Genomic DNA, 57,671 nt, shown 5'->3' on the forward strand with positions numbered 1-57,671 from the left:
TTTTTTCGAAAACTCAATTCAAAATTCAAGTTTTAAAAACCGTACAGCTCTATGGTATTTAAAAGACACCTTTAACTTAAAAACAAACACAATGAAAAAAATCTCAATTTTATCTGCCTCTTTACTTATTTTAACTCTTATAGGTATAAACATATTTAATACTGAAGCACAATCTAAATCGTCTAACAAAAAATCTGAAGTAACAATAGAAAGTCAAAATAAAGAAAATGATTTCTCTAAGGACTTTGATGAATTTAAAATTGAAGGGGATTTTGTTTTTGTTAAAAAAAACAAGAAATATGGTTTGATGAACCTAGACGGAACAATAATTATTCCTTGTGAATATGATAAATTTGAAGTTGAAAATAATTACGTTTTAACATTGAAAGGCAATAAACGTGGTTTGATGAATCTAGATGGAGAAACCATCATTCCTTGTGAATATAACACGTTTGAAGTTAGTGGTAATTATGTTTTAACCCTAAAAGGCAATAAACGTGGTCTGATGAATCTAGATGGAGAAACCATCATTCCCTGTGAGTACGATATGTTTGAAATTAGTGGTAATTATGTTTTAACCCTAAAAGGCAATAAACGTGGTTTGATGAATCTAGATGGAGAAACTATCATTCCCTGTGAGTACACCAGCTTTAACATAGAAGATAGTTATGTTTTTGTCTCAAAATATAACAAACACGGGTTAATGAATTTAAATGGTAAAACAATAATTCCTTGTGAATACGATACCATGAAATTTGAAAAGGGAATAGCAATTGTAACAAAAAATGGAAAGACTAAACAAATACGGATTTAAGACAACCGCTAATTACTATATTCGATGCTAGAGATTATACTAATCAAGTAAACTCCTTAAGTTTTTATATTTGAATGATTATTTACTAAATTAAGTACTAAATAAACTCAAATAATTCTAAATATAAATACACTAACGAATCTCTTCATTGAAAAAAGTCCACTCTGTAGAAGAATACATAGAAGAAAATGCACAATACAGTAAAGCTTTAGAACTCCTGCGTTCCATTATACTTTCCACAGTATTGGAAGAAACCATAAAATGGAGTTTTCCTGTGTATACGCTTAAAAACAAAAACGTACTAAGCTTAGGTGCTTTTAAAAACCATTTTGGAATTTGGTTTTTTAATGGTGTATTTCTAAAAGATGATTTAAATATTTTACAAAACGCCCAAGATGGAAAAACCAAAGCGATGCGACAAATGCGCTTTACCTGTATTGATGATATCGACAAAAATGTTGTTTTAGCTTATGTAAAAGAAGCCATTGAAAACCAAAAACTAGGAAAAGAAATAAAACCAGACAGAAGCAAAAAAGAGGTTATCATACCTAAACACCTTAATGATGCTTTACAAAGTAACCTTGATTTAGCATCGGCATTTAAAAACCTCTCCAATGCTAAACAGCGGGAATATTGCAACTACATTTATACCGCTAAACGAAATACCACAAAACAAACGCGACTAGAAAAAATTATACCCATGATTTTAAATGGGGTTGGCTTACACGATAAATACAAAAACTGCTAAAAACTAAAAAAGCTTCCCAAAATATGGAAAGCTTCTTTAATGTTAGTTTTTATTTAATTTTTATTTTTTTGGAGTAACTGGAGCATTTAATTTAGTACTCATCTCCATAGAAATTGCGGAACGGTCGAATTTTAACTTACCTGCTAATGTTTCTATAACACAAGAGTTGTCCTTATCGTTCAGTTCGGCTATTTTACCGTGTAAACCACTTTTGGTAATTACTCGGTCTCCCTTTTTTAATTCTGCTGCGAATTTCTTTTCTTTTTTGGCACGTTTCATTTGTGGTGCAATCATAAAGAAATAAATAACCACAAACATTAATATGAATGGCATTAAACTGCCGAATCCTCCTTCTCCCATTGATTTTTATAATTTAGCTTTTAGCTGCTGGTTTTGCTTTATTTGGGTCTGGTTTTACAAATGCCGTAATTTTAACACTTTCTCTACCAGTTTCTGTATTTGCTGTAATATTTATGGTTTTTGAAACCTTGTTAGTACCACTACCGTTAAACTTCACGGTAAACTGCCCTTGTCCTCCTGGGGCTAGAGGTTCTCTGCTCCAATCTTTAGGCACTGTACATCCGCAGGTACTTTTTATGTCTGTAATTACAAGCGGTGCTTCGCCTGTATTCTTGTAAGTAAAAACAGTTTCTACCTGTGTTTTAGCTTCAATTTCTCCAAAATCGTGTTCTTTTTTATCAAATGTCAATACTGGAAATTTTGATGCTACAGCATCCCTTTCAGCAGCTTTCGCAACATTTGCTTCACTTATCTTTTTAGTAGCATCCTCTTTACAAGACGTAAAAGCTACCAAGCATAATGTACTTAATCCTAATATTACTTTTTTCATAATGTTTCCTTTTATGATTTGGTGCATAAAAATAGCAATAATTTAAATGTTTAAAAACTTTTATGGCTTCTTAACAAGGTTTATGCTATATTAAACCGCGTCCTACCTTATTTAGTTTGTCTGTTTTCTTATATTCTTTTACAAGTTTATCTAGAATACCATTTATAAATATGCTACTCTTTGGTGTAGAGTATTCTTTGGCAATTTCTAAATACTCATTAATAGTAACCTTTACAGGTATTGATGGAAAATGCTGCAATTCACATATACCCATTTGTAATAGCACATAATCTAAACTGGCAATTCTATCTGCGTCCCAATTTTTAGTTTTCTGGGCAATTTCTTCATTTATAGCTTTGGTATTCAGTATGGTTTTTTTAAACAAATCTATTGCAAATTGTTTATCATCCACATCCTTGTATAGTTTAGGGGCAAAGTGTGCTTCAGAACTGCCGTTTTTCAACTTTCGTAATAGTTTTAAAATGGTAGTATTTACAGTAGGTAGATCATCCAACCATGTTAAATGCTTATCTTCAATATAATCGTAAAGCTTTTCGTTTGGTGCAATTATTTCTTTAAATATATCAATAAAGAAAGTCTTATCTTCCTTAAAATCTGATGTTCTGGTTTGCATGTAATCTTTATACAAATCACTTTTAAGAATCGCTTTAAAAATGATATCTACATACTCACTATCTAATTCCCAATTAAAGTATTTATTATCTTCTATCTGCTTTAAAAATGCTTCATTCTGCGCTATGAGATGGAATACTTGATTATTTACAAACTTTCTGTTTGGGTTTTTATCTTCAGAAGTCGCTAAGTGCTTTTTTTGCTTTTTTTCTAGGTCTTGAGTCGCTCTTTTTTGAACTTCAAGCAACAACGCTATCATGAGCAAATACAGATTGTACATGTTCTCTATACTAAACAATAAGAATTTTTCATTCTGTTTTAAACCATCGCTTTCACTACCGTTAAAAGCATAAATGGTTTGCATTACCTTAACACGAATATGTCTTCTGTTTAGCATCATTACAAAGAACTTAAGTTAAAACGTATATATTGTTTTTTACCTTTTACTTGGGCAAAAATAAAACTATTTTAATAAAATAAGTGCTGATTTTTTGTTTTGTTTCAGTTAATTCGTTTTAGCTATTATTTAACAGTTATCAAACCTTATACTACATCAATTATATATATAATGGCGTATATTTGCTACTTATTTTTTAATTTAAGTGAAAGAACTCAAGCATCTTAATAAGTACTTTTTAAAATACAAAACCCATCTCCTCATTGGGGTTGTAATAACCATTGTTGCTAGAATTTTTTTATTATTCACACCACGTTACATAAGGCGTATCATTGAAATTATTGAAAATAAAGCAGGGTTGAGCGATACTGCAATAAAAGGCGAGTTACTAGAAGCTATTCTTTATATTATTGGTGCCGCTATTATTGCTGGATTATTTACATTTTTAATGCGGCAAACCATAATTAATGTATCGCGTTATATAGAATACGATTTAAAAAATGAAATTTATGAGCAGTACCAAAAACTATCTCTTAATTTTTACAAAAAGAACAGAACGGGAGATTTAATGAACCGCATTAGCGAAGATGTGGGAAGGGTACGCATGTATGCCGGTCCAGCTATTATGTACAGTATTAATACTATTACTTTATTTGTAATTGCACTAATTTACATGTACAACCAAGCACCAACGCTTACGTTGTATACAATAACACCGCTTCCTATTCTTTCTGTTATTATATACAAACTAAGCAAGGAAATACATAAACGCAGTACCGTTGTACAAGAGTATCTATCAAAATTATCAACATTTACACAAGAGTCTTTTAGCGGTATATCTGTAATTAAAGCCTATGGTATCGAGCCAAAAACCTCAACCGATTTTGATGCGCTTTCATCCACAAGTAAAGAAAAACAATTACATCTTGTAAAAGTACAGGCTTTGTTTTTCCCTATGATGATCTTATTAATTGGCACCAGTAACCTGTTAGTAATTTACGTAGGTGGCATGCAGTATATTAATGGACAAATAGAAAGTTTAGGTACCATTGCAGAGTTTATTATTTATGTAAACATGTTAACATGGCCAGTGGCAACAGTAGGTTGGGTAACCTCTATAGTACAACAGGCCGAAGCATCACAAAAACGTATTAATGAATTTTTAAAAATTGAACCAGAAATTAAAAATAAAGTAGAGCTACCGACCAAGATTACGGGAGATATTATATTTAAAAATGTATTTTTTACTTATGATGACACCAATATACAGGCATTAAAAGGTGTGTCCTTTAATATAAAAGCTGGGGAAACCCTGGCTGTTTTAGGAAAGACAGGTTCTGGAAAATCTACAATTTTAGATTTGGTAGGTAGGCTTTATGATATTGATAAGGGGCAAATTCTTCTAAATGACATAGAGATAAGCCAACACCATTTATCGAGTTTAAGAAACAGTATTGGTTATGTACCACAAGATGCTTTTCTGTTTTCTGATTCTATAAAGCATAATATTAAATTTGGAAAGGAAGATGCTACAGATGAAGAAGTTGTTGCTGCTGCTAAAAATGCCTATGTACATAAAAATATTATAAAATTTAGTAAAGGCTATGATACCGTTTTAGGAGAACGAGGCATTACACTTTCTGGCGGTCAAAAGCAAAGAGTCTCCATTGCAAGAGCCATCATAAAATCACCACAAATTTTATTATTTGATGATTGTTTATCTGCAGTTGATACTGAAACCGAGGAAAAAATATTAAAAAACCTCTTTAAAATTTCTAAAGGAAAAACTACCATTATTGTGAGTCATCGTGTATCCTCTGCCAAAAACGCCGATAAGATTATTGTGCTAGACGATGGTAACATTATCCAAGAAGGCACTCACGAAACCCTTATAGACACAGAAGGATACTACAAGGAATTGTACTTAAAACAGTTAAGTGAATCTTCTGAAAAGAAAAATTAAACAACTTTCGATTTAAAATAAATTATTAGTTTTAATTTAATAAAAATCAGCATTTTAAAAAGATTCTTTAAAAAATGTTGGTAAGTTTATGTTTTTTTTAGATTTTTGATGTTACCAACATTTAACAACGTATAATGAATAACAACGGTATGATGGAGAAAGAGGAAATTTTTTCTAAAGTATTACGAGCTGGAAGACGCACTTATTTTTTTGATGTTAGAGCTACTAAAGCAGAAGATTATTACTTAACGATTACTGAGAGTAAAAAATTCACAAACGATGACGGGTCTTACCATTACAAGAAGCATAAAATTTACATCTACAAAGAGGACTTCTCTGAATTTAGAGAAATTTTAGCTGAAATGACTGATTTTATCATTAGCGAAAAAGGTAATGAAGTGATTAGCGAGCGTCACCAAAAAGACTTTAAAAAAGATTACGAGCAAACACCAGTTGAAAGTACTACAACTGAAGACATAAAATCTACTGATAGTTTTACAGATATAGACTTTGATGATATTTAACTAGTATTAAAGTTTCTAGATATTAAAAGCCTTTGTTTATAACAAAGGTTTTTTTGTACTCTAAATTAGCTTACCGTAGTACCGTTTTTAACCTGCTCTTCAGGGTTTAGCAAAACAACGTCTTTACCATCAACAGCTCCTAACACCAAACACTCGCTCATAAATTTTGCAATTTGCTTTTTAGGGAAATTTACAACTGCAACAATTTGCCTGTTTACCAAGTCCTCTTTTCTATATAAAGTCGTTATTTGCGCTGATGATTTTTTAATCCCCAAATCCCCAAAATCAATAGTTAATTGATAGGCTGGGTTTCTGGCTTCAGGAAAGTCTTTTACTTCAATAATGGTTCCTATACGTAAATCTACTTTGGTAAAATCTTCAAAAGATATTGTATCGCTCATTTTTCAAAAATATAAATAATTCCGACATTTGGGGAAACTAAAACATTATGGCAAGAACTCCATCAAATATGCTTCCTTTAGGAACTAAAGCTCCAGATTTTTCATTATTGGATACGGTATCTAACTCCGTTTTGGGTCTAAATGATTTAAAAGGGGAAAAAGGTACTGTTATCATGTTTATTTGCAACCACTGCCCTTTTGTGATTCATGTAAACCCCAAATTAGTAGATCTAGCAAATAGATACGCACCTAAAGGAATTCATTTTATTGCAATTTCTAGTAATGATGTGGAAAACTACCCTCAGGATGGTCCTGATAAAATGAAAGCTCATGCCGAAACTGAAGGTTATCCCTTTCCTTATTTATACGATGAAACCCAAAACGTAGCAAAAGCTTACGACGCTGCTTGCACCCCTGATTTATATCTTTTTAATGAAGACTTAAAGTTAGTGTATCGTGGACAGTTAGATGACTCCAGACCAGGGAATGGCATACCTGTTTCGGGAAAAGATTTACAGCATGCTATAGATTGTTTAATCTCTAATAAGGACAATAACGAAACTCAAAAACCAAGTATTGGTTGTAATATTAAGTGGAAAGTTTAAGCTGATACATTCCCACATCATGCCATTTACCAAATTTTAAACCCACTTCTTTTAAGAGGGCTACTTCTTTAAACCCAAACTTTTCGTGGAGCTTTACACTGGCTTCATTAGGTATGGTTAAAGCTCCTATTACTGTGTGGGTATCAGTTTGTTTCAATGCGGTTAGCAATGCTTCATAAAGCCTAGATCCAATACCTTTTCCATGCGCATCCTGTTTAACGTATACCGTAGACTCTACCGTAAAATTATACGCAGGTTTTGGCCTAAACCTACTAGCATAAACGAACCCTAAAATACCCTGATTGTCTTCAAAAACAAAAAAAGGATACTCGGCATTGATACGGTTAACCTTTGCCTCGAAAGTTGTAAAAGATAAAGGTTCTATATCAAACGTAACCACCGTATTAGATACATAATGGTTGTATATATCCAATAGTGCTGGAGTATCGTCTATGGTAAATGGTCTTACCATGTTAAAGCCAGCCTTTTTGTTGCATTATGTTTTCTATATGCGCATAATGGTGGTTACTATGCCACGCATAATTTCCTATATTATAATCTAAGGGTACTTCACTATTGGTTTCTGGATGTAAAAAACGCTTTTTCATAGCGTCTTTAGATAACCCTTTAAGCAGGTATACTAATTTATAGTGAATCGCCTTAATGTGCTCTATAGACATTTGTATTGGGGCTGTTTTGCTATCAAACAACTCCGCCCATTGTTGTTCTTCATAGGCTTTTATTAGAGGTTTATCTTCTGTTAATGCCCATTTAAATCTGGTATAGCTATGATGATGACTATCTGAAATGTGATGTACAGTTTGCCTAATCGTCCAACCTCCAGGTCTGTATGGTGTGTCTAGTTGTTCCTTATTAAGGTGTTTTACCAAGGCTTCTAAGCGAATGGGGAAGGTTTCTAATACATCTATCCACGCTTTTATGTTGGTTTCAGTAATTGGTTCAGGACATTTAAATTGCCCTATGGGATATTTTAATTGTTCTAGTGTAGTAGTATCCACAAGTATCTATTTTATAATTGTGGTTCTAAAATAAGTATTAATTGGGATTATGCAATCTCCACATTGCCCTTTTTCGCCCAATTCACAGCTTCAAACAGAGAATTAAAGTTCTTTATGTTATTGTTGAAAAATAAATTTTCCATAATTAAATTTATCTTACTACTTGAGCGATAGGACACAATATAATACCCTTTTAGACTGTAATTACTTTTAAAAAACTTTAGCCAGTCTGCTGGGGCAACTGCATAAGAATTAATGCGGTTAGATATATAAACCAGATCACTACCATCAGTTCCCAAATAACAAGATACATCGTCTACAATGTGCTTTGCATGATCTTTCCAAGTAATGGTAACACCTTGTTTTATTTCTGAAATAATAAAACCATTAAAAATAAAGATATCCCCAAAAGGATAATTAAGTTCTTTAATAACCTCGGAATACAGATAAGTGTGTTTTACGCTTTCCACAGAGCAAAATTACGTATTGAAAACTCAGTACGTCAAAAAACTCGATACATCCATTAATAAAACGTTATGTTACTATATGCATAAAAAAAAGCGTTCAAAACGAACGCTTTTTGTAGATATTTTAATATAAACTTGTTTTATTTTACATTCATCAATTCTACATCAAAAATTAAATTGGCATCTGGAGGAATAACACCACCTGCACCACGGCTACCGTAAGCTAAATGGCTTGGGATTACCAAACGCGCTTTATCGCCTACGTTTAATAAACCTATACCTTCGTCCCACCCAGGAATTACTTGTCCCACACCTAACGGAAAGTCTATAGGTTGGTTTCTCTTGTATGATGAATCGAACACAGTGCCATCCATTAACTGTCCCTTATAGTGTACAGATACTGTTTTGCCTTTTTCAGCTTTTACGCCATCTCCTTTTTGTATGATTTGGTATCGTAAACCACTTTCGGTTTTTTCAAAACCGGCAGCTACTTTTTCCAACTCTGCCTCTTGTTTTGCCTTTTCTTCCGCTAATCGTTTTTCTCTAGAACCTTCAAATGTTCTAAATGCCTCAACAGCATTAAAGGCTTCTGCCTCTAAGCCCACCCTTACTATTTCTAAACGTTCAATTTCATCACCTTGCGCTATAGCATCAACAACCTCTTGCCCATGTTCTACTTTTCCAAATACGGTATGGTTGTTATCTAACCATGGTGTTTCTACATGGGTTATAAAAAACTGACTCCCATTAGTGCCAGGGCCTGCATTTGCCATAGATAACACGCCAGGACCATCGTGTTTTAAATCTGGATGAAACTCATCATCAAATTGATACCCAGGATTTCCTGCACCAGAACCTTGAGGACACCCACCCTGAATCATAAAATCTGGAATAACCCTATGGAATTTTAACCCATCGTAATATGGTGTGCCTTGAGGTTTTACTTTATTTTCTAAGTTACCCTCTGCCAAAGCCACAAAGTTACCTACGGTTCCTGGTGTTTTTTTGTATTCTAAAGCAACTAGTATTTCGCCTTTTGATGTATTGAATTTTGCGTATAATCCGTCTTGCATGGTCTTGATTTTTAATGAGGTGCAAATATAGTACGATTTTTAATTTTTAGATGAATGAATACTAGTTTTTAAATGAAAGATGCTAAAATCTTTTTTGATAATGTACAAGGGTTTAGCTACCTTGCTGGATATAAGAATTTTCATTCTTTTATAGTGAGGACTAAAAGGTATAAAAAAGCTAAAAGTTCCGTATATAAACAAGTTGGCAACAAGCTAAAACCAATTCGAAAAAATAATACCCAATAATAGGTATAGTAAATTTTAAAAATTTGATTGAAATTACACATCTAACCAAAAATATAATTATGAAATCAACACTACTAACTTCACTTTTATTTTTTAGCCTAATAGCTTTTGGACAAACTAACCCACAGGTATTTTTTGCATCACCAGATTTAATCCAAGGAACAGGAGAAATTGGAACTACTATTGAAATAAGCACAGATACGGATTTTACAGCTGAACATCAAATTGCAGTTGACAACAAAGGGAACTTTAAATTTACTTTTCCATCATCCTTAACTGTAGGAGATAATATCATAGTGTGGTCTGTAAATTCAAAACAAGAAATTTCTCAAAGAATACTTGTGAAAATTGAACAACCAAATTCAATACTTCAGAATTTTAGTGATGGAAATCTCGCAAATAACAATATCAGAAATTTTTCCGTAGCAGGAAAAACAGTGAAATACAAAGCAACCATTTGGAATACTAATTTTTCAATCCCATTAGCAAGATTTAATTTTACCAAAAATGATGAACAAAAAGCAGGAGACTTATTATTGTTTAATTCTATTGGAGCAGGATTTGGAATTAGTGCTGGAGAGTTAAGTGAAACAAGAGATTTACAAGGTAATCTAATTAATCAAGAATTTGTAAATACCTTTGGAGTGCATTTAGGGTTTTTATTTTCGGCAGGAACTGGAGATGACACAAACAATGTGTTTGCACCAACATTGAATTTTAGTGTATTAGATTTTCAAATAGGTGTTGGATATGAACTTGGAACTCTATCAGAAAATCAAAGACCAACATTTTTGACTTTATCCTATGCGATTCCTCTTTATAAGTTAAAAAAAGGAGGGTTTTGGATTTGGAAAAATTCTAAACCAATAACTGACCCTATGCAATCAAGACTTGGAGAATAAAGCCAGTTGCCAACAATATAAGTAATTGCTTGTTCTCACCTACTTCTGAAAATCCTCGAGGATTTTTAGTTTGGTGCGTACTTGCATAGTTAAGCACTAAACCACGCAACTACTCTTAGGAGACCGTTGTATCGCATTTTGCCAATGAGAATTTTTAAAAAGAAATATAAAGTTGATTACGAGAATCTGATATCCAAACTCGAAATTGGAAATGAATCAGAAATACGAGAATTATTATGGAAACCGAAAAATAAAGCAGTTGAATATTTACCAATTACGACTGAACTCATTAAAAAACTAAAAAAGGAAAAAACTGCCGATCAACTCAAAATTCACAAAAAACTTGAAAAAGGGCGTTTTGAATTATTAGTTTTCGAAATACCTTGGACTGAAAGCAATGTCCCCTACAGTCCGATAATAATTGACAAGTCGAATAGTAAAATTGTTGGCGTAATGTTGCCTTTTAATGAATTGATTCCATATTTGACCAATAAAGAGAATAAAGAAATAGGAAGTTTGGGAATAGTATGGACAAGCTTTGTAATAGGATATAGAACTGGAAAATAAACGCGATACAACAATGAACTAAGCCAAAACCCAATTTTTTTTATGGTTTTATGCTAGAATAGTTTAGATCATAGCCCAACCGTTGAAAACATTTATGAAAAACCGAAATCTGAATTGAAAAAAGGAACTTTAATAACATTTTCGATTGTACTAATTATACTTTCCTTTTGGCTCGGAATGAAAGTTGAGCGTGAATTAGCAAGTTGGGACGAAATCGGAAAACCGGTATTTGAAAAGTAAATAGATAAAATTAATTTCATGAAAAAATCAAATACAATCAAGAACTGTAAAATGATATTGCTTATGTCTCTATCATTTATTGTACTCAATTCATCAAAATGTTCTCAGCAAACAAAAGAATGCTTAACCTCATATTCTGACTGTATTAAGGATTGTGATGACGAACTTTGCAAACTTAATTGTGGCGATTCATTTAAATCTTGTACTGGAACTAAGTACATTTTTCCTGTTCATTTCTGTGTTGTTACAAGTGCTTATACTGAATCCGATGAAGATATTATAGTACAGTTAAAAAAAGAAATTACAATTTTAAATAAGTATTTTACTGCCGAAGATCCAAGTCAGCCAGATGGCAGAAGAAGAATTGTTACATTCAAATATAAATCAGCAAGTTTGTTTAGCGATATTGAAGCTATAGAAAGTGATTTTCTAAATGAAATAACAAGTTCCACTAATTACGATAGATCTAAGAAAAATAGAATACAGAAAAAATTTAACGCTGAAACGAACAGACTTATTCGAGATCCAAAGGCAATTAATATATATATTTATGATAGCTGGAGTTCTTCTTCCTATTGGTCAAATAATGATGGACATGCTCGAAATAACTCGGACAGACCTTACATTTTATTAGATTATGAACGTCTCGATCATAATCTAATGGCACCTGAAGAACATGAAATGGGACATGCATTTGGTTTAGCTCATGTTTGCAGTAATTTAACAAATAATATTATGAGAAGTTCAAGGAGGTATCCTGCAAATAATTCTTATTCGTCTGCCGATGCAGATGAATATATTGATGAATGTTCCCATGGAGGAGGCACTCGAGAAGATGGATTCAATTCAAATCAGTGTAGGATAATTTTAGAAAACGCAAAAGATATTCACGATGCTCTTAGGTTGTAAAATTAAAATAATAAAAAGAGAAAAGTAGTTAAAAACTACACACAACAATGAACTAATATGAAAACAAGATTAATCATAATAGCATTACTATCCTCTCAAATATTTTATTCTCAAATTGAGATTCAAGAGGATAACCTTACTATTGAATATATAAAAACTAAAAAGGCGAGCCAATTAATAGGTGCTGTAACTAACGTTAGAACAAAATCAAAGGAGATAGTTCAATACAACATAAAAGTCAGAATTGAGATGATTGACAATAAGATAAGACCCTTTGATGTTAATAAATTCTCACTTATAGACCACCAAGCTAAAATAAGATTAAGACCACTTAGTGTGACTTATACAAATTTTACGGACAAATGGTACTTTATTCAATTAATTAAAAATAAACCTAAGTATAAATCTTTAGAAGATAGATACAAGCCAGATGTTAAAGATACATTTTTAGATTATGAATTTGAGGGAGTTAATAATATAATGACACCAATATGTTATGAAGCGTATGATGAATACAAAATAAGTTTTAAAAACCCAGATAAAGAATGTCATTTATCATATTTTGAACCTAAAGGTTTAAGAAAAAGAAATATAAACTTATATTTTCCTATGCAAAAAAGTGTAAAAAACGCTACTCTGTATTATGGATACATGAAAATTGTAGATATAAAATTAAAATAAATATTAATGAATACAAACTTAGGATGGCCATAAGTAATTGCTTCTTCTCGCCTACTTCTGAAAATCTGCAAGGATTTTCAGCTTGGTGTGTACTTGCAAAGTTTAAAGCTAACCCCCGCAACTACTCATAGACCATTATCAATAATTTTAACCTGAAAATTAATGACGAATCGAACCTTAACCTCGCTGATTTTAAGAATAGCTGGAATTTATTTATTCACTAAAATTTTTGACCATTTTGGAACTTATTTCTTTTCGGTTTACGGAACTGCAACAATGGCTCGATTTGATGAATTATTAAGTGAACCGATTGACAAATTCTATTTCACTGGAACATTTTTGACAATTGCCAATACTGTTATTTCATTATTCCTTTTCATAAAAGCGGACTGGATTTCTAAGAAACTTGTAAAAAAGGAAAGTGATATCAAAACTGAACTGAACGTAAATTCACTGACCAAAGTGATTTTATTGACAGTAGGAATTATTTGGTTAGCAAAATTAATTTATTTACTTCCTGACTTGATTGAATATTGCGCAAAACTAATTTCAAGGCTAAATGGAAACGGAGAAATTGAATTGCCAAATTTTGCGATAGCGAATTATATTCTAAAAATGATTTTAACTCTAATTATATTATTCCGGATTGAAAAAATATCGAATTGGATTGTAAAAAAGATATAAAATATGTTATTTGACAAAGAACTGAGTTAAAAAGCAAGTATTTTTAAACCTTTAGATATATTTCAGGACTAGACATTAAAGCAAACTATGAGAAAAATTTCAATCTTAGCTCTTTCGATTATTTTGTTTGGATGTAGTAATGAACATGAAGAAATAATTAACACTTTCAATAGTTTTAATAAAGCCAATATTGAATTAAATGGAGAGAAGATTTATGAATTGACCAATTCAGAAACTCACAACTATTATAATAGATTTTTGACTAAAATATTAAAATTAGATTCTATTGGAATAACCGAATTAAACTTAACTGAAAAAATAAATTTATTATCGGCAAGAGCAATAATCAAAGATTCTGTATTAAAAAAAATAAGTCCAAAAGATTTAATGATTAAAATATATACAGAATTAAGTACTATGGACTCTACACAAATAAACGCAATAAAAGAGTTAGGAATTGCAAACATTCAAATTGAAAATAAAAAAGCTGTATGTGATTTTTTAATTAATGGAGATACCTTGTCACCTAGCGTTAAGTTGAGATTTGTAAAAGAAAATGAAAAATGGAAGTTTAATCCTTTATCAATGGCCGATTATACAGAAAAAAGACTTGAATTGATTTGTAAATACCACGGATTTAGCCACATGGATTTTATAGAATGGATTTTTTCAGCCTCAAATATGGAAAATAAAAAAATCAAGGAAATAAATGAAATTTGGAATCCAATAATTAAATAACTGTGCCTAACAAAGAACTGAGTTAAAAAACAAGTGCTTTTAGCTTAATTTTGATACAAAAGTGTACTAATTCGCCACCTCACTAATAAATTTGATACGATATAAACGCAGTTCCTCATCATCATAATCGCCATCAAATTCTTCCATAGCATCTTCTATACTATCGGTATCTGATTCCATGAAGTAATCGTGGATTTCCTCTTGTTGATCTTCATCTAGAATTTCATCAATCCAATAGTCTATATTAAGCTTGGTACCAGAATATACAATAGCTTCCATTTCCCTTATAAAATCTGGCATTTCCATACCTTTAGACGAGGCTATATCATCAAGTGGTAACTTTCTATCTACATTTTGGATGATATATAGTTTATTGGCAGAATTGCTGCCTGTAGATTTTACTACCAAGTCTTCTGGCCTTGTAATATCATTTTCTTCAACATAATTAGCAATAAGCGCAACAAAATCTTTACCATATTTTTTGGCTTTACCATCTCCAACACCATGTACATTACTTAATTCTGATAAGGTTATTGGATATTTTAAGGCCATATCTTCTAACGAAGGGTCCTGAAAAATAACAAAAGGTGGCACCCCCAACTTTTTAGCATTTTTTCTACGCAAATCCTTTAACATTGCCATTAGCGTCTCATCTGATACTCCGCCGCCGCCCTTGGCATTTGTTATAATACCCGAATCGTCTTGATTTTCATCAAAAACATGATCTTCGGTCATCATAAAAGAGGTAGGCTTTTTTATAAAGTCCTCCCCTGCTTTACTTAACTTAATTACACCGTAACTCTCGATGTCCTTTTTTAAATATCCAGCCACTAACAGTTGCCGTAATAAAGCCATCCAGTATTTAGAGTTTTCTTGTTTTCCATTTCCAAAAAATGGCTGTTCATTGGTTTTATGGGAGTTTATTAATGCATTTTCCTTACCTACAATAACATTAACAAGATCTTTAGATTTGTATTTAGAATTTGTGCCTTTTACTATATCTAGAAGCACTTTAACATTATCTTTTGCCTCGGTCTGCTTTTTGGGGTTACGCACATTATCATCCATATCGCCACCTTCCCCAGTGGCATTATCAAATTCTTCCCCAAAGTAGTGTAAAATAAACTTACGCCTAGAAATTGATGTTTCTGCAAAAGCCACAACTTCCTGTAATAAGGCGTGTCCTATTTCTTGTTCTGCCACTGGTTTTCCAGACATGAATTTTTCTAATTTCTCTATATCTTTATAAGCATAGTACGCCAAACAGTGACCTTCGCCTCCATCTCTTCCTGCACGCCCTGTTTCTTGATAATAACTCTCTATACTTTTAGGTATATCATGATGTATTACAAACCGTACATCTGGCTTATCTATACCCATTCCAAAAGCGATAGTAGCTACCACAACATCTACATCTTCCATAAGAAACATATCTTGATGGCTTGATCTTGTTTTAGCATCTAACCCTGCATGATATGGCACCGCTTTTATACCATTTACTTGTAAAACTTGGGCTAATTCCTCAACACGCTTTCTACTTAAACAGTATACAATACCAGATTTCCCTTCGTTTTGTTTTATAAACCTAATAATATCTACATCAACATTTTTAGTCTTTGGCCGTACCTCATAAAACAGATTTGCCCTGTTAAATGATGCCTTAAAAGTATTAGCGCCAGATATACCTAAGTTTTTAATAATATCTTCCTGTACTTTAGGCGTTGCTGTTGCTGTTAGTCCTATAATGGGAATATTATCTCCTATTCTTGCTATAATATGTCTTAGGTTTCTATATTCGGGTCTAAAATCATGTCCCCATTCACTAATACAATGAGCCTCATCTATGGCCATGAATGAGATTTTTACCGATCGTAAAAAATCTACATTCTCTTCTTTGGTTAATGATTCTGGTGCCACATAGAGTAACTTGGTTACACCATTTATAATATCTTCTTTTACACGTTTTACCTCGGTTTTATTGAGGGATGAGTTTAAAACATGAGCAATTCCGTCTTCATTGGAAACACCCCTAATAGCATCTACTTGGTTCTTCATTAGTGCAATAAGCGGAGAAACAACTATTGCAGTACCTTGTTCCATTAAAGCAGGTAATTGGTAGCATAACGACTTCCCGCCACCAGTTGGCATTATTACAAATGTATGATTACCGCCTAAAATACTTTTTATAACGTCCTCTTGAAGTCCTTTAAAATTATTGAATCCGAAATACTTCTTTAATGCATCGTGCAAATCTGCTTTTGCAATAGACATAAATTTTTAAAAATTTAATAACTAATTAATATTATACCTTGTGTAGCTATAGACCATTAATTTAGCAATTCATATGGAGAGCCCTCATTCTTTTTTTCGTTAATTTTGCAAACGAAATTTGAATTTACAATAAAATTTTAAATTGGCTATTGATAAAGATAATAAAATCTTTTATTGAGCACAATTACTTTAAAACTTATATATTTTGAATAGTAAAAAAGGGAGTATTGATACTGCTAAGCAAACTATTGAAATGGAAGCTAAGTCCATTTTAAATTTGTCTACCTTGATTGACGATAATTTTGCTGATGCCGTAGACCTCATTTTTAATTCTAAAGGGCGCGTTGTGATTACTGGTATAGGTAAAAGCGCCATAATAGCCAGTAAAATTGTGGCAACCTTAAACTCAACAGGTACTCCAGCAATTTTTATGCATGCTGCCGATGCTATTCATGGAGATTTGGGATTGATTTTAAAAGACGATGTGGTAATATGTATTTCTAAAAGTGGAAACACACCTGAGATTAAAGTTTTAGTACCACTAATAAAAAGTGCTAATAACAAAATGATAGCTATTACGGGCAATACAGCATCTTTTCTGGGGCAACAAGCCGATTTTGTATTAAACGCTTATGTTGAAAAAGAGGCATGCCCCAATAACTTAGCACCAACAACAAGTACAACAGCTCAATTGGTAATAGGCGATGCCTTGGCAGTATGCTTGTTAGAAAAACGCGGATTTTCCAGCAACGATTTTGCTAAATACCACCCTGGAGGAGCGTTGGGTAAAAAGTTATACTTAAGGGTTCACGACATTTCATCAGTAAACCAAAAACCAAAAGTAAATACCGATGCGAGTATTAAAGATGTAATTGTTGAAATTTCTGAAAAACTACTGGGTGTTACCGCTGTAGTGGAAAACAATACCATTGTAGGCGTAATTACCGATGGTGATTTACGTAGAATGTTAAGTAAAACTGATGATTTTAGTGATTTAACAGCAAAAGATATTATGAGTAAAAACCCCAAGCGCATCGCTTCAGATGCCATGGCCATAGACGCCAAAGAAATAATGGAAGACTTTGGAATTACACAATTACTCGTTGAGGATCATGGAAATTACGAAGGCGTTATTCATTTACACGATCTCGTAAAAGAAGGAATTATATAATGGCAAAGAAAGATGTAAATGAGATGTCTTTTCTAGATCATCTTGAAGAATTACGATGGCATTTAATACGATGTGTAGTGGCAGTAATGATTGCAGCTACGGTAGCTTTTCTTTTAAAAAGTTTCATTTTTGAGACGCTAATTTTTGGTCCATCAAAATCTAATTTCCTAACCTACGATTTACTGTGTAAGGCTTCACAGTTATTAGGTTTTGATAGCTTTTGTAATACTGAATTTGATTTTGAAGTACAAAGTAGAACCATGGCAGGCCAATTCTCTGCCCATATTTGGACTTCCATAACCTTTGGGTTTATCATAGCCTTTCCGTATGTAATCTTTGAGCTATGGCGGTTTATTAGCCCTGCAATGCACGAAAACGAACGTAAACATTCTAAAGGTTTTATCATTATTTCATCGTTACTATTCTTTTTGGGTGTACTTTTTGGGTACTACATTATCTGCCCATTATCCATAAACTTTTTAGGTACTTACTCTGTAGCAGATAAAGTGCATAACGATTTCGACCTAAACAGTTATATAGGTCTTATTCGAGCATCTGTACTGGCATCTGGATTAATATTTGAACTCCCCATCATTATATATTTCCTAACAAAAGTTGGTATTGTAACTCCTGAAATTCTAAAAACCTACAGAAAATATGCTTTAGTAGTAGTACTAATTTTAGCAGCAATTATAACGCCACCAGATATCGCAAGTCAAGTTATTGTTGCCATTCCTATTTTAATCTTATACCAAATAAGCATCTATATTTCTAAAATAGTAGTAAAAAAACAACGTAAAAGAGCTAAAGCAAATGGGTAATATCATTGTGGCGTTACCCGTAAAGGGTCGGGCTTTCACTACTCAATCCCTCCTACGTCGGGGATTTCAAACATGCCGTTCAATCCCTAACGCACCTATCCGCAAACAAGAAGCTTAAATCAAAGTTATATACAAATTAACAAAAGTCTAGTTCTTATAAAAAGCAACAAAACCGTTAACAAAACGTTATACAAACACAACAATTTCCAGAATTAACTAAAATTTCCGTAATTGCACCCATGATTTTACGAGCCGAAAATTTAATGAAGTCCTACAGTGGGCGAAAAGTAGTAAAAGATGTATCCTTGGAAGTAAAGCAAGGCGAAATTGTAGGACTGCTAGGTCCTAATGGCGCAGGAAAAACAACATCATTTTACATGATTGTAGGCTTGATAAAACCTAATGGTGGCCACATTTATTTAGATAATACCGAGATAACCAAGTACCCCATGTACAAGCGTGCACAAAACGGTATTGGATATCTGGCACAAGAAGCCTCTGTATTTAGAAAATTGAGTATAGAAGATAATATTTTAAGCGTACTACAACTTACCAAGCTCAGTAAGAAAGAGCAACGCATGAAAATGGAATCTTTAATAGAGGAGTTTGGCCTGGGCCACATCCGTAAAAACCGAGGCGATTTACTATCAGGAGGTGAACGTCGTCGTACTGAAATAGCAAGGGCTTTGGCAACCGACCCAAATTTCATCCTCTTAGACGAACCTTTTGCAGGTGTAGATCCCGTTGCCGTGGAAGATATTCAGCGGATCGTAGCACAACTTACCAAGAAAAATATAGGTATATTAATTACAGACCATAACGTACAGGAAACCCTAGCTATTACCGATAGAACTTATTTAATGTTTGAAGGTAGTATACTTAAAGCTGGGGAACCAGAAGAATTGGCCAATGACGCCATGGTTAGAAAAGTATATCTTGGACAAAACTTTGAGCTTCGTAAGAAAAAAATAAGGGAATAACCCAAAAGGCTACTCCCTAATCCATACTATTTTAGTTGTACGTATTTTTAATTTTTATTTGCTGCCGCATCAGCTAAAGATGGTAAATTCCATACCAGATTTCTTCTATCTAAAAGTTCAAAATCGCCACCATCATCCCATACTACTGGAACAATTCCTTTAGACAAACAAGATGCTACAAAATAATTGGCATGCTTCAAACGCTCTGCTTCAGTAGCTAATAAGCCTATACTTCCCCATTCTCCCATAACTACCGGGAAACCTTTGTCCATAAAGTTAGCTTCTATCCTATTCATTAGAGCATCGATATCTGCTTTATCCTCATCAGACCCCCAATCGGGATCACTGGCATCCAATGCAAATCTAAAAGGTACATATGCATGTATAGAGATAATAACATTAGGATCATTATTAGGAATTACTAAATCATCCCAAGTTTTTTGTACTACAGAAGCCGCATAAGGGGCTATCATCAATTTTCGCTTCTCATTATTTCCTCCAGTACCTCTTATCGCATCTACTGCGGTTTTATAAAAATCGTTTAACACTTCCCTTCCTTCTTCCGTACCACCAGTCCATTGCTCAGGCGTATCCTTGTGCCTTGGTTCGTTTAATATTTCAAAAATTAAGTAATCGCTATAGTTTTTAAAACGATTAGCTATCTGTGTCCAAAGTGCACCTAACTGACTCTTTGCCGCATCAGCTTGCGCAAAAGTAGGAACAACCCACTTGTCATCATGATGCACATTAATTATTACATACATCCCCTTGTTTAATGCGTGTTCTATAATATTCTCTACACGCTCAAAATAACCAGATTCAACAGCAAAACTAGGAGCTTCTCCCATATCATACCCCCAAGTAACGGGTAATCTTAGCGTTTTAAATCCACGATTAAAAACAGCATCAACAACGTTTGTACTTGGCAGTGGGTTTCCCCATGCGGTTTTATCCTTGCTACGTACATCAAAAGAGTTTCCAAAATTCCAACCAGGTCCCATATCGGCAACCAGTTGCGTAGGTGTAAGGTTTCTTATTCCCCCAACTTCTTCATCTTTAGGTTCTGGTTCAATCTTTACAACTTCTCCATCATCATTGGATGTTGAACAACCTAATAGCACTAATCCTATGATTAGCATTAACCATTTATTTTTCATAATTAGAAACATTTTTTATCAAAAATAATACGTTAAATCGAAAAATATTGTGACAAATCAAGCATTCGATGTAAATCTTGTACAAAACAGATAAGCTTTACACCGTAAACACATTATTATGTTTTTTTTAAGAAAAGGAATTTAAATATTTTAACTAAAAGTACAGCAATAGCACCTGCCAATAAACCAATTATAAACTCAGTTATTATACTAGGAATTTTATACCCATCTGTAATATGATGAATAGCTTCTATGTTGTGAACAAAAATGCCTCCAGCAACCAGAATAAGTGCTATGGTACCAATTACCGCCAAACTCTTAATAACAACTGGTAAAGCACGAATTAAAAAGTTCCCTATATAAGTTAATACTCCTTTTTCATTACCAAGTTTTACCAATCTACAACCAAAATCGTCCATTCTAACAATTAAGGCAACAATACCATAAACTCCAACAGTGGCAATAACGCATACTATAGAAACCACTAATATTTGAAATAAAATTGGCTTTTCTAATACAGTACCCAAAGCTATTATTACTATTTCTACTGATAGGATAAAATCGGTAAATATGGCTGATTTTATTTTCTTCTTTTCTGCTATTTTTTGCTCTTCTTGGGTTAAAGCTTTATCTGCATAAACCCTATGCTCTGTATTATGACTTTTATGAAAAAAGAATTCATATATTTTCTCTACACCTTCGTAAGCCAAATATAAGCCTCCTAAAACCAATGCCGCTACAATAGCTATTGGTGCAAAAGCACTCAATAAGAATGCTATTGGCAGGATAATTAATTTATTTAGTGCTGATCCCTTAGTAATTGCCCAAAGTACAGGCAACTCTCTAGACGACACAAAGCCAGTAGCTTTTTCAGCATTTACAGCCAAATCGTCCCCTAAAATCCCCGCAGTTTTTTTAGTAGAAATTTTACTCATTGCTACTACATCATCCATAAGAACAGCAATATCATCTAACAACGCAAAAAAACCAGAAGCCATAAATTTTATTTAGAAGTTGTATTGTCTAAAATAGACATAAGAATATATAGAATAATAATTACTGGTATTGCTGCAAAGTGAAGCACAATTAACAATACCAAACAAAGCATAATAAATATGTAACGTGTTGCATTATTCTTAAAATTGTAATTTTTAAACTTTAATGCAAACAACTTCACTCCAGAGTTTAGTAGCCAACAACTTAAAACTGTTACAGCTATTAAAAACCATTTGTTTAAAATAATGGCATTTATAGCATCACTATCCTGAAATTCCAAAATTAAAGGAAAAGACAACACCAATAGTGCATTAGCAGGAGTTGGTAAACCTTTAAAAAACGTTTGCTGCTCTGTATCTACATTAAATTTAGCTAATCTGTATGCTGAAGCTAGGGTAATGGAAAGACCTAAAAGCGGAAAAAAGGGAATTTCAAAACCACTGGACAAATCAGCTTCTCCCCAGTCAGATTCCTCCAATTCCAAAAGCTTAAACATTACCAGACCTGGCACCAAACCACTAGTAACTACATCTGCCAAAGAGTCTAGTTGTAAGCCCAATTCGCTTTGCACATTAAGTTGTCTTGCGGCGAAACCATCAAAAAAATCAAAAAATATGCCTAAAAAAACAAATAGTGCTCCATATACTAGATTGTTATTCACAACAAATAGAACAGCAATACTACCGCATAATAAATTTAAAAGGGTAAGCGCATTAGGTATGTATTGCTTCATGGAAAAAGAAATATTTTGGTAAAAATAATAAACTATTAGTGTTACTCGCAAAGATTAAATAATATCTATTAAGATATTGTATACTAATGCAACAAATATGAGACTTTGACGTTATAGGAAAGCATTTAAACATACCTTTTTCATAAGCATATTTTATGATAAAACTGGTATAATGTGCATCTTTGTAAAAAAATTGCGATTGAAACAACATATTACTGTACTATTTAGCTTAATAGCCATAACTATTTCTAGTCAAACCGTTAGAAAATATTCTAATGAGTTTATGAATATTGGTGTTGACGCTGCTGCTTTAGGTATGAGTAGTGCTGTTACTGCGCATTCTTCTGATGTAAACTCTGGGTATTGGAACCCAGCAGGTTTAGTAAACCTAGAAGACAATCAATTAGCACTAATGCATTCCAGTTATTTTGCCAATATAGCTAATTATGATTATGCCGGTTTTGCCATGCCACTAGATAATAGAAGTGCTGTTGGTATTTCACTAATACGCTTTGCTGTGGATGACATTTTAAACACAACACAGCTTATTGACGAACAAGGTAATATTAACTATGACAGGATTAGCCTGTTTTCAACAGCAGATTATGGACTTACGTTTTCTTATGCAAGAAAATTGCCTATACAAGGTTTAAACTATGGTGTAAATGCCAAAGTAATTCGCAGAATTATTGGTGATTTTGCATCGTCTTGGGGATTTGGTTTAGATGCTGGTATACAATTTGAGACAAAAAACAATTGGAAATTTGGAGTGATGGCAAGGGATATCACTACTACATTTAATGCTTGGGCGATTGATGAAGCACAATTTGCCACAGTAAGAGATGCTGTAGAAGGACAAAACCAAGAACTACCTGAGACAACCGAAATTACTATCCCTAAGCTACAAATAGGTGTTTCTAAATTAATGACATTTCATTACGATTATACCCTTCTGGCCTCTGCAAACTTAAACGTTCGTTTTGAAGAAAATAATGATATTTTCTCATCATCTTTTGCTAGTATAAATCCAGCCTTAGGTTTTGAATTTGGATATGTTGATATGGTGTATCTTCGTGGTGGTGTTGGTAATTTCCAAAACGAATTACAAATTGACAACACTGAACAATTAAGCTTTCAACCAAGTTTTGGTGTAGGTTTTAAATACAACGGAGTTCAAATAGATTATGCATTTACTGATATTGGCGATCAAAGTATTGCGCTTTACTCAAATGTATTTTCTTTAAAGCTTGATTTTAGTATCTTTAGATAATGCGATGTTATTTTATATTTGTTACCTGCTTGTTTTTCTTAATTCTTCCCGCCCAAGAACTTTCAGAAAATGCTAAAATTAGTGTTCTTACTATAGGACCAGGCGCTTCATTAAATGATGCATTTGGCCATAGTGCATTTAGAATTCAAGATGACACTAAAGGTTTTGATTTAGTATTTAATTATGGCGTTTACGATTTCGAGGCTCCAAATTTTATACTAAAGTTTGCTCAAGGAAAACTAAACTACTTGATTGGATTAAATCGATTTGATGTTTTTTACAGAGCCTACACTATTGCTAATAGAAGCATTAAGCAGCAAACCCTAAATTTAACTTACGCAGAAAAACAGAAACTCTTTGGTTATCTTATTGAAAATTATAAACCAGAAAACAGAAAGTATTTATATGATTTTCTATTTGATAATTGTGCCACTAAAATTAAAGATGTAACAAATGTAGCTTGCAATAATACCATACAATACAACATCCCCAAAAATTATAAGGAAGCAACTTTCCGGACATTAATTCAAGAAAATTTAAATAGAAACTCATGGGGAAGTCTTGGAATAGATATAGCCTTAGGTGCAGTAATTGACCGTAAAGCTACTCCTGAACAGCATATGTTCCTACCCAAAAACATATATGCTTTTTTTGAAAATGCTACAAAATTTGATGGTAATACGCCTTTGATTAAAAACAATAAGGTATTATTTAAAAACAAAACTCAAGATGCAACATTAAACTTTTTCTTTAGCCCCTTGTTTATTTTTGGATTATTGGGATTACTCATCATTTTTATTACTTACAAAGACTATAAAAAACATAGACGTACAAAAATATTGGACATAGCCCTTTTCGCTTTAACTGGTTTGGCTGGTGTATTTATTTTGTTATTGTGGTTTGCCACAGATCATCAAACTACCCATAACAACTATAACCTTCTGTGGGTATGCCCTTTAAATCTTATTGTGCTGCATCAAGTATTTAAACATAAAATGAGTACCTGGTTTAATAAGTATTTAAAGTTTCTGTTTATTTTACTTTGTTTAATGATTTTCCATTGGGTTACTGGAGTCCAAGTTTTTGCAATAGGTTTAATTCCCTTATTAATTGCAATGTTTATTAGGTATGCTTACTTAATTAAATACTCTAAAGCCTAATTAGTTTACTGGCCCCTGAAGAAAATAACGGTACTTAATGTTTTTAATAAAATATTTACGTCTAGCACAAAACTTCTATGCTTGATGTAAAACAGGTCATACTGAAGCTTAAGTAAGCTATCATCGACCGATGAGCCATATCTGGTTTTTACCTGTGCCCACCCAGTTAAGCCTGGTTTAACAATATGGCGAGTTTCATAAAATGGAAGTATTTGTGATAATTCCCTAACAAAATGTGGACGTTCAGGCCTAGGTCCAATTAAACTCATCTCACCTTTTAAGACATTGATAAATTGTGGTATCTCATCTATTCTGGTGTTTCTCATAAATCTACCAAAAGGTGTTATTCTGGCATCATTTTTTTTAGCCCATACAGCTCCATTTTTTTCTGCATCAATAATCATGGTTCTATACTTAATTATACTAAATAGATTTCCATTTTTACCAATACGTTCTTGGGTGTAAAATAATGGGCCTCTATTGGCAATTAAATTCCCCATCAAGACTAAAGGTACAAACAACAGTCCTATAACAATACCCATTATTCCAATCAAAATATCAAAAAAACGATGGAAGAATAAATACATTTTATTTTGATTACTACGACTAAAAGGGAAGTATTTGTAAAAATCTTTTCCTACAAACTGTACTGGAATGCGTTGTGTTAACTCTTCATATACTTGCGTGTATTCCTTAATTGGTAATCCGCCCTCTAAAAGCGTGATTAAATCTGTATAAATTTCAGGAGTTATGTTTTCTGAATTATAGCTCGCAACTACAATTTCAGAAATATTTTCTTCTCTAACTATCTGATAAATTTGTTTGGGATGGTATTCCCTTAAGCCTTTAAATTTAACTTTTTCACTTCTCTCTATTTCGCAATTTATAAAACCAACTATTTTGTAATTAGGATCAGCATGATTAAAGGTTTTTAAAATGGTAGTTATGTTTGATGTTTCTCCTACCAATAATGCTTTTTTATAGAATCTTGGAGAGGTTATAAAGTTTATATAAGCTAAACGCCAAATGAGAAGTGCTCCAAACATTGATAGAAAGAAGTATAATATTTGCAACCTGTTTTCTGGTAAAACAGGAGTAAAAAATGGTGTTAATAAATAAAACAACACAGTTATTGATGTTGTAAGCAAAATATTAACCCATACTTTTTCGAGTTTACTGGACTTTTGTAAATCGTACAGCTCAAAAACAGAACCAAATACTGATATGTATACCACTAGGAGCAGTATCCATTTCCAGTTTTCTTTGGTAATGGAGAAGTAATCAAAATCAAATGAATTACCAACAATATAGAGTAATGCCAGAACTGCTACGATATCAAAAACCCTCAATAATATCTTCCGCTCTGAAATATTAAAATGTATGCTGTTCTTAGGCATGATTAGAGAGAATTAATACCATATCAAATATAGTAAGTATTTTGTTAAACGTTAAGAAAGAATTAACATCCACTGCTTTTTTACTATCTCCCAATCATAACCTTGAACTTTATCCCGGGCATTTGATACTATTTGCTGAGTTAAAAGTGGAGTATTCTTTAACTTTAATATGGCGTTTTTAAATTCCTCTACATTATTAGGTTTTACTAAAATCCCATCACTATTATTTTTAATTAGAAATGGTAAGCCCCCAACGTTAGTAGATACCACTGGTAAACCTAATGCCATGGCTTCAATAACACTAACTGGCGTATTATCTACATTTGTAGTGTTAATAAAAACATTAAAGTTTTCAGCTTTTTTATGCCATGCTTTTTTTGATAGTTTTCCTGTAAATTCTACATCTAAGTTTAATGATTTTGCTAAAGTTTTTACTTCGGACAAACTACCATCATTATCAGGACCTACCATACACAAGCTCGCATTTAAATTTTCATCTCGTAAAGATTTTAGAATGTATACCGCTAATTTTGGATTGTATATTCTTGAGAAAGAGCGTACCCAGAGTAAACGTATGCTATCAAGGTTTCGTGTTTTAAATAGATATTTATCTATTTTAATAGTATTAGGAATGTATATTAAGTTTTGATATCCAGCTTCCTTAAAATAAGAGAGTAAAAATAAAGACGGAGCTATGTTAATATGTGCATTTTTAAAGATTTGTGCAGATTTTACAGGAGACTTTTTTAATCTTTTATCTAAGTTTCCACCTCTTAGTATGGGTATATATCTAACTTTTAAAAATCTACACAACTGACTTATTATATATGCAAAATAAAAGTTAGAAGTACTATATACATCAATCAAAACATAATCTGCTTTTTTATAATGTTTAAAAACAGTCATAAACATATCCAAAAGCCTGAAATACTTATTAGTTTTTGAAGAACTTGTTATTACATGATATCCACTATAACTCAAAAACCTTCCAAGGGTTTCTATCGAGGTTACTGTTTTACCAGAATGAGATAATTTATTTCCTATGTAGATTAAAGTTTTCTTCACAGCTTATATAAAAAAATACTCCCTTCTTTGTGTACTAAGTTTGCGGGTACATTTACATTTCGGGTAATATAATAATCTACATCAAATCTTTTTAAATAAGATACTACCTCATCTATTGAATTAAGGTTACTAATTGTTTGTTGTCGTTGTTGCCACTCAATAAATTGCTTCGGGTTACCTTCAATTAGCATTGAAGACGACTTTCCATCAAAAACTACTGATCGTCTTGTTGCCCCACGATAGATGTGGCTACCACACAAAACATCCGTTTCTTTAGTATTTTCTATTATGAATTGAGACATTCTATCAATGTCTAACTCGTTATCAGTTTTTCCTGAAAGCAAAGATAAATTTTGTGGTAATATACTTTTTGAAATATCATCACTTATAAAAGGGATAAAAGATAGTATTTGGGAATTACTAAATACAAGTAAAACAACATACATGCTAAATATTAGTGAATAGCGGTTTTTTAAAAAAGAAAGCTTTGACAATCCTATTTTTAATAAATACGCTAAAGCAAAAAAACCGGGTATTATAGCTACCTTTTGTATACGTATTAATTGAAACGACATTCTAAAATTGACGTTGAATAAATTATTTATAAAACGCTCTATTGGAATACTTAATAATGGTAAAACAATTGCTATTGAGGCTAATACTAACAACAACTTTGATATTTTAGAATGTATCTGATTTTTTCTGCCTAAATATAAATAACCAATTAATGGTACTAAAAACAATAGAGTTCTAGGTGCTATCCATTTTTCTAAAAACTGCAAAGGATTATTAAAATAAGATGGAATTCTTAATCTGAAAAACTCATCAAAAACAGATGGGTCGTAGGTTAGCGTAGATGTCGTTCTTCCAAAATATGTCAAGATAAAAGGAAGCATTCCAATGAAAACACAACACAAAGCCATAATGAAAGTAGTAATGCTAAAACTATATTTCTCCTTAAAAAATCGACTATAAAGAAGTAATAAACTTAAAAATAACAGTATCCCTCCTAAGCCAGTAATTGGATGAAAATTAAAGATAAGACCAATTAAAAATGATGATAAAACGATATTTTTAAAATTCTGAGACAGAATTATAAATGGTAATGGCAATAAAGAAATATATACTGTTCTTGGCATGATAGTCCATAAATCTGATATACCCCACATCTCCAGACCCGGAAGCCAAACTACCCCTCTTACAACTATTGAAATAAAAAGAGACACCCAAAAACTGGATACAAACCTAAAAAGAACAAAAAACCATAATATACCAAATAACAAATGACACAAAAACCCTAAAACATTAATTGCTTGTACATAATTATACTCTGTAAACTTAGCAATAAACCGTAATGTTTGTATGTAAAAAGGTGTGTAGTATTTTACATTCTCAAGGGAATTTAAATATAAATCTTTTTGAAATAATTGTGGATTATCAAACTTTTGGGCAACGGGAATTATATTTTGAATATCTGATGATAACTCACTATAATGAGCATCTTTATTATCAAAATAATAAGCAAAAGCAATAATGCTGTTTATTAAAAAAATCAGTATTAACTGTTTTTTTCTCATGCTCCCCATATTACTTAGATTTTGGAGCTTTCAAAATATCATAATGTATTGCTTGAAGTAACATTTGAAATCCTAATATTATTGTTAGCGTTACTAGCATAATGGTTCCTGTAGGTGCAAAAATAGATTGATGATTATAAAACCACCACACATAAATACCATATATAACACCAAATAAAAATAAAGGCAACCCAAGTAGTATGTATATTGAAGATATATTAAAATCGTAGATATAATAAGTTTTTAAAATACGCTTGATAAACGTTTTAAATAGCTTAGGTAGAAAAACAGATGGCATTTTCCATAAAGCCATATTAGATTTTTCATTGCCATAAATAGCAGGCATAGACACATCTTTTATTTCAGCATTTTGGAAATATAACTCAGCTATCAAAGAAGTCTCAAAATAATATCTATTACTAATATTTTCAAAATTTAATAATTTTAACATATCTGTTCTAATAGCAAAGAAACCGTTTGTAGGATCAAAATTATTCCAATAACCAGTAGCAGCTTTTGTTAAAAATGAAAGTATAAGGTTGCCAAGTTTTCTAAAAAACGGCATCTGTTTTAAAGCTTTAAAGTCCCTAAACCTGTTTCCTTTAGCATAATAAGTTTTATTAGTAGTTAAGGAGGTAATTAAAGCCGGTATATAAGATGCATCCATTTGATCATCCGCATCAAGTTTTACCACAATATCAACTTCATTTTGTATTGCATATTGAAACCCTACTTTTGTTGCTCCCCCTACCCCTAAATTAGTATGAGTTTTCAAAACCTTAACCTTATCATACTTTTTTAGTTCTACTTTCGGTAATTCCTCAGGACTACAATCGTCTACTATATATACCTCATCTACTACATCAGGTAATTTACTAACAACATCAATTATATGCTTTGATGCTTTATAATATGGTATTACAACTGCTATTTTATTTCGTTTTTGCATTTTTTGAAAAATAGTAACGTGGAGCAATTAATAGAATTACAATTAATAAAAAATATCCAATAATACTGAACAATGACCTATAAATATAAAGATGCTCTCCAAAAAACAAAGTAACAATCATGGCTACTGTTAACCCTTGCAAGGTAATCTTTAAAGAACTAACCTTACCAAATTTTAAAAACAAATAATTTGCTAACCATCTAAAATAAAAAAACAACCCTACAAGTCCAACTTCGTTTATTAAACTTAAATATATATTATGTGCTGAAAAGTGAATAAGTAGTCTATTGTTTAAACCTATACCTATAGGAATAATGAGTGGGTTTTCTAAGAGGTACTCTAGATATCGTAAAGACAATTGTTTTCTTCCTGAGCCTAAATCTTCATATAATTGATCTACATCTAAACTCTCACCACTAAGAAGCAAAGGATCTGAAACCTTATCAATTACCCTGTTTTCAATTGTAGAAGTTATTGCTTCAATAAATTCTAGATTTAAAAAAAATGCAATTATAACGCCCAAAGAAATTACAATGGAAAGCCCAAAAAACTTTTTTGTTTTGGATACAAACAAAACACATAAAAATACTATCAATCCTAGATATGTAGTTCTTGATCCTGATACACCAATAGTAGCAAGGGTAACAAAAATAGTGGTTATTACTAGAAGCCTATTCGTTTTTAGTTGTTTTTGAAGTAATAGTCCAGATGCCAATACGAAAGAAAAAAACATATTCATTCCTAAGTTTATTTTATTTGGACCTAACGTACCCGAAAGAAACCCTCCGTAGGCTTTTGCATAAACTTCATTCCATAAAAAAGGGACTATCCTTGCATGTTGTAAAAAGACCAAAACTCCTTCAAGTAACGCAAGTAAAAGCACGTAATTAACTACGTATTTGTAATTAGATCTTTTTCGTAAATACATTGCAAGTAATATTGACGTGTAAAAAAACACCAATAAATGATAATAATAAAGACAAGATTGTACAAACCAAAGCGGTCTTCCTTTAAAAAAACTAAAAATCGCATTAAAAATAAGTGTAAATCCTCCCCACAGAATAAATATCTTTAAGTACTTGAAATAACTTTTAGAATTAATATATAAATTAAATAAAGATGTATTGGTTATAACTAAATACAAAATAAACAACCCTGTAATATCATAAAGCCTTAGTTCATTATTACCTATGGCACTATATTTTAAAACAGGTAAATTATAGAAATATGAAAGAATCATTAAAGCCAATGCAGCCTTTACATAAAACGACTTAAATAGAATCTCAGTTCTCTTATTTATGTATTCAGTTTTAGTCATTTAACATTTGCTTCTTGTATATCCCTACTATATGTTTGATTGCAACGTTTACAGAAAATTGAGACTCTACTCTTTTATTTAAATTTTGCCCAGCTTTCTTGGCTTCTTCTGGCTTATTTATATAAAACTCAATAGCTTTATTTAGAGCCAAAATATTGCTTGGAGGCACCAACTTTCCTATGGTACTATCTGTTATAACCAGACCACAATCTCCAACATCAGTAATAATGGTTGGCATTTTTTTTATACCATATTCTAATAGGGCCAAAGGTAAACCTTCTGAATTTGAAGATAGAACTCCAATATCACATTGCTCTAATAAACCAAAAGTATTATTACAACTACCATAAATAAAAACACTTTTTTCTATTTTTTTTTCTGATATAAAATTTGATAGTGATTTAGAATATTCATCTTTATAATCTTTACCTATTAGGTGTAAGCTCCAATCTGGATATTCTTTAAGTATTATACTAAATGCTTTTAAAAGAGTTAAGTGGTCTTTTTGCGCTCTAAGATTAGCCAAACAAACAATGCGTTTACCATTAACTCCCTTTAAATTAATTGTTTCTAAATTTGAAGCTTGCTGTAGAGGAAAGTTTGGAAGGTAAGTAATAGATTTAGTATTTAGCTTATTTTCCGCCCATGCTTTAAGTTTTGAATTTACACTAAAAATATGATTAAAGAATAAAGAGCAGAAATATAATAACAGCTTAGGTCGTTTATTTAAATACTCACTTTTACCGTAATGGTCATGCCAAATTAATTTTAATTTAGGGTTAAAAACTTTTACAAGTGTTGCAAGAAAAAAAGAGGTAGAGTGAGCATGAATTATATCTATTTTATTTTTTTTTATATACCAACTCAATTTACTAATAGCTTTTAAATCTAGAGCACTACTTTTATTTAAAAAGAGATAGTTAACACTATCATTAATATTAGATTTTAGTAAACCCTCATCCCTTGTCGTACATAAAAAAGAAGCTTCAACCTTTGATGATAATGCATTTGCAATATTAATTGCCATGCGTTCTGAGCCACCAGTTCTTAGGGAGTCTATTAGTTGCAATACCCTCATCTATTCATTAATTTACGAATCTCATCTTCAAAATAATCTAATGTATATTCTTGAGACCATTCTAGTGCTTTTGCTGATTTTTGATTTAATTCTTTTTCATCTTTCAATAGAGTATCCAAAACACTAACTGCATCATTAATATTGGGACTAATTAAAACACCTCTTTCTCCATAATTAAGCATATAAGGTAGACATGAAACTGCTGTTACAATTGGTATCACTCCAAAAAACATTGCCTCTGCTACAGCCTTTGGCCACCCCTCAGATTTTGAAGGCAAAACCAAAAAATGCGCTTTTTTAAGTACCAATTTTATTTCTTCACTTTTTGTATTACCATGTAAAGAAACGAAATTGTGTAGTTTATACTTCTCAATGTAACTTTTTATTTTATCCTTTAAAATACCATCTCCATAATAATCTAAATTAGCTTTATAGCCAATATCTCTTAAGTGTTTAATTATTTCTAAAGCCATTAATGGACGCTTACCTGGTGCCAAAGTACCGATGAACACAAAATTTAATATATCCATATAATTTTTCTTTCCATAAAGTCTCCTTTCATTTGTCCTATAGCTCGCAGTAAAGAAAGATTTTATATTTTGTGTTTGATTTGGCCAATGACCATACACTAAAACATCTATATTTTTAGTTAAAAATGAATTAGACAAAATGGCTTTTTGAATTCTGTAGCTAAAAGGTTGCTTACTATCTGGATCCCAATTACCAGCATATTTTGCTATTTTTATTTTTTTTGGAAAGAACAATTGTACTATACACCCCAATAACCCTATATTACCTGGACAACGCAAATGTATATGATCTGCTTTCCTACACGACTTACTTATTTTAAATAAAATGTATGGAGCTAATAATAATGCCTTAAGTATATTGATAAATGACTTTAAGTTTATCTCTGGTATTGCTGTAAACCTAATTTTATTATGTTTATAACTATCTTCCACTTTAGAAAGCGGAATTTTAATTGTTGGTGCTACTATTTCAACTTCTCCTGCATATTTTAACCAAATATTCATCTCTCTAATATAAGGTTGGTAGGCATAGATCTTACCTTTTCTTATACTATGTGGAGTATGAGTAATAATTAAAAAACGCATTATTCTACTTTGGCTTTTTTATAAATAATGAAAAATAACCTACAATTCTTCCGTAACTTTCAGTTAGAGCCTCCATCTTTTTTTTTGAATTAAAAATATTTAAAACTCTTATACTTATTAATAGAAGTGCACAAAAATGCCATTTTAGTTTCGCCCTAAAAGTTGGTACGGGATACTTTATACGCCATACATACCAGCCGTTACGTATTACCATTTTACCATATTTGTATTTATTTGGCCTTCCTTCTTTATTATGATAGTGGTATAACTTTGCATTGGTATTTATGTATAATTTTCCTTTTTTAGCTAACCTAATACTAAAATCTGCATCCTCATAAAGTCCATAACCTTTAAAGTAAGTAGAAAAGCTTAACTCATCAAACACCATTTTTTTGTAAGATGCTACCCCTCCCATTAGCTGTTCTACTTCATAAATTTTACCTGAAGGTGGCAAAAAACTTATAGATCTTCCATGAGCAAATGTTGGTAAGAAACCAGGGTTAGTGTCAGGTAATAATCCAAAAATTTTTCTTAATCTAAAACGCATAGGTTCATCTCTTTCCCAGCCATCGTAATAAAATGATGATTTCCTAGTATTGCCCTCTGCTTTATTCCATTTTACCTCATTAATTATGTAACCTCCAACAGCTAAAACTTCTGGTTTTTCATTATAAGTAGAAATCAAATTCTTAAAATAATTTTCTTCTAACACAATATCGTCATCGAGAAAACAAATAATATCTACACTTTTATTTACTAATCGAACACCATAGTTTCGCTGTTTTGTTAGCCCTTTATTATCTTCATTTACTTTGTAGTATTTAGTATTTGAAAATTTATTATTATTTAAAACAGATTGGGTTTCATCATCATCAGATGCATCAATAATTAAAATTTCATTTGGGTATAACGTTTGCTTTTTAACCGATTGCATTAAATTAAACAAAGGCTTTGGTCTTAAATAAGTACATACAACAAGTGCAAATGATTTATTCATCCTTAATAAAAATATTGTGAATATTGATGAAATAAGATTTACGAGTTAAATACCTGTCCCAAAGTAACCTATTAGATTTCTGAATAGTTTCTATCTCTGTTTTTGATTTTGAATTGTGGAACTCTAATATTTCTGTTGCTAGCTTATTAGGTTTATTGACAATAACACAATGGTTGTTCCAATCAATTTTATCCGAAAATGGCAACCTACAATCTGTATTCAATAAAACAGGTATTCTTCCCATAGCAAGAGTTTCATAAAACCGTACTGAAAAATTACCTATTCCCCTTAAACAAAATGTATATATGTTATGGTATACATTATCATAAAATTCATTTGTAGTTATAACTTTATCTTTTTTGGTCTCTACTCCAGCCCTATACTTATTTCTAAAAATAAAATTTGTTGTAATACCAGAATTAAACTGCAGTTTTCTTAAAAAACTAGCACGCTTAATACTTGACGGATAAAAAGGCTGAAAATCAGTTTTAGATCTACCAATACCTCTTTTAAACCTATATTTTGTATAACTTAACAGCTCTTTTAAATACTTGACCACACCTCCTTTAGCATGACCAACAAAGCCTACAGATGGTTGGTTTTCTTTCTGTAATGAAGAAAAGGAATGAGAGGTATAAATAGTATATGGATCGTTAATAAATACTGGCATTATATAATTTGACGAATTCATTTTACTATGAAAACCACCTAACCTAAATGTAAAACTATTCTTGATATAATTTGTAAATCCGTAATCGCCTGAAGAGTATATCCAAATAGGCTTATTATTTTCCTGAGCTATTTGTTGAAGTTTAGAAAAGTTTGATTTGAAGCTCAAAAATTTTGAGTAGTCTATAGGAAAAACTACGACATCAGATTCTATTACATCTGAAGACAGCATATAATATTGAAGTAACGTTTTGCTCTCAACAAAATACAAATCAAATAGTAAGGGAAAAACCTGTTTTCTATATTGTTCTGTTAAGAATGTTGTATCAGTAAAAAGTTTAAGCATTAAATATTACTTTATGATATTATACCAATATAGACTATTCATCCATTGTTCTTTAAATACTTTATGGTATTTAAATGGGTTTTTAATATTTTTTACTTTATAATATTTTAAAAACAGCAACAATTTATACCCTTTTAATTGCTTAGTTGTAAAATAGCGTTGTTTTAACAACATAATGGTAGGAGAAGGCTTGGGTTGTTTTTCATCATCTTCCCATAGCTGTTTCACTTTAATACGATACCCTCCTATTGGAGCCTTTAAATGCGTAATTCTAATGTTTGAAAAAAATACAACATCTTCTCCCAAATGTCTTAATTGCATTCCAAAATCTGTATCTTCTCCATAATTAAACTCAAATCTCTTATCAAAACTTACTTGCTTTAACAAATCTGATTTAACTATGCTATTACCCGCTCCAAAAATTGTAGTTTGTGCTGTTTGGTTATATGTTTGTTTCTCGTTAGGTTGTAAATATACTGTAGTACCAACTTTAGTGCCCAACCTTTCAACCTCAGTAAGTAAATTAAACAATAAAGTTTCACTAAACCTGTTATCATCATCTCCCAAAAATACCCAAGAACTTTTGACTTTAGAAAGAGCTATGTTCCTGGCATTACAAACACCTATTTGATGGGTAAAAATATGTTTTATCTCAAAAGGCCATTTTTCTGTTGTTATATAATCTAAAGAAGGTTTTGAGTTGGCAAGTGGGTTTTGCTCTACTATAATAACTCTTTTGGGCAATAAAGTTTGTTTAGAAAAATCTTTTAAAACATCGTATAAATAATCTTCTCTGCCAATAGTTGGTATTATCACATCAATACTCTTATCATGTACTAATTCTCTGGTTGACTTAATATATACCTGCTCTAAATTGAAATCATTACTTCTTTTTTTGTACCAAATTGATTTGAAAACTGATCGTAGAATTACTACTTTTCGTTTTTCAAACAGAATAAAGCACAAAGCTAAAAACCATACCCAAACCCATTTGTAGTGTTGTTTTACAAATTTAAATAACACACGATAATCCCCATTTTCAATTGCAACTTCTGATAAGTTGTTTTTTTTCAACAATGTAGGTTCAGAATAGCAAAATAACCCTTTAACCATTGCTCTTTTTCCTAAGGAATTTAAAAAGTAATTAAATGTATCATCTTTAAATAAATTTCTTCCTAAGGAATTTAAAACTGATGTATTCACTCCTCCTACACAACTACTCATTAACCATGTTGGAAAAGTTACTGTCTTATTAATATTGAGATAATATGATCTATCTATATACCCAATCTGTTTTGGCAAATAGTTCTCTTCGTGAGGATGGAATGATGCCAGTATTCTTTTATGGTGGAAAACAGATGGTAACACTTCCAGGTTTAAAAAGGGTTCATACGTTTTTTGGCACCATAATAGTAAGGTATCTGGCAATATTTTAGCCAATTCTAAAACTGTTTCTGTTATTGGCTTTCTTAAAATTAATTTATCTACAATTGATTGACCTGATTTATTAATCAACTTAAGTACTTTGTCATTATCATGAATAATTAAAACCATTTATAAATATTATCTACTTATTACTTTAAATGGCTTATTCCCTATTAATGCCGCATATTTGCTAAAACTACTATGATACATAGGTTTTATTTTTAGAAAATATACAGTCTCACTATTTGCTATCATGAAAAAATCTAACATTGTTTTTAAGTGGTCTTCTAATTTTGATATATTATTATAGTCATCCATGTGAAATGGATTGCCCTCAACTAAATGAATATTTTCCTTATTAGCAATATACTGCAAAAAAAGAGTGCTATCTGAAAATACATAGCATTTATGCTTGGATTCTTTTAGAATTTTATTTATTTCAAACTGTAACTCAACAAGTAATTTTCGCTTTTTCTCTTCAGAAATTATCTTAACTGATGAATCAGTAAAATCCCCCATCAAACTTGTAAAACGTGTATGGATAGCTATATAATTTTTGTTTTCTAAACTTTCTAGTTTTGTATTTAAAAACTCTGTCCTTTTAAACAGTTCATTAAAGCTAATACGCCACTTATTCTCTAAATCTATGTTAGTTGATGTATTATGGATACGTTCAAAATAATCAATATTAGCATAAACAATAAAGGTATTTGCTTTTGATCTCTTTATAATTTCCAAGGGATTTACATTGAAATTATTTACCAAGTATACTAATTTAGTTTTTGTGGGATGCCATTTAATATCCTTTCTACCAATAAACCAGTTTACTTTATTAGGTTCTAATAAAACTTTTAATTCAAAAGGTTCATCAAATTGAATATAAAACTTATAACCTAATACCTTTGAAATTTCATAAAAGGACATTATTCCTTTGAGTCTATCAACTAACCCCCCATGCGGGAATAAGCCATCGCAACAAACAATAATTCTTTTTTCAGTATTGTAACCCTTTAGTTTTAAGCGCTTAGAATAGTGCAAAAAAAACTTCATTTTCTTTGAAAATACACCTAGTCGCTTTTTTATAGATTTAAATTGCATGAAAGCTAAATGTTCTGCTTTATGATACTCTTGTAGTAGTCTATATTTTTATTTACTAAATCTTTAATATCAAAAGTTGATTCTACCTTCTTTCTTGCTTCTTTGCCTAAATTGTGAGCTAATTCATCATCATTTAATATTGCTAAAACACGGATCACATATTTATCAATATTAGAAGGATGTACTAAAAAACCATTTACGCCATCATCTATTAATTCTTGTGCCCAACCAATGCTAGTATTTACCACTGGTTTTTGTAGTGCCATAGACTCAATAGTAACCATTCCTAATGTTTCAGCAAACGATGGAAAAACACAAACATGGGCATTTTTAATATACTCTTTAACTTGATTATAAGGAATTTCTCCTAAATACTGAACTTTTGTTTTAGCTGTATCAGTAAGTATCGATTCAACTAATTGGTAAGTGGACACCTTTCCTGTTTTTACATCTTTAGCATCTGCTCCTATCAATATTAATTTTGTCTTAGAATTGCTTTCAACAATTTTATTAAATATCTGAGCTAGTTCCAATACCCCTTTTTTTCTGATAATAGTACCTATGTAAAGTATCACATTTTTTTGATAAACTAATGGTTTATCGTTTTGAAAGTTTTCTAATTGTAATCCATGATGTATGGTTGTAATTTTATCTTTCTTTAAATTAAATATTTTTTGCGTTTCCTTCCCCGCATAAGTAGTTGGTGCTATATATGCCGTGGCTCTCTTTAATGCTATTTTTTCTAAATAAAAATTTTTGATTTTTTGTTTACGCTTGTCTAGTTTGCAAAAAAATGCATCACTTCCATGAAAGCGAATTATTAAAGGCACCTTAAACTTCATAAACGCAGTAATTCCAGTCCAATCTGGAGTCTCCAAAATATCTATATTTCTTAATACAACATGATGATTTATATACTCTTGTAGTAACATTCTATAGCGATACCATCCAAACCATTTATATTTTTTTGATGCAATTAGGTGTATTTCAATATTATCAGATTTAAAAACAATATCTTCTTTTTGATGATACACAAAAATTATAACTTCAACCCCCTTTTTTGCTAAGGCAATAGCCAAATTTTTGATACTAGTTGCAATACCTGCAGAAGAAATTACTTTAGGGTGAGGATATTCAGATGTTATAAACCCAACTTTCATAATCCACTAAGATTTGTTTAAAATTGCTCTTATGGCATTCCAGATATTCTTTGAAGCTTTAGTAGGCGCTTTTCCAACTATGATTTCATACCATTTTTTCCCTTCTTCAACATTAGATATTTCGCCATCAAAAGTCTGTTGAATCAAATGTTCTAAATCAGCTTTATTAGTACAAAATATAGCTGCTTTATCACTTGGCATACTTCTAAAGTGCACATATTTATAATTTTGCCCAATATCTCTAATTCCCTTTTTTAATTGTGGTTGTTCATAATTATAATAAATACAAGATTTATCGTGTACTACAAAATCAAAAACTGTAGAAGAGCATACATTTGTTACAAAAGCACTATGTTCGCAAACATTATACAACATTTTAAAGTCTTCTTTGGTTGGTAATACTTGATTCCATTGGTTGCCAACCTGCTTCCATATAGGGTCTAAAACTTCAATAATATCTTTATTAGCTTCTATTACAGTATCATACCTTGACGTAAAATCTACAGGACATTTTCTGTAGATAATACCTAGTCTATAGCCTTTGGAATTTAATTTTCTCACGGCATTTGCCAAATCCTCTAGATAGAATTGATCTAATGGTGAGGTAGTCTCATCATCACCAGAATAGCATATATACTGCTTATTTACATCTAAATTATATTGTTTAAAAAAAGCTTCTCGGGGTTGTTTTAATTTATCGTTATAATGAGGCTCGAATTGTGGTGTACCTGTTACAAAAACCTGTTGCGATTTTACAAACGTATAGTATTGTAATACCTCTTGTTTCATGTGCTCACTCCAAACACAATAATAATCTGTTTCTACAACTTGCATTGCCTTGGGCACATTATCCCATGAATACACAAATGCAACAGTTGGAATACCCAAATCTTTTGCTGCCAGTAGAGCACTTATAGATTGTGTTGAGCGTTGAGTAGTACAAAAAATTAAATCTGGTTTATACTTTTCCAACTGCGCTTTACAGTAAGCATATTTAGGATTTCTACGCTCTAATTTATTTATCTTTTTTCTAATTGCTACTACTCCCTTTTCTGATGAGTACATTGCAATTAAAAACTTAATATAAAGACTTTTAATTATATTTTTAACACCATTATAATTGAAAGGAAATTTGTAAGTTGGATATACATCGTCATTAAATTTATCTCTAGAGACATTTAATTCACAGCGTTTTCTGGCTCTGGAATACACTGGAGTTAAAGGATGTAATTGATGATTTTCAATCTTAACCTCATTAAAACCTAAATTGTCTTTTAGTGAAAATACCGTATTATTCCAATACGTAATATCAAATCCTAATTGCTCCCCAGTATTTTTGAAATCAGTAAAAGCGAAATTTCGTAGCCCAACACCATCAGGAAAAAAAACAAAAACTTTTTTCTTCATCTACTTTTTGGTAATTACCCTTTCTGGTTTTTCAATTTATCGCGTTGTATTTGCTCGATAGGTAATATATCCTGAGACTTAAAACTTAAAGCATTATAAACGGCTTTTAAATCTCTAGACAATTTACGAAGCCCCATTGGCTCTAAAGAAGCGGCATGATCTGTACCTTTCCAAGTTCTATCTAAGGTATAATGTCGTTCTATTATATTACTACCTAAAGTATATGCTGCAACATCTACGGCAATACCTAAATGATGTCCTGAAAACCCTATATGTTTTACATCATTACCATACTTATCAATAAGTAGGTTAATGTCTAACAGACAAACATCTTCAAATGGCACAGGGTATCCAGAGGTACAATTGTACAACACCAAATCTTTATTACGATTATATTTTTTAAAAAATGATACCAAATCATCAATTTCAGATTTCGTAGTCATACCTGTTGAAATATGTATTTCTCCTTTATAATTTTCACATAACCATTCCAACATTTTTATATTGTTATTACATGCAGAAGGTATTTTAATAAATTTTGGTTTTAACGCTGTTATTTCTTTTGCAGAGGTTACATCCCAAACAGAAGTTGAATAATCTATATCAATCTCTTCACAAAACTCTTTTAGAGCTCTATGTTGTTGGATATCAAACTCCAAAAACTCACGATGCTTTCCATAAGTATCACCATAAGAATTTGCAGGGTTTGGATGAGGTTGATTATATTGCTCTTCTGTAAGTAGCTCTTTATTGTTTCGTTTTTGAAACTTTACAGCATCAGCATCACAAAATATCTTAGCTACTTTTATTAACTCCTTAGCTATTTCTATGTCGCCTTTGTGATTACATCCAATTTCTGCTATAACATAGGGTTTCTTATAGGTATTCATGGGATTATAAACTAAAAGCGTTTGTTATAGTTTTTAATGAATTGACAGACTTCACGTATAGCAACAGATCCAGAGTTTTTAGATAAAACCACATCTGCCACTCGCTTTATTTCATCCATAGCATTCTTTGGTGCGAAGGACCAACCAACACTACAAATATTAGTCATATCATTTACATCATCCCCTACATAGGCAACATTATTTAGAGAAAATTCTTGACTAATTGCAAGTGATTGCAATAGTGTAAATTTATCTTTAACACCTAAAAACACTTGGGGTATTTGTAGCTTCTGCATGCGTTTTGCTACCAATTCAGATTGTTCACTTGTCATTACCATTACCTCAACACCAAATTGTCTTAAAATCTCAAGCCCCATGCCATCTCGCATATCGAAACGTTTTGTGTGCTCTCCATCTTTAGTGTATGTTATGGTACCATCAGTAAATACGCCATCTACATCTAACACTAGGTGCGTAATCTTTTCTGGTTTTTTGGCTTGCTTTTGTCTTTCAATCAATAAATTTTCAACTATAATCCAGTCCGATTCAGAATCAATTTCATGTAGACTTTCTTCTCGCATTTTTACTACACCAATATTGTCTCCTAATCTATTTTTGTATTCTTTTAGCACATTTTTGGTACAACAGTATACCGCACCATTTTCAATTAACAACCCCTCAAAATCTTGTCTTCTAGGGCGTTTTTTATGATTATAATTTACAGAAGTTCCATTTTTGTCCCAAATAAATCTATGCGTATTCACAACAGTTAAAGCCGAGTCTTTTCCATTGTTTAACTCGTCTAAACAATTGTTGATATCACTAGCTTTAGTAAAAGGAGAAGTTGCTTGTAGTAAGCAAAAGGCATCAAAATTAAAGTTTATTTTATCTGCAAATTCCAACATAGCTATTTCTGTTGAAGCTGTATCTGTAGCCGAAGCATTAGATCTCTTTAAGGCTTTTATTTTGTTTGTATAATGGTATTCTTTTTCAATAAATTTGATTATTGAATCATCATCTGTATAAACGTAAACCTCATCTAAACTAGATTGTAATGCCTCGCCTAGTACCCAAGTAAATAATGGCCTTCCAACCATTTTTCGTTTGTTCTTTCCAGGGATACCTTTAGAATGTTTCCGTAAAGGAATAAAACCGATTTTCTTCATAGAAATTAAGCATTCAACTATATCGAATAATCGCTAAAATACATTTTTTTTCGGATGAAAGTATATGCTTTAAAGCAAAACTTGGTTTGAAATTACTTTATGATTTTAGAACAGTATACAAATAATCAATCTCCTTCTTTAAGTCTATTTGGTGGTTTCCAACAAAAAAACCATTCTCATCTATGTATCTGGCATTTTTCATATCTCCAAATATCTCATAATCAAAATAACGCAACACTTCATTTTTGGTAAAATCTCCTGTAACAATTGGTCTACAGTCTATATGTTTTTCATTTAGAAGTGTTACTACTTCATCTCGGTTTAGATTTGAGTTTGGTCTAATTACCAAACTAAAACCAAACCAACTACTATTAGAGCTATTCTTTTGAATAAGAAAATCTGGATGATTTGAAAATAAAGATTCAAAATATTTAGCATTATCTCTTCTAACTTTTAAAAAGTCTGGCAATTTTTTTAATTGCTCTACTCCAATAGCTCCAGACATTTCTACAGGTCGTAAATTATAACCTGGCAACACAAAACGAAAAGACTCTTTAAACCAATCGTTAGTTTTATTACTTACCTTATTTTCTTTAGGTAGATGACGTGTCCACCCATGAGCTCTTAAAGCAATTAATACATGATGTAACTCTTCATCATCAGTTACTACCAAACCACCTTCCATAGTTGACATGTGGTGAGAGAAAAACGTGGAAAAGGTTCCCATCTTACCAAATGTACCTGCTTGTTTGCCTTTAAACTCTGCTCCCATAGACTCGCAATTATCTTCTAAAAGCAGAATATCTTTTCCATTAATCAAAGAATTGATGACATCAAAATCATTTGGATTGCCCAATAAGTTTACGGCAAAAATCATTTTTGTATCCTTTGTAATTGCTGCTTCTAAAGCTTTCAAATCAAAATTTAGTGTATCTAAATCTACATCTACAAATTTTAGTTTCAAACCGTATTGATGAAGTGGAAAATATGTAGTACTCCATGATACCGCTGGTACAATTACCTCATCCCCAGGTTTTAACTTAGGGGTTTTAGTATAAAAAAGTGCTGCTACTGCTAATAGGTTTGCAGATGAGCCAGAATTTACCATGACGCAATATTTTGAACCCACAAAATCTGCGAAACTTTCTTCAAAAGCTTTTACATGCTTCCCCATGGTATACATGTCACTTTTTATAACCTTATTAATGGCTTCTATTTCTTTATCGTTCCAAGTAGAAGTTGCTAGTGGATATTTAATCATTTAATACTACATTTTTGTAAAACTCATATGTTTCAGATATACCTTCTTTTAAAGATGTTTTAGCCCTCCAACCTAGTGTATTAAGTTTAGTATTATCTATTAATTTTTGCTGCATACCCACTGGTTTTGTTGTATCATGTACAAACTTGCCTTCATAACCAATTACTTCAGCTATTGTTTTGTAATACTCATTTATTGAGCAATCTTTCCCTAAGCCTACATTTATATTTTGAGGTAAATCTTCAAAGTTTTCTATGGCATAGAATATAAAATCTGCTAAATCTTCAGCATACATAAACTCTCGTCTTGCCTTGCCATCTCCCCATATTTCAACTTCAGCTTCATTATTTACTTTAGCTTCATGTATTTTTTTTATTACGGCAGGAATCATATGTGAATGTTTAGGAGAAAATTTATCGTACCTCCCATAAAGATTACAGGGTATAACAGTTTTATATTGAAATGTTTTATTTTCTCTTGTGATGTATTCACACAAACGTGTTGTAACAATTTTTGCGAGAGCGTATCCCTCATTAGTAGGTTCCAGTTCTCCTTTTAAAATATATTCTTCCTTCAAAGGGTTTTGAGCTAAACGCGGATACATACATGAACTAGATAAATTAATTAAAGATTTAACTGCGTTCTTTTGAGCTGCTAAAATTATATTTCTGCCCATATCTAGATTCTTTACTAGAAAATCTACCGGATTAGCAATATTAGCTTGTATACCTCCAACCATTCCAGCTGCATGAATTACCAACTCTGGTTCATGGGTTTTGATGTAAGCATCTACTTCTTGCCACTTTTCTAAATTTAATTCTGATCTTGTAGGCGTTAAAAAAGTATATTCTGATGTCTTAATATGGTGCAAAATATTTTGCCCTACCATTCCAGTATGTCCTGTTAAAATAATTTTCATATCCAATTATGATTTGCCAAACTTTTTAACAAACTTTAAATCGTGCTGCATCATTATAGCCACCAACTCTTTAAATGAAGTTTTATTAGGATTCCATCCTAAATTTTTCTTTGCCTTTTCTGGATTACCTAAAAGTGTTTCCACTTCAGCTAAACGATAATAGTTAGCGTCTATCTCTATTAAAGATTTTCCTGTTTTTGCATCTACACCTTTTTCATACTCTCCCTCTCCTTCCCATTGAATGGTAATATTTGCTTCCTTAAAAGCCAATTCACAAAATTCTCTTACCGTATGTTGTTCTCCTGTACCAATAACGTAATCTTCTGGTGTGTTTTGCTGTAACATGAGCCACATACATTCTACATAATCTTTAGCATAGCCCCAATCTCTCTTAGCATCTAAATTACCCAAATATAACTTCTCTTGTATTCCATGGGCAATCCTAGCCGCTGCCAATGTTATTTTTCTGGTTACAAAAGTCTCTCCTCTTCTTTCTGACTCGTGATTGAACAAAATGCCATTTACAGCATACATCCCATAAGATTCTCGATAATTTTTAGTTATCCAAAATGCATACAGTTTCGCAACACCATAAGGTGATCTTGGATAAAAAGGTGTAGTCTCCGTTTGCGGTATTTCTTGCACTTTCCCGTAAAGTTCTGAGGTAGATGCTTGATAAATTCTTGTTTTATCAATTAAACCACAAATTCTAATAGCTTCTAATAGCTTTAATGTGCCTATACCATCAGTTTCAGCTGTATATTCAGGTAAATCAAAAGATACTTTTACATGTGATTGTGCTGCTAAATTGTATATCTCATCTGGTTGCAATTCCTGAACCAATCTAATTAAATTAGAACCGTCAGTCATATCTCCATAATGGAGTTTTATACTTTGCTTCTCATGCAAGTCTTTTAATAATGTTTCAATATAGAGATGTTCAATACGTTCGGTATTAAAAGTAGAACTCCTTCTAATTATACCATGAACCATATAATCTTTCTTTAACAATAATTCCGCTAAATAAGATCCATCTTGTCCGTTAATACCAGTAATTAGGGCAACTTTCATCTTTAGTCTAAGTCTTTATTTGAGTTGATAAATGTACTAATTTCTGTGGTGAATATTTCAGCCCCGTTTTTTAATAAATGGGTAAGATCCTTAAAGTATTGTTTGTCTTTATAAATTATATTTTTTGTGTCATACACAAAAAGTTTATTTTCAGGCAATAAAAGCTTTTCAAATCTTTGTAAAAAATAATTATCCAATGCCTTGAAATTTGGAGATATAGCAAATATTAATTCAATATTGTTTTCTTTGCACATATTTTGAATATCTAATAAAGTTTCTAGTTTCTCTGGTATTTCTATTGAAATATCATAAGTTACCAAATCATCTTCTTCTTGATATTTAAAAAAGCCTTCTTCCAGTTTATTAGTTCTGGATAAAAAAGGACTAGACCCACTAGAATCTATGGGATTTTTGTGTTTATTGTTAAATTTCTTAAATCTAAAGTCACATTTACTTAGGCGCGCCGAATAGAGTAACTTAGATAAAACCGTTCGTTTATCTAACTCTATCAATTCATCATTAATATAATTATACTTTGATAAAGGGTACAATCTATCATAACGAAAAATTAATGTTTTCTCAGGAACTAACTCTTTAGTATTATCAATGACCAAAATTATCTTTTCAGGGGCTTTGTTATATCTTAATAATGTTTTTAACATAAATGCCTTAAACTGAATGTTTGCTCCTAAATAAGATAAGTTATATGATGTTAAACCTGTTTCGTTTTCTAATTGTCCTGCAAGTACATTACCAGCTCCTTTAGATGAACCAAGTACAACAAGTTGTTTGTTTATTTGCCCTTTTAAGACATCCTCCAATCGTTTATCATATTCCCTATCAGGAGTTTTATGTAAAAGTATATAAGCACTCTTTTCTAAAATAAAAAAAGCCAATGCATAAAGAAAAATCTTTGTTATAAACCTCTTCATTTTAGACATTATTAAAACTGAAAATATATAAATTCTTCAGATGTACCATTACTAAATATTAATATAAGAACAATTAAAATCATATAAAACCCTAATCTTAATATTTTATTTTTATTAAAAAACAATTGTTCCAATGCATATTTTTGATGTCTTCCACACCATTCAATACAAATAAAACACATAATCAAAACAATCAAATATGAAGGTCTTATTTCAGGTAATTTAAATAGGTTTTTTATAAATAGATTTTTTAAAAAACCTATAGCATGAGGGACACTTTCTGATCTAAAAAACACCCAAGACATTACAATGAGTAAAAATGTTACTATGATTTGAAGCAGTTCTTTTATATTTGGCAGTATTTTATTTTCAGCAACAACATCCAAGTTATATCTATTGCGGTTGGTTAGCAATAATGGTATAAAATATAAGGCATTTAAAAAACCCCAAATAATATATGTCCAATTTGCACCATGCCAAAAGCCACTTACTATAAAAATCACAAAAATATTTCTAACTTTTAACCATTTACTTACCCTACTACCGCCCAAAGGTATATATACATAGTCTCTAAACCATGTTGATAATGATATGTGCCAACGTCTCCAAAATTCTGCTACATCTCTTGAAAAATAAGGAAATGCAAAGTTTTGTTTTAAGTTAAAACCTAGCAACCTTGCTGTACCTATTGCTATATCTGAATAGCCAGAAAAATCTCCATAAATTTGAAAAGTAAAAAACAAAGCTCCCATGATTAAGGTACTGCCCGAATAATCAACGTAATTATTAAAAATCACATTAGCATATTCAGCACAACTATCAGCAATAACTACTTTTTTAAATAATCCCCATAGTATTTGTCTACAGCCATCTACAGCTTTCTTATATTCAAATTTTCTTATCTTATAAAATTGCGGTAAAAGATTAGTTGCTCTTTCAATTGGTCCAGCAACAAGTTGAGGAAAAAAGCTAATAAACGCAAAAAAAGAGACAATATCTTTCGTGGGTTCGAGTTTCTTTTTGTAGACATCAATCGTATAACTTAATGTTTGAAATGTATAAAAACTAATACCTACTGGGAGTATAATATTTAATGTATTACTCTGAATTTTACTGCCAAATAAAGAAAATACAGCAACAAAATTATCTACAAAAAAGTTATAGTATTTGAAAAAGCCCAAAAATCCGAGATTAACAGCTATACTTATCCAAAGAAAAACTTTTCTGTTGATGTCTTTAGTTTCATCTTTTAATTTTAACGCTACTGTATAATCTATAAATGAACTAAAAATAATTAGTAGCAAAAACCTCCAATCCCACCAACCATAAAACACATAGCTTACAATTAAAAGCAGCGTATTTTGTTGTTTTAGCTTTTTTTGAAAAACAAACCAATACAGTAAAAAAACAACTGGGAGAAAAATTGCAAAGTCTAAGGAGTTAAATAACATTTAATTAAATAGCTTATTTGTTTATCTATTTAGTTTTCTTTTAACCTTTCTTAAAATTCGTTGTAGGTCTATAAAAGAGGGATAATTATCATAGTATGCATTTCCTCCTTTAAAATGAAACTCTACTTTTTTATTGATACTACTTACACCCTGTTTTGCCTCTACTGCTCTAATTTGGCTTACTATAAAAGGAAAGAGTTGATATTTATCGAGAAATAAGTTTCTGGCTTCCACTAGAGCTTCTATTTTTTCATTGTACACTTGTGAGTTAAGCGTTTCTTTTAAAAATGTTTTAATATACTTATCTGATGGATCAATCTGTATTATGGCTTCTTTAGGAAAATATTCTTCAATTCTATTGCAACCAAAATATAATGGTACCGTATAACTCAAAAAACAATCTGATATTTTTTCTGTCCAATTGTATGGGTTTTTAAAATTTTCATAAGCAATAGCATACTTCGCCGTTTTCATCACATCCCATTTACTTTCAACCTCCTTAATCCCCCTACCGCAAATATCCATAAACGGTAAATCTCTGATTAATTCTAGGAAATCCATTCGCATATTATGCTGTTTAGAACTTCTTTGGCTACTTGTTACCCAAGCAATTTTATCCTTCTTATCTAAATGCTCAGGTTTTAAGTGTTTAAAATAATCATAATCTTTATCTAAGTGCCAAGGCAAAACAGGATGGGATTTTACAAATTTGCCTTCATTTTTTATTTGGTTGTAAATTATTGAAACCTGCTTATTGGCGTATTGTCTATATTTAGATATTTCGTTGGCTGGCTCTAAACATATATGTATAATATTGTTAGGGTTAACCTTAACATGTATATCTTTTTTAGGATAATCTAATATGACTAAAAAATCACACTCCTTAACTTCATCTTCAGTAAAAGTAATTCCATCCCAGATGAAGGATTGTCTTGGGGTTTGCCTTTTTATATCTGGGTATTTATAATATCTACATATTCTAACTATCATTTGCTTTTATTGCTTGTAGTGGTATTATATTGTAATCGCTTTAAATTAAATCGCTGAGTAATGGTTTCTCTTTTTACGGGTCTTCTGTATTTAAAAATTTCAGGTAAATTGTGCAATGTTGAAAATGCAACCTTACAAAAACTTGTAAAATAGTATCTATTTGTAATTGCATACTTTTTAAAATTATGCCATAATGTTTTCATAACCTTAAAGAAGGGATGTGGATAATAAACTAAATAGAGGCGAATAGTATTTTTTAATAAATGTTCAAAACGAAAATAATTTCTGCCTTGCTCCTTCCTCTTGTTTGTATTTACCCTATGATTTACAATAATATTAGGTTGGAAAAATATAGCATAACCTAAATCTAAAACCTCCAAAGATAATGCTGGTTCTTCTCCATAAATATCAATCCAAACTGGAAAACCCCGCGTTTTATTATATACTTGCTTTAAGATGGCAAATCCACATCCAACAAAATCATTGGTAAAATAGGATTCTTTATCCTCTACAAGTTTCATAGCGTCAGCATCTGTTTCAAATACACCCCGAATCTCCTGAAAGGCTATTATACCAATATTTGAATTGCTTTTAAATGTCGTTTCTATTTCATTAATAAAATTTGAGCTTACTGGATGAGCATCATCGTCTAATCCTACCAAAATATTGCCTTTGGCCTTTTTGTACAATATCTGTCTTGAAGGAGATGCGCTGATACTGTTTTTAGAAACTGTCCATCTAATCCAATCATAATCTTTTATGATTTTTTCAGTATTTATACATCCATCAATAAAAACTAAAACTTCATGAATCTTTTTGTCTATGATGGCTTCAAGTTTTTCTAGAGTAAATTCTAATTCTTTTACTCTGTTTTTAGTTACAATTAGAAAAGAAATTTGCATGGATTTACGAATTTGTAACTATATTTTTATAAATGGCATGAATCTTTGGAGCTAATATACTGCGTTTGTAGTTTTTATTAATAAAACTAGTATTATACTCTTGAACTTCTTTACGAAACATCATATCCCCAATAGCTTTCTCAATCCACACAGCAATCTCTCTATGATCTAAAGGATTCTCAATTAAATATCCATTAATCCCATGTTGTATAACTTCAGCAGTAGCTTCTCCTGGGTTAGATTGAATTGGAAATGCCCCCATACCCATAGCCTCAAGTAAAGTATTTGGCATGCCATCAGACAGATTATTACCAATATGTATTATACTTTTACCCATGAGCTCTAATAAATCTTTATTTAAAATATGGGTATGCCTTGGTAATACCTTAAACGATATTTCTTTAAAGATTTTAGATGAGTTTATATACTCCTCTACTTCTTTATCCGCACTATAAACAACTACTTGTAACTCCTTAATTTTTTGACTTAATAGTTCTATTGCTTTAACAATTTGGATAGCCTCACCAACATCATATTGATATCCTTTTAATAATATTATATCTCTTTTTTCGAGGTCTAAAATATGTTTGGTATTAATTTCAATACCACCATTTCCTGGAAAAACTCCTAAAAATGTTTTACTATACCCATATTTTAAAGCCAATTGATAATCTCTTTCACAATCTGTAATTAAATAATCTACTCGCTTTAAAAATAGTTTCACTTTTTCTATTGATATACCTCTTTGTTCAAAATAATACATATCACTTCCCCATGATGAATATATAAATGGGATATCATTTTCTTGCATTATATTTAAGATTGGAAATCCTGAAAGCTGCATTTCAAAACAATGTATAATATCTGGATTAATGCTGCGGATTACTTTTTTAAAAGCAGCGTCTATTTTACGTTCATTAAACTTCTGTATGAAATTGTAAATTTCAGGAAACCTTTTCTTTAGACCAATTCTAAAAGGGAAATCAAACCTTAACTTCCAGCCTTTTATCTGTTCAACATCCTTTATCCTGTGAGACTTAGGGCCACTATCCATAACATCAAACCAATACACTTCATGACCTGAATCTTTTAGCTGATTTACCCATTGAAAAAAATGATGATTTGGTATAGCAACCATTAATATTTTCATTAGCTATATTTTAAATAATGGCTTAAACTTTGTGTCTCCTCTTTTTATTAGTTTAAATAGCTTATAAAAAAATTTAACTCTAAAGTACTTCAGTTTCAACTTTTTTGAGTAGCATAAATGCTCCGTATCAATAAAGTGTAAGCACTCTTTAGAAGCTTTGAAATTTCGCTCAGCTAAGGCTTGCCTAAAAACGCCAAGTGTCATTTTTAGTATTGCCAATTTAACCTTTTTTGCTTGTGACAATTTTAAAACGGTACGTTTTGCTTCTAAAAAAGAGTGCAAACCATAGGTTACATTTCTATAAAAACTATTTGTAGACGATGTCTCTCCTACTCTATAAAAAATTAATGTCTTATTTACCAATGCTACTTTTTTAGTTTTAAAAAGTGCTCTAGCGTAAAGTTCATGATCTTCTAAAATATGTAAATCTTCGCGAATAGGTAAGTGAGGTTTTAAACTGGAAACTCTCCAAAGTGGGGCTACCATCATCATTGGAAATTTTCCTGTAACAAAATCTTCAAAAATGTTTTCTGATTTGATAAGCTCTTCTTTATCTTCTTTTAAAAACTGCTCCTCTTTAAATTTCCCCTTAAATGATTGCAATTTACATACTGTTAAATCATTGTTTTTTATAGCAGCTATTTTCAGTTCTAGGTGATTTGGATGCATTATATCATCACTATCAAAAAACTGTATATACTCCCCTTTTATCTTCGTTATCGCAAAATTTCTACATGCACTAGGGCCCTTTGTTATATTTTCTGGTCGTTTGTACAAATGAAAACGTGAATCTTTATCTATAAGAGATTGTGTTTTCATAAATGTATTGTCTGTACTTCCATCATCAATAATCACACATTCCCAATTGCCATAGGTTTGGTTTTTAATAGATATGATTGTTTCTTCTATTAAATGTGCCCGATTAAATATTGGCATTATAACAGAAACCACTACCTAAAAAGTATTATTTTAAATAAATATAATTGAGATTTAGCTATATCCATCAATTTAATTTGCGGACTGGAATAAATACAATACAGTTTAGCAAAATATACTCCATAATCTTTCATACGTTCAATGATTTTTTTTTCAAATCGTAAACCTGCATAAAATGCCCAAAGTGCTTTTTTAGAAATCGTTTTATGAAATTTTCCTCCAACATCAATATTACATTCTTTTGCTAGTTTCAAACATTGATACCTATAAAAAAAAACATCATATAACTTATTTTTGGTAATATTTTCCTTTGCACTAATTTGACTTGCATGCCCGTCTCCACTTCTTATTGTTGCCAATATATTATCTATAATTATGACGTTTAATGTCTTTACAGCTAACATTCTAATATGAAACTCGTTATCTTGATAACGCATTATTTGAGTATCAAAAAGAGGTTTACCTTCAAGAAATTCCCTATTCCACATAAAACCACAAGTTTGAATTTCTATATTTTCCATAGCATAATTATAAAATAAAGAGTTTCCATTTTTATATTCAAACTTGCTTTCTCTATAACGCTCCAATTGGTAGTTAGCATAATTATTACGATGAATAACCGCATCCGTATTAGCTTTAAATGCTTCTACTTTTTGCTCCAAAAAAGTAGACATCATAATGTCATCACTATCAAACCAATTCACATACTTACCTTTAGCTAATGTAAATCCATAATTACGACAGCTATTAGATCCTTTTTGTAAAGATTCTGGCCTTTTATAGAATTGAATTCTATTATCTCTTTTTAAATACTCATTAATTGTATCCTCTGTAGAATCATCACTACCATCATCTACAACTATGCATTCCCAGTTTTTATATGTCTGATTTAAAATTGAGTTTAGGGTAGTTTTAATAATTTGCCTTCTATTAAAAACAGGAACTATTATGGAAACTAATGGTTTTGACACTATAATGACATTATATGTTTATATTGCTTAGTAGCTATTAAAAATACACTTTTATTACCAATATATTCTTTGGCAAACACCTCTATATCCTTAGATTTAAATATCTTAACGAGTTCTTGAGCTGTTTGTTTCTCTCCATTTCTATCATAATCATCCATCAAGATTATAAACCTACTCATGCTATTAAACTTGCTTGCTAGGTTTACAATATCGTATCTTGAATATTTTGGTGTTCCAAAAGGTCCATCAATGATATACAAATCATAAATTTCTAAAATTACGTTTTCAACGTTGTTGTATCCATACGTAATATTTTCATGTACCTCATTCTCCACTAAACTTAAAACTTGAATATCTACTTGTTTGGATATTTTGAAATTTTCTAAAAATAATGATGTCCATTTATCATCATGCTCAATCGTTTTTAATGTAGATTCTTTAAGGTAATTATCAATGAATATTGATATAAATTTTGTGGATTCCCCCAAACCAAATTCAATTATCTTTTTAGGTTTAAAATCGGTCAGAATTCTATTCAACAAATAAAAAAATGTATAATTCCCAGCCCATCTACCTACATTTAATGGCAAGGCTTCTATTGATGTTTTTCCCCTGATGCTATCGTGGTATATTTGAGCCCATTCTAATTCTTTCAAGAGCAAGTAAGACTTTTTTTGAGTCTTTCTATGTTCTCTTATTAGCTTTTTAATTTTTTTTATCATTTCTTATAAAATATCCAAGACTTAAAATATAATTTCCATTTCTCTATGATAGAAAAATCTATTGATGTTAATTTAGAAACAGATTTAAACTCTTTAATTATTTTAGGAGAGTAGCTTCTATTAGCTTTAAAATATTGATTAATATTCTTTCTCTCTTGATATTCTAAAAATTCTTTCAATACTTTAGGCTTAAAATATTCATCTTCATTACTGTTCAAAATTCGTTTTTTTAAATGAATCAAAACAAGTAACTCCTCAAAAACTAATCTTTCTGTAAATGAAAACTGCTTAATATATGCTTGCTTTTCTTCATGAGAATAATCAAACCTTAATCGAGATATCATATTAAATCTTGACTTACTAGCACTATAACGTTGTTTCTCTCTTTGGGTAATTGACACTTGATCCTTATGAACCCTATAAAGGAATAGCACCTCTTGGAGGTTATACAACTTACCTCTTTTAGATAATCTAACCCACAAATCATAATCTTCTGCAGGCTCATATTCTGTATTATATGAAATATTATATGCATCTAAGGTTGCTTTTCTTATCATTGCAGTTGGATGCCCAATACATGAATTTTTCAACAACTCTTGCTTTATTTCTTTATGATTTTCTGGGGCTTGGATAATTGTATCTGTACCTAAAATTTTAAATATAGTTCCACAAACTACAATATCAGTATTGTTTTCTAAAACTGTTATTTGTTTTTCAAAGCGGTTGGGTAAACTAAAATCATCCCCATCCATCCGTGCTATATACTTTCCGCTTGCTATAGTTAATCCATAATTTAAACTATCTGTGTACCCAGAATTTTCAGGTTTTACAATAAGTTTTATCCTTTCATCATTAAAAAACTTTATTATCTCTACTGTTTTATCTGTACTACAGTCATCAATTATTATACATTCAAAAAAAGGGTACGTTTGATCTAAAATACTTTTAACAGCATCATATACATAAGCTTCACAATTATAAGTTGGAATTAGTACAGATATTAAGGGATTTTTGTCCATATCAAAATGTTATCCAAGTATTTGGTATTACATCCGTAAAATCATAAGTACTACCATTAAACCATTTTTTAGGGGCACACACAAATTTATCTTCACTGGTGTTTAACCAAGCTGCCCACCAACTAAAACTACTATTTGCTATAATGTTGTGTTTACATCGAGACATTAGCAACATATCTTGATATGCTGTGGAAGCAGTATTAAAATCTACATAAATAGTTTTAAAATTAGTTTTAAAATTAGTTTTAACCCAGTCCATATCATCAGAAAAACAATAGTATATAGGATTATCCACTTTACTTTCAATGAATTGCATTGCCCTCTCATAATACTCTTCCTTGGAAGTGTTATGGACATCATGCTTTAAAAAATCGCCTCTTCTAATATGTATAGATATGGCATTAACTTTTGAAATTTCATTTAAAAGAGAGACAGTTTCTGGGCTTAGTGGGGATATAGTCTTAAAGTCATTTAAAATAACTTTTCGATACTTTTTAAAATATTTCTCAGATTGAAAATAGCCTGATAAAAATACGTTTTTAGTTTTATTATCCCACAATGAAGCATCATATCTGAAGGATGATTCTTTATAATACTTATTTAGCCCTATTTTATTGGTTATTTTTTTTAACCACTTCGGAGGACTTTTAAAACTTCCTGCTTTGATATTAAAGTGATGTAAATCATAGTTATGTAAGGAGTAATTTTTAAAAGCTGAAGTGTCTAGGTATAACTTCTGCTTTCTTTTCTGCGCAATAGCTTTTGCTGTTGCATATTGAAACATTTGGTTTCCTAGTCCTCCTATAAGTTTAACTACTACCACTATGTATTATTTTAACTCCCAGTTTTCCCAAACAAACTCATATTGATAAGTTAGTTTGTGAGTTTTTGATAATTCTGTTTGAATACCCTGCATTCTTTCTCTGGCGTTGGGTATTATAAAATCATGAAATTGCACCTGAATATTCTTAAATATTCTTAGCATATTATTTTCTATCAAAGATTCTAGCACTTCGTATTCTCCCCCTTCAATATTAATCTTTATTAAATCCACCTTTTCTATTTTATTAATTTTAATAAACTCTGTGATGGATTTTAATTGTATTGATTCATATTTCTTGGATTTAATATATACAGAAGAAGCGTTGTTTGTTAGACTGATTTTTACATTTTCGTTTTTACCTGATAACCCAAATTGGTAGACATTAACTTTATCATTATTAGTAAATTTTTCAAGTATTACATCATAAAAGGCCTTTATAGGTTCAAAAATATAAATAGTAGGCTGGTATTTAGTATAAATTATTTCAGCAAACTCTCCTTTATACCCTCCCAAATCAAAAACTACAGACTTATCATTTAAAGGATATTTTATTCTAAGAGTATTATCTCCATCTACTTTAAACCAAGGTTTACAGCGTTCCAACTGTATTTTATCTTGCTTCTTTTGATTTTCTATCCTTTTTCTAAATAGAATATTTCTTAAATGCTTTTTTATTTTTTGTATCATATCCTATTTAAAAATAGAGTCCATTGAATATTGAATATCTTTTAACATTAATTTCCATAAAAAACTTTATAAATCAAGGCACATGTTTTTTTAAATACATAATTATTCCTTAGCTTATAATATACTTTGTAGGTATAAGTTGACGATAGCTTTTCATATTCTATAAGCTTTTCATAATCACTAATAAATCGAGAAAAATTCTCCTCCAATACTTTATTACCTTCATTTGGCACGGTTTTACCTGAACTCACTCCATCTAAATAAAAATCAACTAAAGGTATATCTACATTTTTATATGAGCAATTATGCTTGAACAAAGCTAAAATATAAAACTTCCAATCTGATGCTATCTTAAAACTCTCATCATAAAATCCTACTATTTCAAATAAAGACTTTTTTATAAATGTTGAAGGGTGCGGTAATGTTTTGGCATACATATAAGAAAACGTCATTTCCTTAGGAGGAGACACCAATCTAACTGTTTCTTTACCAATAAAATTAATATTAAATGAAATTAAATCCTCTTCAACAATAAAGGGAATAGCATCTGCTAAAGCGCTTTTAGAACTAAATACATCTCCACTATTTAAAAATAACACATACTCGTTATTAGCACTCCGTATACCTTTATTCATAGCATTGTATATACCATTATCTTTTTCTGACACCCAATACGAAATCTCATCCTTATAATTTAAAATTACATCTACACTAGAATCAGTAGACCCCCCATCGATTACAATAGTCTCGAAACTTGTATATGTTTGCGAATAAATACTTTTTAAAGTTCTAGCCAGTCCTTCTGAGTTATTGTAATTAATTGTTATGATTGATATTTTACCCATTAAACGAATTTAAAATATTATGACTTATTCAATCTTTAGTTAACTGGTTTTTTATGTGCTTTATTTTTTTCTTTATTTTATGGTTGACTGAGTTGTTTATATTAAGTTTTAATGTGATTTGTTTCTTATTCTTTTTTAACTCCATCTTTTCTAGAACATTAACTATCCATGGGAAAAATTGGTGTTTATTTAACGCATTTAGTTTTTCTAAACTGATGGCTTTTTTAGATGATTCATAGATATTACTATCTATAGCTTTTTCTATTACTTTTATTGTTTTTTGAAAATCATTAATATCAATTCTAATAAAACTTT

Annotated in this window: 59 protein-coding genes (2 of these 59 running past the window's edge); 16 read left to right on the forward strand and 43 right to left on the reverse strand. The window is 31.0% G+C overall.

Translation table 11 applies throughout. The features are described from left to right. Positions 1-814 carry the 3' portion of a WG repeat-containing protein gene (locus JS605_RS08665; RefSeq protein ID WP_203257299.1) on the forward strand. It extends 179 nt beyond the left edge of the window, so 814 of the gene's 993 nt are visible here — the last part of the coding sequence; the start codon falls outside the window, past its left edge; it ends in the stop codon at positions 812-814. A 148-nt stretch (positions 815-962) separates the two neighbouring features. Next, positions 963-1,562, forward strand: a complete 600-nt coding sequence (locus JS605_RS08670; RefSeq protein WP_203257300.1) for a YdeI/OmpD-associated family protein — start codon at positions 963-965, stop codon at positions 1,560-1,562. Positions 1,563-1,622: 60 nt separating this feature from the next. Here the strand turns inward: JS605_RS08670 and yajC are convergent, their stop codons facing one another. The 3 genes from yajC to nusB all read right to left on the reverse strand — a co-directional run bounded on the left by yajC (position 1,623) and on the right by nusB (position 3,445). Continuing rightward, the gene (gene yajC / locus JS605_RS08675) at positions 1,623-1,922 is read right to left on the reverse strand and encodes a preprotein translocase subunit YajC (protein ID WP_203257301.1); all 300 of its coding nucleotides are present in this window, start codon (positions 1,920-1,922) and stop codon (positions 1,623-1,625) included. Between the two features lie 13 nt (positions 1,923-1,935). After that, entirely contained in the window at positions 1,936-2,412 is a 477-nt protein-coding gene (locus tag JS605_RS08680) for a DUF1573 domain-containing protein (protein WP_203257302.1), read from the reverse strand. Between the two features lie 85 nt (positions 2,413-2,497). Then, on the reverse strand, positions 2,498-3,445 hold the full coding sequence (gene nusB, locus JS605_RS08685) for a transcription antitermination factor NusB (RefSeq protein ID WP_239000304.1): 948 nt from the start codon (positions 3,443-3,445) through the stop codon (positions 2,498-2,500). A 202-nt stretch (positions 3,446-3,647) separates the two neighbouring features. Between nusB and JS605_RS08690 the strand changes: the two genes are divergently transcribed. Together JS605_RS08690 and JS605_RS08695 are read left to right on the forward strand one after the other, a co-directional pair. After that, a complete protein-coding gene (locus tag JS605_RS08690) occupies positions 3,648-5,405 on the forward strand; it encodes an ABC transporter ATP-binding protein (protein WP_203257303.1) in 1,758 nt (585 codons plus the stop codon). A gap of 134 nt (positions 5,406-5,539) precedes the next feature. Continuing rightward, on the forward strand, positions 5,540-5,929 hold the full coding sequence (locus JS605_RS08695; protein WP_203257304.1) for a PUR family DNA/RNA-binding protein: 390 nt from the start codon (positions 5,540-5,542) through the stop codon (positions 5,927-5,929). Between the two features lie 65 nt (positions 5,930-5,994). Here JS605_RS08695 and JS605_RS08700 read toward each other — a convergent pair whose 3' ends face one another. Further along, entirely contained in the window at positions 5,995-6,330 is a 336-nt protein-coding gene (locus JS605_RS08700) for a tRNA-binding protein (RefSeq protein ID WP_203257305.1), read from the reverse strand. 47 nt (positions 6,331-6,377) lie between these two features. On the opposite strand from JS605_RS08700, the gene JS605_RS08705 reads away from it, so the two are divergent. Further along, entirely contained in the window at positions 6,378-6,935 is a 558-nt protein-coding gene (locus tag JS605_RS08705) for a thioredoxin family protein (RefSeq protein ID WP_203257306.1), read from the forward strand. On the opposite strand, the gene JS605_RS08710 is transcribed toward JS605_RS08705, so the two are convergent. The 4 genes from JS605_RS08710 to JS605_RS08725 all read right to left on the reverse strand — a co-directional run bounded on the left by JS605_RS08710 (position 6,919) and on the right by JS605_RS08725 (position 9,494). Then, positions 6,919-7,407, reverse strand: coding sequence for a GNAT family N-acetyltransferase (locus JS605_RS08710; RefSeq protein ID WP_203257307.1), 489 nt, complete (start codon positions 7,405-7,407; stop codon positions 6,919-6,921). The genes JS605_RS08705 and JS605_RS08710 overlap by 17 nt on opposite strands. 1 nt (position 7,408) lies before the next feature. After that, complete coding sequence (locus tag JS605_RS08715; RefSeq protein WP_203257308.1) at positions 7,409-7,954, reverse strand: YfiT family bacillithiol transferase; 546 nt, start codon at positions 7,952-7,954, stop codon at positions 7,409-7,411. A gap of 47 nt (positions 7,955-8,001) precedes the next feature. Then, the gene (locus JS605_RS08720; RefSeq protein WP_203257309.1) at positions 8,002-8,424 is read right to left on the reverse strand and encodes a hypothetical protein; all 423 of its coding nucleotides are present in this window, start codon (positions 8,422-8,424) and stop codon (positions 8,002-8,004) included. Positions 8,425-8,561: 137 nt separating this feature from the next. Continuing rightward, a complete protein-coding gene (locus JS605_RS08725; protein WP_203257310.1) occupies positions 8,562-9,494 on the reverse strand; it encodes a peptidylprolyl isomerase in 933 nt (310 codons plus the stop codon). A gap of 305 nt (positions 9,495-9,799) precedes the next feature. On the opposite strand from JS605_RS08725, the gene JS605_RS08730 reads away from it, so the two are divergent. The 6 genes from JS605_RS08730 (at position 9,800) to JS605_RS08755 (ending at position 14,461) form a co-directional block, all read left to right on the forward strand. Further along, positions 9,800-10,642, forward strand: a complete 843-nt coding sequence (locus JS605_RS08730; protein WP_203257311.1) for a hypothetical protein — start codon at positions 9,800-9,802, stop codon at positions 10,640-10,642. A gap of 144 nt (positions 10,643-10,786) precedes the next feature. Further along, positions 10,787-11,209, forward strand: a complete 423-nt coding sequence (locus tag JS605_RS08735; protein WP_203257312.1) for a hypothetical protein — start codon at positions 10,787-10,789, stop codon at positions 11,207-11,209. Positions 11,210-11,467: 258 nt separating this feature from the next. Continuing rightward, positions 11,468-12,358: a hypothetical protein gene (locus JS605_RS08740; protein WP_203257313.1), complete on the forward strand. Its 891-nt coding sequence runs from the start codon at positions 11,468-11,470 to the stop codon at positions 12,356-12,358. A gap of 57 nt (positions 12,359-12,415) precedes the next feature. Beyond that, positions 12,416-13,039 (forward strand): hypothetical protein, encoded by a 624-nt coding sequence (locus JS605_RS08745; protein WP_203257314.1) that lies wholly within the window; start codon positions 12,416-12,418, stop codon positions 13,037-13,039. Positions 13,040-13,201: 162 nt separating this feature from the next. Continuing rightward, positions 13,202-13,723 carry a hypothetical protein gene (locus JS605_RS08750; protein ID WP_239000305.1) on the forward strand — a complete coding sequence of 174 codons (522 nt, stop codon included), beginning with the start codon at positions 13,202-13,204 and terminating at the stop codon, positions 13,721-13,723. 87 nt (positions 13,724-13,810) lie between these two features. Next, on the forward strand, positions 13,811-14,461 hold the full coding sequence (locus JS605_RS08755; protein ID WP_203257315.1) for a hypothetical protein: 651 nt from the start codon (positions 13,811-13,813) through the stop codon (positions 14,459-14,461). Between the two features lie 66 nt (positions 14,462-14,527). Here the strand turns inward: JS605_RS08755 and JS605_RS08760 are convergent, their stop codons facing one another. After that, positions 14,528-16,732 carry an ATP-dependent DNA helicase RecQ gene (locus JS605_RS08760; protein WP_203257316.1) on the reverse strand — a complete coding sequence of 735 codons (2,205 nt, stop codon included), beginning with the start codon at positions 16,730-16,732 and terminating at the stop codon, positions 14,528-14,530. Positions 16,733-16,985: 253 nt separating this feature from the next. On the opposite strand from JS605_RS08760, the gene JS605_RS08765 reads away from it, so the two are divergent. The 3 genes from JS605_RS08765 to lptB all read left to right on the forward strand — a co-directional run bounded on the left by JS605_RS08765 (position 16,986) and on the right by lptB (position 19,704). Then, positions 16,986-17,903, forward strand: a complete 918-nt coding sequence (locus tag JS605_RS08765) for a KpsF/GutQ family sugar-phosphate isomerase (protein WP_203257402.1) — start codon at positions 16,986-16,988, stop codon at positions 17,901-17,903. Further along, the gene (gene tatC / locus JS605_RS08770; RefSeq protein WP_203257317.1) at positions 17,903-18,724 is read left to right on the forward strand and encodes a twin-arginine translocase subunit TatC; all 822 of its coding nucleotides are present in this window, start codon (positions 17,903-17,905) and stop codon (positions 18,722-18,724) included. The genes JS605_RS08765 and tatC overlap by 1 nt, the downstream gene beginning before the upstream one ends. Positions 18,725-18,963: 239 nt before the next feature. Further along, on the forward strand, positions 18,964-19,704 hold the full coding sequence (gene lptB / locus JS605_RS08775) for an LPS export ABC transporter ATP-binding protein (RefSeq protein ID WP_203257318.1): 741 nt from the start codon (positions 18,964-18,966) through the stop codon (positions 19,702-19,704). 47 nt (positions 19,705-19,751) lie between these two features. Here the strand turns inward: lptB and JS605_RS08780 are convergent, their stop codons facing one another. The 3 genes from JS605_RS08780 to JS605_RS08790 form a co-directional block, all read right to left on the reverse strand. After that, on the reverse strand, positions 19,752-20,861 hold the full coding sequence (locus JS605_RS08780) for a glycoside hydrolase family 5 protein (RefSeq protein WP_203257319.1): 1,110 nt from the start codon (positions 20,859-20,861) through the stop codon (positions 19,752-19,754). 116 nt (positions 20,862-20,977) lie between these two features. Continuing rightward, positions 20,978-21,859: a DUF808 domain-containing protein gene (locus JS605_RS08785; RefSeq protein ID WP_203257320.1), complete on the reverse strand. Its 882-nt coding sequence runs from the start codon at positions 21,857-21,859 to the stop codon at positions 20,978-20,980. A 5-nt stretch (positions 21,860-21,864) separates the two neighbouring features. Continuing rightward, positions 21,865-22,590 carry a CDP-alcohol phosphatidyltransferase family protein gene (locus JS605_RS08790; protein WP_203257321.1) on the reverse strand — a complete coding sequence of 242 codons (726 nt, stop codon included), beginning with the start codon at positions 22,588-22,590 and terminating at the stop codon, positions 21,865-21,867. Between the two features lie 199 nt (positions 22,591-22,789). Here JS605_RS08790 and JS605_RS08795 point away from each other — a divergent pair, with 199 nt between their 5' ends. Together JS605_RS08795 and JS605_RS08800 are read left to right on the forward strand one after the other, a co-directional pair. Then, entirely contained in the window at positions 22,790-23,860 is a 1,071-nt protein-coding gene (locus tag JS605_RS08795; RefSeq protein WP_449554937.1) for a putative type IX sorting system protein PorV2, read from the forward strand. Between the two features lie 29 nt (positions 23,861-23,889). Then, entirely contained in the window at positions 23,890-25,020 is a 1,131-nt protein-coding gene (locus tag JS605_RS08800) for a lipoprotein N-acyltransferase Lnb domain-containing protein (RefSeq protein WP_239000306.1), read from the forward strand. Between the two features lie 5 nt (positions 25,021-25,025). On the opposite strand, the gene JS605_RS08805 is transcribed toward JS605_RS08800, so the two are convergent. The 31 genes from JS605_RS08805 to JS605_RS08955 form a co-directional block, all read right to left on the reverse strand. After that, entirely contained in the window at positions 25,026-26,417 is a 1,392-nt protein-coding gene (locus JS605_RS08805; protein ID WP_203257324.1) for a sugar transferase, read from the reverse strand. Positions 26,418-26,468: 51 nt separating this feature from the next. Then, positions 26,469-27,482, reverse strand: a complete 1,014-nt coding sequence (locus JS605_RS08810) for a glycosyltransferase family 4 protein (protein ID WP_203257325.1) — start codon at positions 27,480-27,482, stop codon at positions 26,469-26,471. Continuing rightward, on the reverse strand, positions 27,479-29,059 hold the full coding sequence (locus tag JS605_RS08815) for a hypothetical protein (protein WP_203257326.1): 1,581 nt from the start codon (positions 29,057-29,059) through the stop codon (positions 27,479-27,481). Before JS605_RS08815 ends, JS605_RS08810 begins: the two co-directional genes overlap by 4 nt. A 10-nt stretch (positions 29,060-29,069) precedes the next feature. Then, the gene (locus JS605_RS08820) at positions 29,070-30,008 is read right to left on the reverse strand and encodes a glycosyltransferase family 2 protein (RefSeq protein WP_203257327.1); all 939 of its coding nucleotides are present in this window, start codon (positions 30,006-30,008) and stop codon (positions 29,070-29,072) included. Then, complete coding sequence (locus tag JS605_RS08825; protein ID WP_203257328.1) at positions 29,992-31,326, reverse strand: O-antigen ligase family protein; 1,335 nt, start codon at positions 31,324-31,326, stop codon at positions 29,992-29,994. Before JS605_RS08825 ends, JS605_RS08820 begins: the two co-directional genes overlap by 17 nt. Then, positions 31,319-32,404: a glycosyltransferase gene (locus JS605_RS08830; RefSeq protein WP_203257329.1), complete on the reverse strand. Its 1,086-nt coding sequence runs from the start codon at positions 32,402-32,404 to the stop codon at positions 31,319-31,321. Before JS605_RS08830 ends, JS605_RS08825 begins: the two co-directional genes overlap by 8 nt. Continuing rightward, positions 32,401-33,519 (reverse strand): glycosyltransferase family 4 protein, encoded by a 1,119-nt coding sequence (locus tag JS605_RS08835; protein ID WP_203257330.1) that lies wholly within the window; start codon positions 33,517-33,519, stop codon positions 32,401-32,403. The genes JS605_RS08830 and JS605_RS08835 overlap by 4 nt, the downstream gene beginning before the upstream one ends. A 4-nt stretch (positions 33,520-33,523) precedes the next feature. Then, positions 33,524-34,516: a glycosyltransferase family 2 protein gene (locus JS605_RS08840; protein ID WP_203257331.1), complete on the reverse strand. Its 993-nt coding sequence runs from the start codon at positions 34,514-34,516 to the stop codon at positions 33,524-33,526. After that, positions 34,509-35,531, reverse strand: coding sequence for an exostosin domain-containing protein (locus JS605_RS08845; protein WP_203257332.1), 1,023 nt, complete (start codon positions 35,529-35,531; stop codon positions 34,509-34,511). Before JS605_RS08845 ends, JS605_RS08840 begins: the two co-directional genes overlap by 8 nt. 6 nt (positions 35,532-35,537) lie before the next feature. Further along, positions 35,538-37,085, reverse strand: a complete 1,548-nt coding sequence (locus JS605_RS08850) for a glycosyltransferase family 2 protein (protein WP_203257333.1) — start codon at positions 37,083-37,085, stop codon at positions 35,538-35,540. Positions 37,086-37,094: 9 nt separating this feature from the next. Further along, positions 37,095-38,006, reverse strand: a complete 912-nt coding sequence (locus tag JS605_RS08855; RefSeq protein ID WP_203257334.1) for a hypothetical protein — start codon at positions 38,004-38,006, stop codon at positions 37,095-37,097. A 53-nt stretch (positions 38,007-38,059) separates the two neighbouring features. After that, positions 38,060-39,214: a glycosyltransferase family 4 protein gene (locus JS605_RS08860; RefSeq protein ID WP_203257335.1), complete on the reverse strand. Its 1,155-nt coding sequence runs from the start codon at positions 39,212-39,214 to the stop codon at positions 38,060-38,062. A 6-nt stretch (positions 39,215-39,220) separates the two neighbouring features. Then, positions 39,221-40,621, reverse strand: coding sequence for a UDP-glycosyltransferase (locus JS605_RS08865; RefSeq protein WP_203257336.1), 1,401 nt, complete (start codon positions 40,619-40,621; stop codon positions 39,221-39,223). Positions 40,622-40,635: 14 nt separating this feature from the next. Next, the gene (locus tag JS605_RS08870; RefSeq protein WP_203257337.1) at positions 40,636-41,511 is read right to left on the reverse strand and encodes an N-acetylneuraminate synthase family protein; all 876 of its coding nucleotides are present in this window, start codon (positions 41,509-41,511) and stop codon (positions 40,636-40,638) included. Between the two features lie 11 nt (positions 41,512-41,522). After that, complete coding sequence (locus tag JS605_RS08875; protein ID WP_203257338.1) at positions 41,523-42,677, reverse strand: acylneuraminate cytidylyltransferase; 1,155 nt, start codon at positions 42,675-42,677, stop codon at positions 41,523-41,525. A 97-nt stretch (positions 42,678-42,774) separates the two neighbouring features. Continuing rightward, the gene (locus JS605_RS08880) at positions 42,775-43,938 is read right to left on the reverse strand and encodes a DegT/DnrJ/EryC1/StrS family aminotransferase (RefSeq protein ID WP_203257339.1); all 1,164 of its coding nucleotides are present in this window, start codon (positions 43,936-43,938) and stop codon (positions 42,775-42,777) included. Further along, positions 43,931-44,857 carry a GDP-L-fucose synthase family protein gene (locus JS605_RS08885; protein ID WP_239000307.1) on the reverse strand — a complete coding sequence of 309 codons (927 nt, stop codon included), beginning with the start codon at positions 44,855-44,857 and terminating at the stop codon, positions 43,931-43,933. Before JS605_RS08885 ends, JS605_RS08880 begins: the two co-directional genes overlap by 8 nt. A gap of 6 nt (positions 44,858-44,863) precedes the next feature. Next, a complete protein-coding gene (gmd, locus tag JS605_RS08890; protein WP_203257341.1) occupies positions 44,864-45,928 on the reverse strand; it encodes a GDP-mannose 4,6-dehydratase in 1,065 nt (354 codons plus the stop codon). Between the two features lie 2 nt (positions 45,929-45,930). Continuing rightward, entirely contained in the window at positions 45,931-46,860 is a 930-nt protein-coding gene (locus JS605_RS08895) for a hypothetical protein (RefSeq protein ID WP_203257342.1), read from the reverse strand. An 11-nt stretch (positions 46,861-46,871) separates the two neighbouring features. Further along, on the reverse strand, positions 46,872-48,311 hold the full coding sequence (locus JS605_RS08900; protein WP_203257343.1) for an MBOAT family O-acyltransferase: 1,440 nt from the start codon (positions 48,309-48,311) through the stop codon (positions 46,872-46,874). Positions 48,312-48,332: 21 nt separating this feature from the next. Then, positions 48,333-49,301, reverse strand: a complete 969-nt coding sequence (locus JS605_RS08905) for a glycosyltransferase family 10 domain-containing protein (protein WP_203257344.1) — start codon at positions 49,299-49,301, stop codon at positions 48,333-48,335. Continuing rightward, entirely contained in the window at positions 49,298-50,203 is a 906-nt protein-coding gene (locus tag JS605_RS08910; RefSeq protein WP_203257345.1) for a glycosyltransferase family 2 protein, read from the reverse strand. Before JS605_RS08910 ends, JS605_RS08905 begins: the two co-directional genes overlap by 4 nt. Positions 50,204-50,207: 4 nt before the next feature. Next, positions 50,208-51,353, reverse strand: a complete 1,146-nt coding sequence (locus JS605_RS08915; RefSeq protein WP_203257346.1) for a glycosyltransferase — start codon at positions 51,351-51,353, stop codon at positions 50,208-50,210. Between the two features lie 3 nt (positions 51,354-51,356). After that, the gene (locus JS605_RS08920) at positions 51,357-52,304 is read right to left on the reverse strand and encodes a glycosyltransferase family 2 protein (RefSeq protein ID WP_203257347.1); all 948 of its coding nucleotides are present in this window, start codon (positions 52,302-52,304) and stop codon (positions 51,357-51,359) included. Beyond that, on the reverse strand, positions 52,304-53,260 hold the full coding sequence (locus JS605_RS08925; RefSeq protein ID WP_203257348.1) for a glycosyltransferase family 2 protein: 957 nt from the start codon (positions 53,258-53,260) through the stop codon (positions 52,304-52,306). The genes JS605_RS08920 and JS605_RS08925 overlap by 1 nt, the downstream gene beginning before the upstream one ends. Then, the gene (locus JS605_RS08930) at positions 53,260-53,916 is read right to left on the reverse strand and encodes a hypothetical protein (RefSeq protein WP_203257349.1); all 657 of its coding nucleotides are present in this window, start codon (positions 53,914-53,916) and stop codon (positions 53,260-53,262) included. The genes JS605_RS08925 and JS605_RS08930 overlap by 1 nt, the downstream gene beginning before the upstream one ends. Before the next feature lie 62 nt (positions 53,917-53,978). Next, the gene (locus JS605_RS08935) at positions 53,979-55,001 is read right to left on the reverse strand and encodes a glycosyltransferase family 2 protein (protein WP_203257350.1); all 1,023 of its coding nucleotides are present in this window, start codon (positions 54,999-55,001) and stop codon (positions 53,979-53,981) included. Position 55,002: 1 nt separating this feature from the next. Then, entirely contained in the window at positions 55,003-55,824 is an 822-nt protein-coding gene (locus tag JS605_RS08940; RefSeq protein ID WP_203257351.1) for an alpha-1,2-fucosyltransferase, read from the reverse strand. A 6-nt stretch (positions 55,825-55,830) separates the two neighbouring features. After that, on the reverse strand, positions 55,831-56,511 hold the full coding sequence (locus tag JS605_RS08945; RefSeq protein WP_203257352.1) for an FkbM family methyltransferase: 681 nt from the start codon (positions 56,509-56,511) through the stop codon (positions 55,831-55,833). Between the two features lie 47 nt (positions 56,512-56,558). Further along, on the reverse strand, positions 56,559-57,356 hold the full coding sequence (locus JS605_RS08950) for a glycosyltransferase family 2 protein (RefSeq protein WP_203257353.1): 798 nt from the start codon (positions 57,354-57,356) through the stop codon (positions 56,559-56,561). A gap of 28 nt (positions 57,357-57,384) precedes the next feature. Beyond that, a protein-coding gene (locus JS605_RS08955) for a glycosyltransferase family 10 domain-containing protein (protein WP_203257354.1) crosses the window boundary here: on the reverse strand, positions 57,385-57,671 show its 3' end. It continues 670 nt past the right edge of the window; 287 of the gene's 957 nt are visible here — the last part of the coding sequence; its start codon lies beyond the right edge, outside the window — the gene reads right to left on this strand; it ends in the stop codon at positions 57,385-57,387.

It is taken from the genome of Hyunsoonleella ulvae (genome assembly GCF_016827605.1).
In the GTDB taxonomy this organism is placed as follows: Bacteria; Bacteroidota; Bacteroidia; order Flavobacteriales; family Flavobacteriaceae; genus Jejuia; species Jejuia ulvae.

Excerpts from the sequence above, each read along its gene's own strand:
- lptB (WP_203257318.1), top strand. The coding sequence starts at position 18,964 with ATGATTTTACGAGCCGAAAATTTAATGAAGTCCTACAGTGGGCGAAAA.
- JS605_RS08760 (WP_203257316.1), bottom strand. The coding sequence starts at position 16,732 with ATGTCTATTGCAAAAGCAGATTTGCACGATGCATTAAAGAAGTATTTC.
- JS605_RS08765 (WP_203257402.1), top strand. The coding sequence starts at position 16,986 with ATGGAAGCTAAGTCCATTTTAAATTTGTCTACCTTGATTGACGATAAT.
- JS605_RS08730 (WP_203257311.1), top strand. The coding sequence starts at position 9,800 with ATGAAATCAACACTACTAACTTCACTTTTATTTTTTAGCCTAATAGCT.
- yajC (WP_203257301.1), bottom strand. The coding sequence starts at position 1,922 with ATGGGAGAAGGAGGATTCGGCAGTTTAATGCCATTCATATTAATGTTT.
- tatC (WP_203257317.1), top strand. The coding sequence starts at position 17,903 with ATGGCAAAGAAAGATGTAAATGAGATGTCTTTTCTAGATCATCTTGAA.
- JS605_RS08900 (WP_203257343.1), bottom strand. The coding sequence starts at position 48,311 with ATGTTATTTAACTCCTTAGACTTTGCAATTTTTCTCCCAGTTGTTTTT.
- JS605_RS08825 (WP_203257328.1), bottom strand. The coding sequence starts at position 31,326 with ATGACTAAAACTGAATACATAAATAAGAGAACTGAGATTCTATTTAAG.
- JS605_RS08910 (WP_203257345.1), bottom strand. The coding sequence starts at position 50,203 with ATGCAAATTTCTTTTCTAATTGTAACTAAAAACAGAGTAAAAGAATTA.
- JS605_RS08835 (WP_203257330.1), bottom strand. The coding sequence starts at position 33,519 with ATGCGTTTTTTAATTATTACTCATACTCCACATAGTATAAGAAAAGGT.
- JS605_RS08880 (WP_203257339.1), bottom strand. The coding sequence starts at position 43,938 with ATGATTAAATATCCACTAGCAACTTCTACTTGGAACGATAAAGAAATA.
- JS605_RS08820 (WP_203257327.1), bottom strand. The coding sequence starts at position 30,008 with ATGCAAAAACGAAATAAAATAGCAGTTGTAATACCATATTATAAAGCA.
- JS605_RS08950 (WP_203257353.1), bottom strand. The coding sequence starts at position 57,356 with ATGGGTAAAATATCAATCATAACAATTAATTACAATAACTCAGAAGGA.
- JS605_RS08845 (WP_203257332.1), bottom strand. The coding sequence starts at position 35,531 with ATGCTTAAACTTTTTACTGATACAACATTCTTAACAGAACAATATAGA.
- JS605_RS08895 (WP_203257342.1), bottom strand. The coding sequence starts at position 46,860 with ATGAAGAGGTTTATAACAAAGATTTTTCTTTATGCATTGGCTTTTTTT.
- JS605_RS08790 (WP_203257321.1), bottom strand. The coding sequence starts at position 22,590 with ATGAAGCAATACATACCTAATGCGCTTACCCTTTTAAATTTATTATGC.
- JS605_RS08745 (WP_203257314.1), top strand. The coding sequence starts at position 12,416 with ATGAAAACAAGATTAATCATAATAGCATTACTATCCTCTCAAATATTT.
- JS605_RS08700 (WP_203257305.1), bottom strand. The coding sequence starts at position 6,330 with ATGAGCGATACAATATCTTTTGAAGATTTTACCAAAGTAGATTTACGT.
- JS605_RS08935 (WP_203257350.1), bottom strand. The coding sequence starts at position 55,001 with ATGGACAAAAATCCCTTAATATCTGTACTAATTCCAACTTATAATTGT.
- JS605_RS08850 (WP_203257333.1), bottom strand. The coding sequence starts at position 37,085 with ATGGTTTTAATTATTCATGATAATGACAAAGTACTTAAGTTGATTAAT.
- nusB (WP_239000304.1), bottom strand. The coding sequence starts at position 3,445 with ATGATGCTAAACAGAAGACATATTCGTGTTAAGGTAATGCAAACCATT.
- JS605_RS08875 (WP_203257338.1), bottom strand. The coding sequence starts at position 42,677 with ATGAAGAAAATCGGTTTTATTCCTTTACGGAAACATTCTAAAGGTATC.
- JS605_RS08865 (WP_203257336.1), bottom strand. The coding sequence starts at position 40,621 with ATGAAGAAAAAAGTTTTTGTTTTTTTTCCTGATGGTGTTGGGCTACGA.
- JS605_RS08780 (WP_203257319.1), bottom strand. The coding sequence starts at position 20,861 with ATGAAAAATAAATGGTTAATGCTAATCATAGGATTAGTGCTATTAGGT.
- JS605_RS08750 (WP_239000305.1), top strand. The coding sequence starts at position 13,202 with ATGACGAATCGAACCTTAACCTCGCTGATTTTAAGAATAGCTGGAATT.
- JS605_RS08680 (WP_203257302.1), bottom strand. The coding sequence starts at position 2,412 with ATGAAAAAAGTAATATTAGGATTAAGTACATTATGCTTGGTAGCTTTT.
- JS605_RS08705 (WP_203257306.1), top strand. The coding sequence starts at position 6,378 with ATGGCAAGAACTCCATCAAATATGCTTCCTTTAGGAACTAAAGCTCCA.
- JS605_RS08915 (WP_203257346.1), bottom strand. The coding sequence starts at position 51,353 with ATGAAAATATTAATGGTTGCTATACCAAATCATCATTTTTTTCAATGG.
- JS605_RS08945 (WP_203257352.1), bottom strand. The coding sequence starts at position 56,511 with ATGATACAAAAAATAAAAAAGCATTTAAGAAATATTCTATTTAGAAAA.
- JS605_RS08695 (WP_203257304.1), top strand. The coding sequence starts at position 5,540 with ATGAATAACAACGGTATGATGGAGAAAGAGGAAATTTTTTCTAAAGTA.
- JS605_RS08905 (WP_203257344.1), bottom strand. The coding sequence starts at position 49,301 with ATGATAGTTAGAATATGTAGATATTATAAATACCCAGATATAAAAAGG.
- JS605_RS08755 (WP_203257315.1), top strand. The coding sequence starts at position 13,811 with ATGAGAAAAATTTCAATCTTAGCTCTTTCGATTATTTTGTTTGGATGT.
- JS605_RS08785 (WP_203257320.1), bottom strand. The coding sequence starts at position 21,859 with ATGGCTTCTGGTTTTTTTGCGTTGTTAGATGATATTGCTGTTCTTATG.
- JS605_RS08735 (WP_203257312.1), top strand. The coding sequence starts at position 10,787 with ATGAGAATTTTTAAAAAGAAATATAAAGTTGATTACGAGAATCTGATA.
- JS605_RS08885 (WP_239000307.1), bottom strand. The coding sequence starts at position 44,857 with ATGAAAATTATTTTAACAGGACATACTGGAATGGTAGGGCAAAATATT.
- JS605_RS08805 (WP_203257324.1), bottom strand. The coding sequence starts at position 26,417 with ATGCCTAAGAACAGCATACATTTTAATATTTCAGAGCGGAAGATATTA.
- JS605_RS08710 (WP_203257307.1), bottom strand. The coding sequence starts at position 7,407 with ATGGTAAGACCATTTACCATAGACGATACTCCAGCACTATTGGATATA.
- JS605_RS08740 (WP_203257313.1), top strand. The coding sequence starts at position 11,468 with ATGAAAAAATCAAATACAATCAAGAACTGTAAAATGATATTGCTTATG.
- JS605_RS08870 (WP_203257337.1), bottom strand. The coding sequence starts at position 41,511 with ATGAATACCTATAAGAAACCCTATGTTATAGCAGAAATTGGATGTAAT.
- gmd (WP_203257341.1), bottom strand. The coding sequence starts at position 45,928 with ATGAAAGTTGCCCTAATTACTGGTATTAACGGACAAGATGGATCTTAT.
- JS605_RS08815 (WP_203257326.1), bottom strand. The coding sequence starts at position 29,059 with ATGAGAAAAAAACAGTTAATACTGATTTTTTTAATAAACAGCATTATT.
- JS605_RS08840 (WP_203257331.1), bottom strand. The coding sequence starts at position 34,516 with ATGAATAAATCATTTGCACTTGTTGTATGTACTTATTTAAGACCAAAG.
- JS605_RS08725 (WP_203257310.1), bottom strand. The coding sequence starts at position 9,494 with ATGCAAGACGGATTATACGCAAAATTCAATACATCAAAAGGCGAAATA.
- JS605_RS08830 (WP_203257329.1), bottom strand. The coding sequence starts at position 32,404 with ATGAGGGTATTGCAACTAATAGACTCCCTAAGAACTGGTGGCTCAGAA.
- JS605_RS08855 (WP_203257334.1), bottom strand. The coding sequence starts at position 38,006 with ATGAAGTTTTTTTTGCACTATTCTAAGCGCTTAAAACTAAAGGGTTAC.
- JS605_RS08860 (WP_203257335.1), bottom strand. The coding sequence starts at position 39,214 with ATGAAAGTTGGGTTTATAACATCTGAATATCCTCACCCTAAAGTAATT.